The following is a 56284-nucleotide window of genomic DNA, read 5'->3' as shown; positions in this document are numbered from 1 at the left end:
CATCCGTCGACGACGGGGCGGCGAGGAAGACCCGGTCGAGCCCGGTGCGCTCAGAGGCCGCGAGCCAGTCGCCGGCCTCGTCGGGCACGAGGTCGGGGGTGATCAGTCCCGCTCCCCCCGCCGCCTTCAGCTCGTCGGCGAACCGGTCGACGCCGAACTGGACGACCGGGTTCCAGTAGGTCATGACAAGGACGGGGACCGTGGTCCTCGAGGCGATCTCCGCGACCGCCTCGAAACCGTCGTGGATGCGGAAACCCCCGGCGAGGGCGCGAACGGTCGCCGCCTGGATCACCGGGCCGTCCATCACCGGATCGGAGTACGGCAGGCCGAACTCGATGACGTCGACCCCGTTCTCCGCGAGGGTCACGGCCGCCTCGATGCTCGTGCGGAGGTCGGGGAAGCCCGCGGGGAGGTAGCCGATGAGGGCGCCGCCGCTCGAGGCGGTGCGGGAGGCGATGGCGGCCTCGACCGGGGAACCGGTGGCGCTCACGCGTTGTCCCCCCGTGCGCCGCCCTCGTCGGGGAGGGTGCCGGCGGCCTCGGCGGTCAACGCCTCGGTGTCGAGGATGTCGAAGTACTTGCCGGCCGTCTCCATGTCCTTGTCGCCGCGACCGCTCAGGTTGACCAGGATGGTCGCATCCGGCCCCAGCTCCCTGCCGAGCTTGATCGTGCCGGCCAGCGCGTGCGCGGACTCGATGGCCGGGATGATGCCCTCGGTCCTCGCGAGCAGCCGCAACGCGCTCATCGCCTCGTCGTCGGTGATCGGCAGGTAGTGGGCCCTCCCGATGTCGGAGAGCCAGGCGTGCTCCGGTCCGACGCCCGGGTAGTCGAGACCGGCCGAGATGGAGTGCGACTCCATCGTCTGGCCGTCCTCGTCCTGCAGCAGGTAGCTGCGTGCGCCGTGCAGCACCCCAGGACGCCCCTTGGTGATGGTGGCGGCGTGTCTCGGCGTGTCCGCGCCCTCACCCGCCGCCTCGTAGCCGTACAGCGCGACATCGGGATCGTCGAGGAACGCATGGAAGATGCCCATCGCGTTCGACCCGCCGCCGACGCAGGCGGTGACCGCATCCGGGAGCCGGCCGGTGAGCTCGAGCACCTGCCTGCGCGCCTCCTCGCCGATGATCTTGTGGAAGTCGCGCACCATGACGGGGAACGGATGCGGGCCGGCGACGGTCCCGAGCAGGTAGTGGGTGTTGTCGACGTTCGCGACCCAGTCCCGCAGGGCCTCGTTGATCGCGTCCTTGAGCGTGCGGGAGCCCGCGGTCACCGGGATCACCACGGCGCCGAGCAGCCGCATCCTCGCCACGTTGAGCGCCTGACGCTCGGTGTCGACCTCGCCCATGTAGATGACGCAGTCCATTCCGAAGAGCGCCGCGGCCGTCGCCGTCGCGACCCCGTGCTGACCCGCGCCCGTCTCCGCGATGAGCCGGGTCTTGCCGAGCCTGCGGGCGAGCAGGGCCTGGCCGAGCACGTTGTTGATCTTGTGCGAGCCGGTGTGGTTGAGGTCCTCGCGCTTGAGGATGACCCTGGCGCCGCCCGCCCGCTCCGCGAAGCGGGGAACCTCCGTGATGATCGACGGCCGTCCCGTGTAGGTGGCGTGCAGCGCGGCGAGCTCCGCCTGGAAGAGCGGGTCGACCTTCGCTGCCCGGTAGGCCGCATCCAGCTCGTCGAGGGCGGCGATGAGCGACTCGGGGACGAATCGTCCGCCGTAGGCGCCGAAGTACGGTCCGGTCTGATCGCGAAGGGCCATCAGGCGCCGAGGAATTCTGCGAGGGTCTGCACTGGGTCTCCCGTTACGAGCGCCTCACCGACCAGCACGACGTCCGCGCCCGCCTCCCGGTAGTGCGCGACATCGGCCGCTCCCTTGACCGCGGACTCCGCGACGCGGATGACCCCGGAGGGGATCTGCCCGGCCAGCCTGCCGAAGAGGTCCTGGTCGAGTTCGAAGGTGGTCAGGTCCCTGGCGTTGACGCCGATGAGCCCGGCGCCGATGTCGAGCGCGCGGGACACCTCGTCCGCGCCGTGGGTCTCGACGAGCGCGGTCATGCCGAGGGCCGTCGCGAGGGCGAACAGGCCGGCGAGCTCGCGCTGTTCGAGGGCGGCGACGATGAGCAGGACGATGTCGGCGCCGGATGCCCGTGCCTCGAGGATCTGATACGGCTCGGCCATGAAGTCCTTGCGCAGCACGGGGACCCTGACCGCCTCGCGGACCGCCTCGAGGTCGGCGAGCGATCCGCCGAACCTCCTGCCCTCGGTGAGGACGCTGATCGCGCTGGCTCCTCCCGTCTCGTAGGAGACGGCGAGGGCCGCGGGGTCCGGGATGTCCGCGAGGGCGCCCCTGGACGGGCTGGACCGTTTGACCTCCGCGATGATCCTGACCCGGTCGGAGGGGGCGAGCGCCTCGAGCGCGTCGATGGCGGGAGGGCGGGAGAGGGCCGCGGCCTCGACCTCGGCGAACCCGCGCACCGCGCGGCGCTCCGAGGCGTCCTCGAGGGCGCCGGCAAGAAGATCGGAGAGCACCCTGCTAGTGCTCTTTCGGGGTGAGCTTCGACCCGGACACGCCGTAGCCGAGGCTCGACATGACCTTGCCGACGATGAGCCCGACGACGAGCAGGCCGACGGACGCCCAGACGATGACCGGCTGGTCGAAAAAGAAGGCGATCGTCCCGATGGTGAACGCCAGCAACATGATGATGACGGCCGTCCAGGCGGCGGGCGAGTTTCCCTCGCCCGGCTCTGAAATGTCTTCGCTCACAACTCTCCTCCGTGGGTTCAGGCACGAGTCTAGCGCGAGGTCGGATCGCTCCCGCCGCTCAACGTGTCCCAATCGGACACCGCATTCGCCTCGCCGTCCGCTGGCTCCAGCCGCACCGGCTGGTAGCGTCTGGACGAGCCGGGCCAGCGCCGACCGGTCACCAGCACCACCACGCCCAGGGCGATCGTGAGCGCCCCCACCACGAGGGTGAACCACGGCCACGCCGTCTGCGAGACGCCGACGACGAGGCGGGCGATGGACAGCCGCCCGCTGACGCCGGTCGTGCTCGTGATCAGCGCGGCCGAGGCGTGCACGGGGTCGTGGATGGCCAGGATGCTCGACAGCCCGATCGTGAAGCCGATGAGCGCCTGCAACAGGCCGAGCACGACCCGGAAGAACGGGCCGGCGATGGCCAGCGCCGCCACGAGCGCGAGTCCGGCGAGGGCGAGGGCGATCAGGCCGGGAGCCGCGACGTCGCCGCCGACGGAGATGGCGGAGGTCCCCGCCTCCGAGCCGCCGAGCCGCAGCGTGTACCACTGCCCGGTCCAGCCGAGCAGGGTGAGGCCGCTCAGCAGGATGGAGGCGATGAGACTGAGGTTCTTCAGCCCGCGCGGCCCCCTCATCCCACCCTCCTCATCGTGTTGGCCACGGCCACCGCGCGCAGGGGCGCCGCGGCCTTGTTCTGCGACTCCTGCTGCTCGGCCGCGGGATCGGAGTCGGCGACGAGGCCTGCGCCCGCCTGGACATGGGCGACGCCCCTCGAGATGCTCATGGTGCGGATCGCGATCGCCAGGTCGAGGTCGCCGGCGAAGCCGAAGTAGCCGACCACTCCCCCGTACAGCCCGCGCTGGGCGACCTCCAGCTCGTCGATGATCTCCAGCGCCCTGGGTTTCGGCGCCCCGGACAGCGTGCCGGCGGGGAAGGTCGCCCTGAACACCTCGAGCGGGGTCGCCCCGGAGCGCAGGTCGCCCTCGACCGACGAGACGAGGTGCATGATGTGGCTGAACCGCTCCACCTGCATGAACTCGCTGACTTCGACGGAGCCGGGTGCGCACACCTTGAGCAGGTCGTTGCGGGCGAGGTCCACGAGCATCAGGTGCTCCGCCCGCTCCTTGGGGTCGCCGAGCAGCTCGTCGGCGAGGGCCAGGTCCTCCTCCGGGCCGAGGCCCCGCGGTCGGGAACCGGCGATCGGGTGCATGTAGACCCGGCGATTCTCGACCTTGACCAGCGCCTCGGGGGACGAGCCGACGATCCAGTACGGCTCGCCGTCCGGCGCGACGAGGGAGAGCAGGTACATGTACGGGCTCGGGTTGAGGGTCCTCAGCACCCGATAGACGTCGATCGGCTCCGCGGTGACCTCGTGATCGAAGCGCTGGGAGATCACCACCTGGAACACGTCGCCGTCGTGGATGAACCGCTTCGACCGCTCGACGAGCAGCTGGAAGTCCTCGGCGGGGATCCGCGGCGCCGGATGCGCCGTCGCGGTCAGCTCCACCTCGGCCAGCCAGGCCTCCGCAGGTTCCGCGAGCCGCCGCTGCATGTCGTCGAGTCGCGCCTGCGCATCCGCCCACAGCTCCGCGTTCGACTCGAGGCCGTCGTTGAGCACCGTCGCGATGAGCAGGACGGTGCCCGCGCGATGGTCGACGACGACGAGCTCCGAGACGAAGCTCAGCGCCTGGCCGGGGATGTCGAAGTCCGCGGGCGGCGCGTCGGGCAGCCGCTCGATCTGGCGGATCGCCTCCCAGCCGATGAAACCGACCAACCCGCCGGTCAGCGGAGGATGGCCGGGCACGGGAGGGGTCGCCCAGCGTTCGTAGAGGTGACCGAGCGCCTCGAGCGGCGCGGTCGGCGCATCCGGTCCGAGCGCTCGCTCCCTGGGGAGCCCGTAGTCCAGCCAGGTCGCGGTGTCCCCGCTCTGGGTCAGGACGCCGAAGCTCGAGACGCCGATGAACGAGTAGCGCGACCAGATGCCGCCCTGCTCTGCCGACTCCAGGAGGAAGGTGCCTGGGCGCCCCTCCGCGAGCTTGCGGTAGATGCCGACCGGGGTCTCCCCGTCGGCGAAGAGCTCGCGTACGACGGGCACAACACGATGGCCGGCGAGGTGCGACTCGAAGGACGCCCGACCGGTGGTCTCGCTCATGAGGCCGCCTCCGGCTCCGAGCCGAGGACGGGGTCGAGCGGATCGACGTCGAAGCAGGCGTGGGCGCCCGTGTGGCAGGCCGCCCCGATCTGCTCGACCTGCACGAGGAGCGTGTCCGCGTCGCAGTCGAAGGCGGCGCCCCTGACGTACTGGCGGTGCCCTGAGGTGTCGCCCTTGCGCCAGTATTCCCGGCGCGACCGGGACCAGAAGGTGACCCGTCCCTCGGTCAGGGTCCTGCGCAGGGCCTCCTCGTCCATGTAGCCGAGCATCAGCACCTCTCGGCTGTCCCACTGCTGGATGATCGCCGGGAGCAGCCCGTCGCTGTTGAAGGTCGCTCGCGCCAGCACGGCGTCGATCGTGGTGTCCATGGCCATCACCTCACTGCGATGCCCGCGTGCGCGAGCTCCTGTTTGACGTCGCCGACTGTCAGCTCGCCGTTGTGGAAGACGGATGCGGCGAGCACGGCGTCCGCGCCCGCCCGAATCGCCGGCACGAAGTGCTCGACCGAGCCGGCGCCGCCGCTGGCGATCACCGGGACGGAGGAGAGGGCCCGCATCGCTCTCACGAGATCGAGATCGAAGCCCTGCTTCGTCCCGTCGGCGTCGATTGAGTTGACGAGCAGCTCTCCCGCGCCACGGTCGACGACCTCCCTGGCCCAGTCGAGCGCGTCCAGCCCGCTCTCCCGCCGGCCGCCGTGGGTGGTCACCACGAATCCGGATGCGGTGGTCGCCGACCTCTTCACGTCGAGGGAGAGCACCAGAACCTGCGCGCCGAAGCGGTCGGCGATCTCGCCGACCAGCCCGGGGCGCGCGATGGCCGCGCTGTTGAGCCCGACCTTGTCCGCCCCGACGGCGAGCAGCCGGGCGACGTCGTCCGCACCGCGCACGCCCCCGCCGACCGTCAGCGGGATGAAGACCTGCTCCGCCGCGGCCCTGACCACGTCGTAGGTCGTCTCCCGACCCGCGACCGTCGCCGTGACGTCGAGGAAGGTGATCTCGTCGGCACCCTGCTCGTAGTACCGGCGGGCGAGCTCGACCGGGTCGCCCGCATCTCTCAGGTTCTCGAAGTTCACACCCTTGACGACCCGGCCGTCCGCGACGTCGAGACAGGGGATGACCCGCACCGCGACCGGCACGGTCAGATCCGAGCCGCGTGGATCGGGCCGACCAGGATCGCCCTGGCACCGAGCTCGTACAGCCGGTCCATGACGTGATTCGTGTCCTCGCGGGGAACCATCACCCGCACCGCCACCCAGTCGCTGTCGCGCAGCGGGGAGACGGTCGGCGACTCGAGGCCGGGCGTGATGGCGGAGGCCGCCTCGATGAGCCTGACCGGCAGGTCGTAGTCCATGAGCACGTACTGGCGGGCGACCAGCACACCCTGCAATCGCCGTTGCAGCGTGGTGATGCCGGGCAGGTGCCGCTTGGCGCTGATCAGCACCGCTGTCGACTCCAGGATGACCGGGCCGAAGATCTCCAGTCCCTGGGCGCGGAGGGTCGACCCGGTCGAGACCACGTCGGCGACGGCATCGGCCACCCCGAGGCGCACGGCGGACTCGACCGCGCCGTCGAGCCGGACGAGCTGCGTCTCGATCCCGGCCCTGGAGAGGAAGTCGCCGACCAGGCCAGGATAGCTCGTGGCGACCCTGACGCCCCTGAGATCCTCGAGGGTCTCGAAACGACCGGCGATCCCGGCGAAGCGGAAGGTGGATCCGCCGAAGTCGAGGCTGGCGATCTCGACGGCGGTCGAGCCGGAGTCGAGCAGCAGGTCGCGCCCGGTGATCCCGACGTCGAGCGCGCCCGAGCCGACATAGGTCGCGATGTCTCGGGGCCGCAGATAGAAGAACTCGACGTCGTTGCGCGGGTCGAGGACGTTCAACGCCCTCGGATCCCGCCTGCCGGCATATCCGGCCTCCGCGAGCATCTCCGCCGCGGTCTCGCTCAGCGATCCCTTGTTGGGCACCGCGATTCTCAGCATGGGAACAGTTTCTGCATCATGGGTCTTTCGGCTCGGGTCGGTCGGATGGACGACTCAGAGATGTCGCCAGATGTCCGCAGGAGCGAGACCCTTCGCCAGCATCATGACCTGCAGGTGATACAGGAGCTGGGAGATCTCCGCCGCCGTCTCGTCGAGGGACTGGTACTCGGCGGCCATCCACACCTCCGCGGCCTCCTCGACGATCTTCTTGCCGATCGCGTGCACGCCGGCATCGAGCTCCGTCACCGTGCCGGAGCCGGCAGGACGGGACGCGGCCTTGTCGCTCAGCTCCACAAAGAGGTCGTCGAAGGTCTTCACAGCCTCAAGGCTACCGGTCTTCTGCGCCAGGAGCGGCGCGCGCGGGCGACCTCGAGCGGCTCAGCTGACGCCGAGGAGGTCGATCACGAAGATGAGGGTGCGCCCGGAGAGGCTGTGGCCCGCCCCTGCGGGGCCGTAGGCGAGAACCGGGGGAACGATCAGCTGACGGCGACCGCCGACCTTCATCCCCGGGATGCCCTGCTGCCAGCCGGCGATGAGCGCGGCGAGCGGGAAGTCCACCGACTGCCCGCGGCTCCAGGAGGAGTCGAACTCCTCGCCGGACTCGAGGTCCACCCCGAGGTAGTGGACGTCGACGGTGTCGCCCGGCTTCGCCTCCGCGCCGGTGCCGATCTCGATGTCGGTGATCACCAGCTCCTCGGGGGCCTCACCCTCGTAGAAGTCGATCTCCGGCTTGGTCTTGTTGAACTCAGTCATGGTGAACATCCAAGCAGATATTCGCGCCCCGCGGCTGCCTCAGTGCACGTGACCGGACGCGGCGGCGCGCAGCAGCGCGATCTGCTCGGCAGGCTCGCCGGCGTTGAAGACGCTCGATCCGGCGACGAAGGTGTCCGCGCCCGCCTCCGCCGCGGTGACGATGGTGCGCTCGTTGATGCCGCCGTCCACCTGCAGCCAGACGTCGAGTCCCGAGCCGCTCACCGCCTCCCTGAGGAGAGCCAGCTTGGGCATCGTCGACTCGATGAACGACTGGCCGCCGAAACCCGGCTCCACCGTCATGACCAGCACCTGGTCGAATTCCGGAAGAAGCTCGAGGTACGGCTCGATCGCCGTCCCCGGCTTCACGGCGATGCCCGCCCTCGCGCCGAGTGAGCGCAGGCGCCTGGCCAGGGTCACAGGATCCGCAGCTGCCTCCGCATGGAAGGTGACGGAGAAGGCCCCCACCTCCGCGTAACCGGGTGCCCAGCGATCCGGATCGTCGATCATCAGGTGCACGTCGAGGGGAAGCGGGCTGACCCGCTGCAGCGATTCGACCATCCGCGGGCCGAAGGTCAGGTTCGGCACGAAGTGGTTGTCCATGACGTCCACGTGGACCAGATCGGCGGTCGCGATACGACCGAGCTCCCGTTCCAGGTTCGCAAAATCCGCGGTCAGGATGCTCGGGTTGATGCGCGCTGCCATGCCCCAAGACTATCCGCCGGCCACGGTCCCGATGGTTCCCCGAGGACCTACCGGTTCGCTATGGAGCAGGTCTGCTGGTCCGCGGTCTGGCCTCCGACACCGCTGAGCACGGGGGCCGCGCCGTCCGATGGGCTCGGCGTCGCCGTTGCGGACGTGCTCGGGGACGGACTCGTCGTCGCCGTCGGGTCGAGCTCGGAGCCGATCTTCTTCACCGACGCGTCCACGGAGAACGGCTTGTCCGCCTTGATCTGGTCCATGAGCGCCGTCGCCTCCGCGGTGAGCGGGCCGACCCTGCCCGGCGCGATGCCCGGCAGGCCGGTCGCGGAGGGGTACTGGACGAAGGTGATGTTCTTCGGCGGGATGGACTTCAGCGCCTCGGCCATCGAGACGATGGTCGTGACGTTCTCCAGGCTGCTCGACAGCTGCATGTTGGTGGCGGCCGCCTTGGCGAGCGAATAGACCTTCAGCGGATTGCCGAGCACGTCGGCGGAGCGGATGGTGCGGATCATCGACGACAGGAACACCTGCTGGGAGTTGATCCTGCCGAGGTCGCTGCCGTCGCCGACCCCGTGCCGGGAGCGGAGGAACGCGAGCGCCTGAGCGCCGGAGATGGTGCTCGTTCCCGCGGGCAGCGAGAGCCCCGTGTACGGATCGTGGATCGGGGCGGTGACGCAGACGGGGACTCCCCCGATGGCGTTGGACATCTCCACGACGCCGGCGAAGTGGATCTCGCCCGCGTAGGGGATGGTGAGGCCCGTGAGCGCCTCGACCGTGAGCACGGTGCAGGCCAGTCCGCCGCGCTCGAGGGTCTCGTTGATCTGCGCGGAGGAGCTCGCAGGACTCGTCCCCGATCCGTCGGCCTTCGGACAGGCCGGGATCGGCACCATGAGGTCGCGGGGGAAGCTCACCGCGACGGCGTTGCTGTGATCGGCCGAGACGTGCAGGAGGATCGTGACGTCGTTGAGGTTCTCGCCCCGCTTGCCGTACTGGGCCTCGCCGCTTCCGTCGTCGCTGCCGGCGATGAGCACGTTGAAGCCGCCGGAGTAGTCGCCGATCGCGGGGGCCGGGCCGTCCGTCTCGTTGAGCAGGTGCACGCCGCTGCCGACGTCGCCGACGAGCTGGTATGCGCTCACGGCGGTGACGGACAGCACACTGACCAGGACGACGGCCAGCGCGCCGCCGAGATAGCCGAAGACGGTCCTGACCGGCCGGCTGCGCTTCAGCCGGCCGTGTCTGGCGACGGGGAGGGGCCCCCGACGTCGGCGTGGACGCAGCTCGCTCACGGATAACCACCTTCGATCGGAAGGTACGAGGTTAGCCTGCCCGGCCCTGTCCCACCCGAAAGAGTGCTGAACGCGGCGGCTCAGGCCTTGGCCAGCAGGCAGATGAACATGGCGTCCGTGCCGTGCCGGTGCGGCCACAGCTGCACATGCCCGTCGGAGCTCTCCCCGCGTTCGAGCGGACGCTTGGTCACCCCGTCCAGGACCGCCGCGGTGTCCAGGCGGCTGACGCCGGCCGTCCTCTTCAGCACCGCATCGACCACGAGCCGGGTCTCGGCGAGGTGGGGTGAGCAGGTCACATAGGCGAGGATTCCCCCCGGTGCCAGGGCGGCGAGGCCGGATTCGAGAAGCGCGCCCTGCAGGGCACTGAGCTCCGCGACATCGCGCGGCTGCTTGCGCCACCTGGCCTCCGGGCGACGGCGGAGCGCACCGAGGCCGGTGCACGGCGCATCCAGGAGGATCCGATCGAACTGGGCGGGCAGCCGATCGCCGATCAGGGTGCCATCCTGGACCAGCACCTGCGGCGGGTCGGGGAACACCGAGAGCGCCGTGCGCACGAGCTCGGCCCGCGCGGGGGTGATCTCGTTCGCCACGAGGGTCGCCCCTCCCAGACGGGCCTCGGCGGCCAGCAGCGCCGCCTTGCCCCCGGGGCCCGCGCAGAGGTCGAGCCATCGCTCGCCTGCCCGGATCGGCCTTGCCCTGCTGAGCGCGAGCGCGGCCAGCTGCGAGCCCTCATCCTGCACCCTGGCCCTGCCCTCGTGAACGGCTGGCCAGAGGGCCGGATCGCCCCCGTCGCTCACCGCGGCCACCGGGGAGTACTTTGCCTTCTGGGTGCCGCGGATGTCCGAGATGGTCGCGAGCCCGGGGAGCGCGACGAGGCTCACCCTCGGCGCGAAGTTATCGGCGATGAGCAGGTCCTCGAGTTCTTCTTCCCGTCCCTCGGCGGCGAGGACCTGTCGGAAGGCCCGCACGATCCAGACCGGATGGGAGTGCTCGAGCGACAGGCGCTCGTCGTCGTTCCGCGGCTTCGCCAACACCCGCTCGTGCCAGTCGTCCGGTGCGCTCCTGGCGATGGTCCTCAGCACGCCGTTGACAAAACCGGTCGCCGATCGCGACCCCACCTCCCTGGCGAGCGAGACCGCCTCGTCGACGGCCGCGTGCTGGGCGACCCGCATCGACAGCAGCTGGTGGGCGCCGAGATGGAGGACGTCGAGGATCGGCGGATCGATCTCTCCCACCGGCCGGTTCGCCGCGAGCTCAATGACCGCGTCGTAGTAGCCCTGCTGCCGGAGCGTCCCATAGGTCAGCTCCGTCGCCAGGGCGGCGTCCTGCGGTGTCAGCCTCGCCCGTTCGAGCTTGACCGGCAGCAGGAGGTTCGCGTACGCATCCGATTCCCTGACCGCCAGGATGACCTCGAGCGCGACCCGTCTGGCCGGCTGCACCCGTCCGGAGGGCTGCGCGGTGCGGCTCCGGTCGCTCACTCCGCCACCGCCGCGCCCGCCGGCCGTCCCCGCCACCAGTCGACCGCCCGCATGGGCCTCTTCCCCGCCGGATGCACGGTGATCAGCTCGATCGGCGAGCTCGCGGTGCCGACGAGCAGCCGGCCGTCGGCGAGGGAGAACCGCCCCGGCGCGAGCGGCGCGGCGTCGTGGGCGATCCGCGCCTCCACGACCTTGAGCCTCAGGCCGCCGACGGTCGTGAACGCGCCGGGCTCCGGCGTCACCCCGCGGAACCGATTGAGGACCTCCCCGGCGGTCTCCGTCCAGCGCAGGCGGCCGTCCTCGAGCTCCAGCTTGGGGGCGAGGGTCACGTCGCCGCTCTGGGCCTCCGCGCGCGCGGTGCCGTCGGCGATCGCGTCGACGACCCCGAGCAACAGCTGCGCGCCGGACACCGCGAGCGAGTCGAGCAGCTCCCCCGCCGTCTCGTCCGGCCGGATCGCCTGCGTCAGCGTGCCGTAGACGTCTCCCGCGTCGAGGTCGGGGACGAGCTGGAAGACGGATGCGCCCGTGATGTCGTCTCCGGCGATGATGGCCCGCTGGACGGGCGCCGCGCCACGCCACCGCGGGAGCAGCGAGAAGTGCAGGTTGATCCAGCCGAGGCGCGGCGCGGACAACAGCGGCTCGCGGACCAGGCCGCCGTAGGCAACGATGACCCCGAGGTCGGGCCGGAGGGCGGTGATCGCCTCCGTCGCCGGTCCGGCCAGCCGATTCGCCTTGATGACGGGAAGGGCCAGTTCCTCCGCCGCCACGGCGACGGGGGTGGCGGTCAGCTCGCGCCGCCTGCCGGTGGGCGAGTCCTCCCTGGTGACGACGGCCGCGACCTCGTGCCGGCTCGCGGAGAGGGTGGACAGGCCGGGGACCGCGGCGGCAGGGCTGCCCGCGAAGACGATGACGAGGTCAGGCATGGGTGATCGTCTCGGTCATGTCGCTCTTTCGTGGCTCGCACCGGCTCAGGCGCCGTCGAACGACAGGGGGTCGTCGAAGTGCACTTTCAGTGTAGGCAGTGCCGGACGGCCCGCCGTTCCCCCCGCCCGCTTGCGCCGGTCGACCGCGGCCCGGATCACCTCGGCCCGCAGGGCGGAGGACACGGCGGCACCCTCGCCGTAGTCGAACCGCACGATCGCCCTGACGGTGCCGTCGGCGAGGTCGACCGGGCCGAGGATCTCCACCCGCTCGATGCCGGCGACGGCCGCGAGGGCGGTCTCCACCGTCTCGACCGAGCCGCTCACCGTGGCCACCCTGACCGCGGGGGGAAAGCGCAGTCGGCGCCGGTCGGCCAGCTCTGCCCGCGCGTAGTCCGCCCCCCGCCAGGTGGCCAGGGCGGAGGCGAGGGCTCCCCCGACGCCGACGAGCACGGTCGGCGCACCCGGGGCGGCGAGGGCGATGGCATTGGACCACCAGCGCAGGCAGTCCTCGCCGACGCGGAGGCTCTCCCTGGCGATCATCCGCTCCCCGTCGAGCAGCAGCACCGCCCGGTATCCCCCCGCCGCGATCGGCTCCGCTCCCCTGGTCGCGATGACGAGGGCCGGCTCCGCGCCGACGGCGAGGATCGGCCGGTCGCCGTCGGCCACGATCACCCTGACCCCCGGAAAGGCCCGACCGAGGTCCTCCGCGGTGCGGCCGGCCCCCTGGCCGACCAGCCGCAGCCGGGTGCCGTCGCAGGCGGAGCAGTGCCAGTCGGTGGCGAGGGCGCCGCACCAGCCGCAGGCGGGCGTCGATCGCGCGCTCCTCAGGCCGAGCGGTCCCTCGCATCTCAGGCATCTCGCCGACTGCCCGCAGCTGTCGCACGCCAGCCGCGGCGCGTAACCCGGGCGCGCGACCTGCACGAGCACCGGCCCGTGCTCGAGCGCCGATCGGGCTTCCCGCCAGGCCGTCGAGGGGATCCGCGCCTGCGCGGCGAGCCGGTCCTGCGAGGTCTGCTGCGCGGTGGGGATGACCTTGGGCAGGTAGGCGCGCTCCGGCGAGATCTCGCCCAGCCAGCCGAGCTCCACGAGACGCTGGACCTCCGTGCTCCTGGCGTGGGAGAGCAGCAGCAGCGCACAGCCCTGCTCCTGCTGGCGGACGAGGGCGGCGTCGCGGGTGTGCACGTAGGGGCTCAACGGCTCGGAGTGCAGCGGGTCGCCGTCGTCCCAGATCGCGATCATCGCCAGACGGCTGGCCGGGGCGTAGACCGCCGACCGATTGCCGACGATCACCAGCGGCGTGTCCTCCAGGCACGCCAGGAAGGAACGATAGCGGTCGGGGTTCGACTGCTTCGCGTCGAGCCGCACGATCCGATCCGGGGGAAGGACCGCCTCGAGGGCCGCGACGAGCTGCTCCTGATCGCGATAGTCGGGCACGGCGAGGATGGCCGATCCCTGGCGGGCGATGGCGTGCGTCGCCGCAGCCGCCATGGTCACCGCCCAGTGGCCGACCCAGCGGCCGCCACCGAGGTCGACCACCCTGGGCGGCGCATCCACGGCGAACCGGCCGCCCGAGGCGATCGCCGACTCGACGGCCGCAGCGTCGAACGAGGTCAGCTCGGCGGGGAGGACCTCGGAGGCCGGGGCGCCGGCCTCCTTCGCGAGCCAGGCCTTCTCGACCCGCACCTGTCGCTTCGGGACGGCGAGACGGACGACGTCGCTCGCGGTGCCCGCCGCGCGGTCGGCCACCTGTCTCGCCAACCGCCAGACCTCCGGGGTGAGCACGGGAACGGAAGAGACGACGGACTCCAGATCGCTGAGGACCCCGGCGAAACCGGCCGTCTCGACGACCTCGATGAGGAATCCGTCAGCGACGCGTCCCGCGGACCGGAGCGGCACCCGGACGCGCACGCCGGGCACGGCGGAGGCGGCCAGGGATGGCGGGATCCGGTAGTCGAACAGCCGGTCGAGCTGGGGCAGCGGCGAGTCGATCAGCACACGCCCGACGGTGCCGACCTGCGGGCTCGCCGCGGCCGCCACGGCTAGACCCCGGCTACGCTGCGCAGCGCGTCGACCCGGTCGAGACGCTCCCAGGTGAAATCGGGCAGCTCGCGGCCGAAGTGGCCGTAGGTCGAGGTCTGGGCGTAGATCGGACGGAGCAGATCGAGGTCGCGGATGATGGCGGCCGGGCGCAGGTCGAAGACCTCTCTGATGGCCTCGATGATGGACTCCTCGGCGACGTGCGCGGTGCCGAAGGACTCGACGTAGAGCCCGACCGGCGCGGCCTTGCCGATCGCGTAGGCCACCTGCACCTCAAGCCGGTCGGCGAGGCCGGCGGCGACGACGTTCTTGGCGACCCAGCGCATGGCGTAGGCCGCGGAACGGTCGACCTTCGACGGGTCCTTCCCGCTGAACGCCCCGCCTCCGTGGCGGCTCGCTCCGCCGTAGGTGTCGACGATGATCTTCCTGCCGGTGAGGCCGGCATCGCCCTGGGGGCCGCCGATCTCGAATCGGCCGGTGGGGTTGATGAGGATGCGCGGATCGACGCTGTCGAGCTCGATGCGTCCGAGAACGGGACGGATGACGAGCTCCTCGATCTCCGCCCGCAGGGTCTCCGTGCTCACGCGCGGAGAGTGCTGCGTCGACAGCACGACGGTCTCGACGGTGCGCGGCACGATCCCGTCGTAGCCGACCGTGACCTGGGTCTTGCCGTCCGGACGCAGATAGTCGAGCTCTCCGCGCTTGCGCACCTCGGCGAGCCGCTCCGCGAGCCGATGGGCGAGCCAGATCGGCACCGGCATGTACTGCGGGGTCTCCGTCGTCGCATACCCGAACATGATGCCCTGATCCCCCGCCCCCTGCCGGTCGAGGTCGTCGGCGCTGGACTCCTCACGGCTCTCGAAGGCGTCGTCGACCCCCTGAGCGATGTCCGGCGACTGGCCGCCGATCGAGATGGACACCCCGCACGAACGACCGTCGAACCACACGTCGGACGAGTTGTAGCCGATGTCCCAGATGCGGTTACGCACGATCGAGGGGATGTCGACGTAGCCGGAGGTCGTGACCTCGCCGGCGACGTGGACGAGCCCCGTGGTGACGAGCGTCTCCACCGCGACGCGGCTGTGCGGGTCGACGGCGAGCAACGCATCCAGGATGCTGTCGGAGATCTGGTCGCAGATCTTGTCAGGGTGACCCTCCGTCACGGATTCGGAGGTGAAGAGACGTAATGGTCCCTGGGATGCCGCGCTCATGATGTGCCCCGCTCGAAAAAGGATGTCCGCCTGCGGCGGGTTGGTCAGGCCAGCAGGTCGAGTAGCCGATCGGCCACCGACTCCTTGCTGCCCGAGGCCTCCATCACTATATCTCCGGCCGCGTCGAGCACCAGGACGGTATTACTCTCGGTGGCGAAACCCTCGTTCCAGCCCACCCTGTTGACAACCAGGAAGTCGCTGCCCTTGCGGGCGATCTTCTCCCGGCCAAGGGCCAGCAGCCGTTCGTCGTCCGGTTCCGTCTCCGCGGCGAAGCCGACGACGACCTGTCCTGGGCGGCGGGAGGCGGCGAGCCCGGCGAGGATGTCCGGGTTCCTCACGAGCTCGACGGTCAGCCTGTCGCCCTGGGTCTCCTTCTTGATCTTGGACTCCGCGATCGTCTCCGGGCGGTAGTCGGCGACGGCGGCCGCCATGATCACGAGGTCGGACCCGGGCGCGGCGTCGGTCACGGCCGCCTCCAGCTCGAGGGTGGAGACGACGTGTCTCACCGTCATCGATGCCGGTGCCGTCACCTCGAGATTGGCGCCGATCAGGGTGACGGCGGCCCCGCGGGCGGCGGCCGCGGCCGCGATGGCGAGCCCCTGCCTGCCGCTCGAGCGGTTGCCGACGAAACGCACCGGATCGAGCGCCTCCCGCGTCCCGCCTGCGGTCACGAGGACCCGCCTGCCCTCCAGGTCCCTCGGCCGCAGCACCGCGAGGGCGGCGGCGACGATCTCCTCCGGCTCGGCGAGGCGTCCAGCGCCGGAGTCCGAGCCGGTGAGCCGGCCGACGGCCGGGCCGACGATCGTCATGCCGCGCGAGCGCAGGGTGGCGACGTTGGCGACGGTCGCCGGATTGGACCACATCTCGGTGTGCATCGCGGGGGCGATGACGACGGGTGCCGCGCTCGCGAGCACCGTGGTGCCCAGCAGGTCGCCGGCGAGTCCCGCCGCGAGTCCGGCGATGGTGTTCGCCGTCGCGGGGACGATGACGATGAGATCGGCCGCCTGCCCGATCGCCACGTGCCTCACCTGGGCGACACCCTCGTAGAGGTCGGTCTCGACGACGTTGCGACTGATCGCCTCGAAGGTGGGTTTGCCCACGAATCTCAGCGCGGCATCCGTCGCCACGACGTGGACGTCGTGGCCGGCGAGCACAAAGGCACGGACGACCGCCACCGCCTTATAGGCGGCGATGCCACCGGTGACGCCGACGACGATGGTGAGCCGATGGCCCACGTCGTGACCGGCCATGCGACGGGCTCCGCTACTCGACGGGTTCGGCCAGCGCCTTGACGACGAGCTTGTCCTCGTTGATCTCGTGCAGCGCCACGGACAGCGGCTTGTCGTCGATGGTCGAGTCGACGAGCGGTCCGACGTTGTCGAACAGGCTGCCCTCGTGGAGGTCGGCGTAGTAATCGTTGATCTGACGGGCACGCTTGGAGGCGAAGATCACGAGGGCGTACTTCGAGTCGACCTTCGACAGCAGCTCGTCGATGGGCGGATCGATGATGCCCTTGGCGCGTTCAACCATGCGTAAAACTCCTGTTAGGTCTGGGGGATTGCCATTAAGTCTACGACCTCGCGGGCCGCCTGTCCGACTTCGGTGTTGACGACCTTGTAATCGAACTCGTCCTGGGCCGCCAATTCGATCTTCGCCGTCTCCAGCCGTCTGGCCTGTTCGACCGAGTCCTCCGTACCGCGACCGATGAGCCGGCGCACCAGTTCCTCCCAGCTCGGCGGGAGCAGAAAGACCAGGACGGCCTCCGGCATGGCGCGTCTGACCGACCGTGCGCCCTGCAGGTCGATCTCCAGCAGCACGCTCTTGCCCTCGGCGAGGGCGTGCTCGATCGGCGCCCTGGGAGTGCCGTACCGATGGGCGTTGTGCACCGTCGCCGTCTCGAGCATCTGACCGGTCTCGATCAGCCGATCGAACTCGTCGTCGCTGACGAAGAAGTAGTTGACCCCCTCGATCTCCCCCGGCCGCGGAGGGCGCGTCGTCGCCGACACCGACAGGTGGACGCCGGGATAGTTCTCCCTGATGTAGGTGGAGACCGCTCCCTTGCCGACCGCCGTCGGCCCGGCCAGCACGACGAGCCTCGCCCGCACCGGTTCGGCAGCACGGTTCTCCCGCGCCCTGAGCCATTCGAGCAGCCGGCGACGCTGCCGGACGCCGAGGCCGCCGACCCGCTTGGAGTCGGCGATGTCCAGCCGCTCCATGATCCTCGCCACCCGGGTGGGGCCGAGGCTCGGGATGCTCGTCAGCAGCTCCCGCACCCTCAGGCTCGCCTCAGGCAGCGCGGCCGTGGGGTCGGCCCAGGCGGTCTCCACGACGTCGATCGGGCTGCGTTCCCTGTCGTGTACCGACTTCTTCACCGCGGCGCGGGCGCGGCGTGCCGCAACGGCCGCGTGGGCCGCCGCGGCGCGGTCGACGTCCGGGGGCGCTACCCGCGGCACGCGAGCACCTCCAGCGCCTGCTCCCGCACGGCCGCGGAGACACCGTCGGGACCCGCCCCGAGGATGCTGCGCGAGGCCGACACGATGGTCGCGGGGGCTGCTGGCCCGTACAGCGCATTCAGATCGGAATACCGGGCCCCCTGGTGTCCGAAACCCGGGGCAAGGACGGGGGTGGAGACGGCGCCGCCGAGCGGCGACAGGTCGATCCCGAAGTCCGCGAAGTCCACCGTCGCCCCGAGCACCAGCCCGATCGAACCGTGCTCGCCGGCAGCATGCTCTGTGTTCCACCCCGTCACGCCTTCGACGATACTCGCAGCGAGACCGGAACCACGGCCCGGCCCGGTGGAGACGGTCGCGGTCTGCACCTCGGCGCCCTCCGGATTCGAGGTGGCGGCGAGCACGAACAGTCCCTTGCCGTTCTCCTGGGCGAGCCGCATCGGGGCGGCGAGCGAGCCGAGACCCTGATAGGCGACGGCGGTCATCGCATCCGCCTCGAGGGGGCCACCCGGCGTGAGCCAGGCCTGGGCGTATGCCTCGACGCTCGTCCCGACGTCACCGCGTTTGACATCCGCGATGACCAGCAGGCCGGCCTGACGGGCGGCGGAGAGCACCGCCTCGAGCGCGGCGTACCCGGCGGAGCCGTGACGCTCGAAGAAGGCCACCTGCGGCTTGACGATGCCCGCGGACCCCGCCACGGCATCCACCACCCTCAGGCCGAACTCCCTGAGGCCGGCGGCGCTGTCCGGCAGCCGCCAGTCCCCGAGCAGGTAGGGGTGCGGATCGATGCCGACGCAGAGCTGACCCTGGCCGGCGAAGACGGCGGCGAGGCGGTCTCCGAAGGCGGGGACGGCCTCAGGCACTCAGTGCCGCCAGCCGGTCGGCGCGCTCGATCGCGTAGTCCTGCAGCGACTTCACATCGAACCCATCGCCGATCACCTCGATCGAGGCGACCGCCGCCCCGAGCTGGGCGATGGTGGTGAACAGCGGCAGGTCGGCGGCGACCGCGGCGGCCCGGATCTCGTAGCCGTCGACCCTGGCGCTTCGTCCGCTCGGCGTGTTGATCACGATGTCCACCTCCGAGCGGTTGATCAGATCGACGATCGACAGGGATCCCCGCACGGCCGCCTCGCCCTGATCGTACTTGCGCACCACCCTCGTGGTGATCCCGTTCCGGCTGAGAACCTCCGCCGTCCCGACCGTCGCCAGGATCTCGAAGCCGAGCTGCTGCAGGCGCAGCACCGGCAGGACGATCGCCCGCTTGTCCCGGTCGGCGACCGAGACGAAGACGGTGCCCCCGGTGGGCAGGCCGCCGTATGCGGCCTCCTGGCTCTTGAGGAAGGCCCTCGGGAAGTTCGAGTCGATCCCCATGACCTCCCCGGTGGAGCGCATCTCCGGGCCGAGCACCGAGTCCACGATCTGTCCCGCCTTGGTGCGGAAGCGCTTGAACGGCAGGACCGCCTCCTTGACCGCGACCGGGGAATCCATCGGCACGACCGAGCCGTCGGCGGCCGGCAGCATGCCGTCGTCGATGAGGGACCGGATGCTGCGGCCGACCATGATGAGCGAGGCGGCCTTGGCGATCGGCAGGCCGAGCGCCTTCGCGACGAACGGCACGGTCCTGGAGGCACGGGGGTTGGCCTCGAGCACGTAGAGCACACCCGCCCCGATCGCGAACTGCACGTTGATGAGTCCGCGGACGCCGATCCCCCTGGCGATCGCGAGGGTCGCATCACGCACCGTGGCGATCTGATCGCGCCCGAGGGTGACCGGCGGGAGGGTGCAGCTGGAGTCCCCCGAGTGGATGCCCGCCTCCTCGATGTGCTCCATGACGCCGCCGACGTAGAGCTCCGTGCCGTCGTAGAGCGCGTCGATGTCGATCTCGATCGCGTCGTCGAGAAAGCGGTCGACGAGCAGGGGATGGTCGGGACCGACGATCCCCTGGCCGGCGACGCGGTCGAAGTAGTCCGCGAGCGACGGGCTGTCGTAGACGATCTCCATCCCCCGTCCGCCGAGCACGTACGACGGGCGCACGAGCACCGGGTAGCCGATCTCCTCGGCCACCGCGACGGCGCCGTCGTAGTCGTATGCGGTGCCGTTGCGCGGTGCGACCAGCCCCGCGGCATCCAGGATCCCCTGGAACAGCCCGCGCTCCTCGGCGAGGTCGATGGCCGCCGGCGTGGTCCCCAGGATGGTGACGCCGTTCGCCTCGAGGCCCTTCGCGAGACCCAGGGCGGTCTGCCCGCCGAGCTGCACGATGACGCCGACCAGTTCTCCGCTCCGGCTCTCGGCGTGGATGACCTCGAGAACGTCCTCGAGGGTCAGCGGCTCGAAGTACAGCCGGTCGCTCGTGTCGTAGTCGGTGGAGACGGTCTCCGGATTGCAGTTGATCATGATCGTCTCGTAGCCCGCGTCGGACAGGGCGAAGGAGGCGTGCACGCAGGAGTAGTCGAACTCGACGCCCTGGCCGATGCGATTCGGCCCAGAGCCCAGGATGACGACCTTCCGCCGGTCGCTCGGGCGCACCTCGGTCTCGAGGTCGTAGCTCGAGTAGTGGTACGGGGTCAGCGCGGGGAACTCGCCGGCGCAGGTATCGACGGTCTTGTAGACGGGACGCAGGCCGAAGGCATGCCGGATGGCGCGCACCTCGTCCTCGTCGAGCCCGCGGAGCGCGGCGATCTGCGCGTCGCTGAAACCGTGGTCCTTGGCCAGGCGCAGGAGCGAGGCATCCAGCGGCCGGAAGGAGGCGACCTCGTCGGCGACCTCGTTGATGAGGACGATCTGGTCGATGAACCAGGGGTCGATCTTGGTGGCCTCGAAGACCTCGGCGACGCTCGCGCCGGCCCGCAGCGCCTGCTGGACGGTGACGATCCTGCCGTCCGTCGGGACGGCGGCGATCCGGAGCAGCTCCGCCCTGTCCCCCGGTGTGCCGTCCCAGTGGAAGCTGCTGCCCCGCTTCTCGAGCGAGCGGAGGGCCTTCTGCAGAGCGGTCGAGTAGTTGCGTCCGATCGCCATGGCCTCCCCGACCGATTTCATGGTCGTCGTGAGGGTCGCGTCGGCGGCGGGGAACTTCTCGAAGGCGAACCGCGGCACCTTGACCACCACGTAGTCGAGGGTGGGCTCGAAGCTCGCCGGCGTCACCCCGGTGATGTCGTTGGGGATCTCGTCGAGGCGGTAGCCGATGGCGAGCTTCGCGGCGATCTTGGCGATCGGGAAGCCCGTCGCCTTGCTCGCCAGGGCGGAGGACCGGGAGACACGAGGGTTCATCTCGATGACGATGACGCGGCCGTCCGCCGGGTCCACCGCGAACTGGATGTTGCATCCGCCGGTGTCGACGCCGACGGCCCGGATGATGTCGATGCCGATGTCACGCAGATTCTGATACTCGCGATCGGTGAGGGTGAGCGCGGGGGCGACGGTGATCGAGTCGCCGGTGTGGACCCCGACGGGATCGACGTTCTCGATCGAGCAGACGACGACGGTGTTGTCGGCCGTGTCCCGCATGAGCTCAAGCTCGTATTCCTTCCAGCCGAGGATCGACTCCTCCAGCAGCACCTCGCTGCTCGGGCTCTGGTGCAGCCCGTCGCCGACCATGCGGACCAGCTCCTCCCGCGTGTGCGCGAAGCCGGAGCCCAGACCGCCCATGGTGAAGGAGGGACGGATGACGAGCGGGTAGCCGAGGTCCTCCGCGAAGTCGACGGCCTCCTCGATCGTGTGCGCGATGTGGCTGCGGGCGACGTCGGCGCCGGCGTCCAGCACCAGCTGCTTGAAGATCTGCCTGTCCTCCCCGCGGTTGATCGCCTCGAAGTTCGCGCCGATCAGCTCGACGCCGTATTTCTCGAGGATGCCGTGGTCGTGCAGCTGGATCGCCGCGTTGAGGGCGGTCTGGCCGCCGAGCGTCGGCAGGATGGCGTCTGGACGCTCCTTGGCGATGATCGTCTCGATCACCTGCCAGGTGATCGGCTCCACGTAGGTCGCATCGGCGAAGTCGGGATCGGTCATGATCGTGGCAGGGTTGGAGTTGATCAGGATGACCCTGACCCCCTCCTCGCGCAGGACCCGGCAGGCCTGGGTGCCCGAGTAGTCGAACTCGCAGGCCTGGCCGATGACGATGGGGCCGGAGCCGATGACCAGGACAGAGGTGATGTCGTCGCGCTTCGGCATTACTTGTTTGCTCCCTTGGCGACGATGAGGTCGCGAAAACGGTCGAAGAGGTAGTTGGCGTCGTGGGGGCCGGCGGCGGCCTCGGGGTGGTACTGCACCGAGAACGCCGGGATGTCGAGGGCGTTGAGGCCCTCCACCACGTCGTCGTTGAGGTTGACGTGGCTCACCTCCACCCGCCCGAAGCCCGCGGGAGAGTCGAAGACCCCGTCCCTGGGGGCATCCACCGCGAAGCCGTGGTTGTGGGCGGTGATCTCCACCCGCCCCGTCGCCCGGTCGAGGACCGGCTGGTTGAGGCCGCGATGGCCGAAGGGCAGCTTGTAGGTCTCCAGTCCGAGGGCGCGCCCGAGCAGCTGGTTGCCGAAGCAGATACCGAAGAAGGGCAGCCCCTCTCGCAGCACGGTCTGCAGGAGGGCGACGTGGTCGTCGGACGCGGCGGGGTCGCCCGGGCCGTTCGAGTAGAACACGGCGCTCGGTCGAAGGGCCAGGAGCCGCTCCGCCGTCACGTTCTGCGGGAGAACGTGCACGTCGAGGCCGCGGCCGGCGAGGTGGCGCAGGGTCGACTCCTTGACCCCGAGGTCGAGCACGGCGACGGATCCGATCCGCTCGCCGACGGCGGGGACGGTGACCGGCTCGGTGACGGACACCCGGGCGGACAGGTTCAGGCCGGTCATCTCCGCGCCCGCGCGGACGATCCGCAGCTGCTCCTCGTCGGTCAGCTCGGTCTCGGCGCCGGAGAAGAGGCCGGCCTTCATCGCCCCGGAGTCGCGCAGGCGCAGCGTCACCGCGCGGGTGTCGATGCCGCTGATCCCGACAACACCCTGCTCGAGCAGCCGGTTCTCGAGGCTGGCCGTGGCCCGGAAGCTCGAGACCACCCTGGAGGGGTCGCGGACGACGAAACCGGCGACCCAGATGCGCCTGGACTCCATGTCCTCCTCGTTCATGCCGGTGTTCCCGATGTGGGGCGCCGTCATCATCACGATCTGGCCCGCGTACGAGGGATCGGTGAGGGTCTCCTGGTAGCCGGTCATGCCGGTCGCGAAGACCGCCTCGCCGAGGCTCCTGCCGCGGGCGCCGTAGGCGAGACCCTCGTAACGGGTGCCGTCCTCGAGCACGAGGGCGGCCGGTTCGAATCGGCTCATTTGGTTCCGCTTCCCTGAATCGGTGTCTGCTGATTCTGACTCGCCTGCGCTTCCCCGGGCGAGGCCCCTTCTCTCGTTCCCGTCCCGGTTGACGCGCCGAGCTGCAGCGCCCGGACGGCCTCGATCAGCCGGGCGGTGTCCTCCGGGTCGACCAGACGCAGATAGCTGTCGACGGCCACGCCGCCGAGGGTCCAGGCGACGAGCGCGAGCCCGTCGGACTCCACCACCCGGTCGATGGTCCAGGTGGCGCGGTCGGCGTCCCTGAGGTCGGCGACCGGCACGAACGCATCCGGCTCTCCGGCGATCGACAGCACCAGGCCGCCCTCGACGAGGCGCACGGTCGCCCTGCCGCGGAATCCCAGCCCGGAGACCGCGACCCGGTTGAGCGGCTCTCCGGCGATCGTGGTGGCGACGTAGAAGGCCTCCACCTCAAGCAGCTCCGCCCCGGGGTTCGCGGGCACCGCGGCGGGCCGGGGAAGGGCCGCCTGGCGCCTGCCCCGCGCCCGCCAGCCGAGGTACATGCCGACGAAGGCGAGCAGGATCACCGCGATGACGATCGTCGTGGACGCTGTTCTATCCATGCTGCGCTCCCGAGTGTTCTGCGACGGTGGTGACATCCACCAGTTCCCCGTCGAGCACGGTCGGATAACCGCCGTGGATCGTCGTGATCACACGACCGGGGAGCCTCGTGGAGAGGTAGGGCGAATTGATCCCCTTGCCGCGGAGGCTGTCGAGGCCGAAGAGCCGGCTCGCGGCGGGGTCGTAGAGGGTGAGCTCCGCCGGGGCGCCGACGGCGATTCCCCTGTCGTAGCCGGCGAGGCCGCCGATCCGCGCGGGAACCCGGGAGAACACCCTCGCCACATCGGCCCAGTCGAGCATCCCGGTGTCGACGACGGAGGCCTGGACGACCGACAGGGCGGATTCGAGGCCGACCATGCCGAAGGCCGCCGCCTCCCACTCGCAGTCCTTCGCCTCGACCGGATGCGGGGCATGATCGGTCGCGACGATGTCGATCGTCCCGTCGGCCAGCCCGGCACGGACCGCCGCGACGTCCTCATCGCGGCGCAGCGGCGGGTTCACCTTGTACCTCGAGTCGTAGCCGCTCGCCAGCTGTTCGGTCAACAGGAGGTGGTGCGGGGTCACCTCCGCGGTCACGTCGATGCCCCGCGCCTTCGCCCAGCGCACGACCTCGACGGCGCCCGCGGTCGACAGATGGCAGACGTGCAGCCGGGCGCCGACATGCTCGGCGAGCAGGACGTCGCGGGCGATGATCGCCTCCTCGGCGACGGCCGGCCAGCCCGCCAGCCCCAGCTGACCGGACAGCGTCCCCTCGTTCATCTGCGCGTTCTCGGTGAGGCGCGGCTCCTGCGAGTGCTGGGCGATCACCCCGCCGAAGGTCGCGACGTACTCGAGCGCACGGCGCATGAGCAGGGCATCCGAGACGCATCTGCCGTCGTCGGAGAAGACACGCACCCGCGCCCGGCTGCCCGCCATGGCGCCGATCTCGGAGAGCGCCCTGCCCTCGAGGCCCAGCGTCACCGCTCCGACCGGCCGCACGGTGACGTAGCCCGCGGTCTCGCCGAGGGACTGCACCTGCTCGACCACACCGGCGTTGTCGGCGACCGGGGAGGTGTTGGCCATCGCGTGCACGGCCGTGAACCCGCCGATCGCGGCCGCCCGGGACCCGGTGAGCACCGTCTCGCTCTGTTCGAACCCCGGCTCGCGCAGATGGGTGTGCAGGTCGACGAGACCGGGGAGGGCGAGCAGGCCGTCCGCGGAGATCGTGGTTGCGCCGGCCGAGCTGATCGACGGGGCGAGCTCTGCCACGACACCGTCCCGGATCAGGATGTCGCTCCTCGTGCCGTCGTCGAGGGTCGCCGACCGGATCACGATCGTCTCGCTCATGACCCAGTCCTTTCCTTGGCGATCGGCCGCTCGCCGGCCAGGGCGAGGTACAGCACGGCCATCCGCACCGAAACCCCGTTCGCCACCTGCTCGAGCACCGTCGATCTCGACGAGTCCGCGGCTCCTGCGGAGATCTCCAGCCCACGATTCATCGGGCCGGGGTGCATAACCATGCTATCCGGGCGCAGGCGTGCCACCCGCTCGTCGTCGAGGCCCCACTGCCTGGAGTACTCCCGGGCGTTGGGGAAGAAGGCCGCGTGCATCCGCTCCGACTGGATGCGCAGCATCATCACGACGTCGGGACCCGCGGCCAGCGCGGCGTCGAGGTCGTAGCCGACGGTGACGGGCCACTCCTCCACGCCGATCGGCAGCAGCGTCGCCGGCGCCACGAGCGTCACCGAGGCGCCGAGGGCGGTCAGCAGCCAGACGTTCGACCTGACGACCCTGGAGTGCAGGATGTCGCCCACGATCGTGACGGTGAGGCCGTCGAGATCCCTGCCGCGCGCGCCCCGGCCGTGCAGGCGCCGCCGCATCGTGAAGGCGTCGAGAAGCGCCTGGGTCGGATGCTCGTGCGTGCCGTCCCCCGCGTTGACGATGGCCGCATCGATCCAGCCGGAGCGGGCGAGCACGAGCGGGGCCCCGGAGGACGGATGGCGGATGACCACGGCGTCCGCACCGATGGCCGCGAGGGTCTGCGCGGTGTCCTTGAGGCTCTCTCCCTTGGAGACACTCGAGCCCTTGGCGCTGAAGTTGATGACGTCGGCGCTCAGGCGCTTCGCCGCGGCCTCAAAGGAGATGCGGGTCCTGGTGGAGTCCTCGAAGAAGAGGTTGACCACGGTCTTGCCGCGCAGGGTCGGCAGCTTCTTGACCTCGCGGTCGGAGACGTCGGCCATGTCCTCGGCGACGTCGAGGATGGTGACGGCCTCGGCGCGGTCGAGGTCCCTCGTGCTGAGCAGATGCCTCATTCCCCCGCCCCCCGTGCCGGCGCTTCCTCGATGGCGACGTATTCGTCTCCGTCGTTCTCGACCAGATGCACGTTGATGCGCTCGTTCTGGGCGGAGGGCAGGTTCTTGCCGACGAAGTCCGGCCGGATGGGCAGCTCCCGATGCCCACGATCGACCAGCGCGGCGAGACGCACGACGGCGGGACGCCCGATCGCCCCGAGGGCGTCGAGGGCTGCCCTGATGGTGCGACCCGAGTAGAGCACGTCGTCGACAAGCACGACCGTCCTGCCGTCGATGCCGCCGGGCGGCACCCTCGTCGGTGAGGGCGCCCTGGTCGGGTTGCGACGCAGGTCGTCGCGGAACATCGTCACGTCGAGGGAGCCGACGGCGATGGGGGCGCCGGAGAAGTCGGCGAGCAGGGAGCCAAGGCGGCCGGCGAGGGTCACTCCCCTGGTCGGGATTCCGAGGATGACCAGGTCGTCCGGACCGCGATTGGACTCGAGGATCTCGTGGGCGATCCGGGTCATGGCCCTGCTGATGTCAGCTTGCTGAAGCACGGTGCGTGCGGGCAATCCGACCTCCTTCCCCGCCTCTCTGGACGGAAATTAAAGGATGTCTGTTGGGACAACTATACCGACGCATCGATCGACGACCGCGGTGAACCGGGCGAACCGGGACTCGCCTGTCACCAACTGCGCTCCGCCGGCCTCCGGAGAGCAGTTCGTGACAGGCGAACGGCGGGCGGGGTGGGGCCGGCGGCGCGCCGGTCAGACCCTGGTCTGCGCGATGCGGCCGAGCAGCCCGTTGACGAAGCCGGCGGAGTCCTCCGTGCTGAACTCCTTCGCGGCATCCACGGCCTCGGAGATGGCGACGCCGTCCGGCACGTCGTCGTTGAACATGAGCTCCCAGATGCCGATGCGCAGGATCGCCCGGTCGAGCACGGGCATCCGGCCTATCGTCCAGCCCTGGGCGTACGTCTCGATGAGCTCGTCGATCTCGTCGCCGTGCTCCGCGATGCCCTCGATGATGGTCCGCGCGTAGGTCCAGGAGGCCCAGCGGTCCGGCTCCTTCCGCGCGCGCTCCTCCTCCATGGCGATCGCGGCGTTGAGGGAGATCTCCCGCAGGTCCGCCCCGTAGAGGAGGTCGATCGCGCGTTTGCGGGCCTTGGTCCTGGCACCCACTAATTCACGCGGCCGAGGTAGCTGCCGTCGCGGGTGTCGACCTTGACCTTGGTGCCCTGCTCGAGGAACAGCGGCACCTGGATCTGATAGCCGGTCTCGACGGTCGCCGGCTTGGTGCCACCGGTCGAGCGGTCGCCCTGCAGGCCCGGCTCCGTGTAGGTGATCTCGAGGGTCACCGAGGCGGGGAGCTCGACGTAGAGGGGGACGTCGTTGTGCAGCGCGATGGTCACGCTCTGGTTCTCGAGCATGAAGTTGGCCGCGTCGCCGACCTGGGCGGCGGTGAGCGTCACCTGGTTGTAGTCCTCGACGTCCATGAACACGAATCCGTCGCCGTCCTTGTACAGGTACTGGAAGTCGCGGCGGTCCACGGTCTCGGTCTCGATCTTGGCGCCGGCGTTGAAGGTGCGGTCGACGACCTTGCCGCTCATGACGTTCTTCACCTTAGTGCGCACGAAGGCTCCGCCCTTGCCCGGTTTGACGTGCTGGAACTCGATGACCGTCCAGAGCTGTCCGTCCATGTTGAGAACGACGCCGTTCCTGATGTCAGCGGTTGAGGCCATGACTGTAGTTCCGTTTCCGAGAAGATGAGCTGCGAAGGGTCGCGCCGCGCGTGGCGCTACTCGACCAGCGACAAAGTCTACCGGCTAACCGAGCAGCCGGTTGATGGCGTCCAGCGCGAGCAGGTAGGAATCGAATCCGAAGCCGGCGATGACCCCCGTCGCGACCGCGGAGATCACGCTGGTGTGGCGGAACTCCTCGCGGGCGTGCGGGTTGGAGATGTGCACCTCGACCAGGATCAGACCGGCCTTGGTGACGAGGGCCGCCGCGTCACGGAGCGCATAGGAATAGTGGGTGAAGGCTGCCGGGTTGAGGATGACCGGGCTGGCCGTGTCGACGGCCTCGTAGAGCCATCCGATGAGCTCCGCCTCGTCGTTGGTCTGCCGCAGGTCGATGCGATGGCCGGGGGGTGCCTCGCGCTCGAGCTCGGCGCGGAGGTCCTCCAGGGTGCCGCTGCCGTAGACATCCGGCTCCCGGCTGCCCAGCCTGCCGAGGTTCGGACCGTTGAGAACGAGGATGCTGCTGCCCATGGTGATGAGCCTATCGTCGCCTCCCCCGGCAGGGCAGCGTCGTCACGGCGCGCTGAACCCGCCGTCGGACTTCAGCAGCTGGCCGTTGATCCACTGCCCGTCCTCGGAGAGCAGGAAGGCGACGAGTGATGCCGTGTCGGCCGGCCTACCGCCGCGGCCCGCCGGAGTGCGTTCGAGCACCCAGTCGCGCACCTCGTCGGTCATCCATCCCGTGTCGACCGGACCGGGATTGACGAGGTTCGCGGTGATGCCGAGCCCCGCGAACTCCCTGGCGGCGGCAAGCACCACCCGGTCGAGTGCGCCCTTGCTCGCCCCGTAGGCCACCTCGTCGTGGATCGCGTCGCTCGTGAGCGCGACGAGGCGCCCGGCTCCGGTGGAGCCGGCGAATCTGCGGCCGAATTCGCGGATCAGCAGCCAGCTGGCCCTCGCGTTCACCGCGAGGTGCCGGTCGAAGCTCTCGATCGTCGTGTCGAGGAGTCCGCCGTTCACGCTCTCCGCGTGGCCGAGCACGAGGGCGGTCACCGGTCCGAGGGTCTCCGCGAGGTCGAAGATCGAGGTCGCGACGTCCACCTGGGCGAGGTCGACGTCGAGGGCGACCGATCTGGCCCCCAGCTTCCGCAGGCCGTGCTCGATCTCGCGGATGTCGTCCGCGCCGCCGTTGACCCTGGTGTCGTAGTCCGAGCAGTAGACGAAGGCCAGGTCCCACCCGTCCGTCGCCAGTCGTTCCGCGATGGCCGCCACTATTCCGGCGCGCCGGCCGAGCCCGGTGAGAAGAACCACGGGTCGAGAATCCGTCATTCTTCGAACCTAGCACCCGGCCGCACGCCGCGGCGGTCCGGTACGCGCGGTGGCCCGTCGCCGCGAAGAACCGTTGCGCGCGGTGTTTTGTCGTCGCCGCGGGCATAAATGTCCGGCGCGCTGACGACAAAACACCGCGACGTCGCCAGGCGGCGGGCTACAGGCGGCGGGCTACAGGCGGCGGGCTGCAGGGAGCCGGCCGCCGGGGTCAGAGGCCGATCTCCTGGTAGGCGGCGAAGAGCAGGCTCTCGTCCGGACCGGTGAGGGTGGTCGGCCTCGCCACGTCGTCGAGCACGATGAACCGCAGCAGGCTGCCCCTGGCCTTCTTGTCCCGCTTCATGACCGAGAGCAGGGTCTGCCAGCGTCCGGCGGGATAGCCGACCGGAAGCTGCAGGGAGGTGAGGATGCTGCGGTGCCGGTCGACGACCTCGTCCGACAGCCGGCCGGTCAGCCTGGCCAGCTCGGCGGCGAAGACCATCCCGACGGACACGGCCGCGCCGTGCCGCCACTGGAACCGCTCCGCGTATTCGACGGCGTGACCGAGCGTGTGACCGTAGTTGAGCACCTCCCGCGGGCCGGCCTCCCGGAAGTCCGTGCCGACGACCCTCGCCTTGATCCCGATCGAGAGCTCGACCATGCGCCGGAACTCCTCGCTGTGCGGATCGGTCGCGACCTCCACGTCCCGTTCGAGGTGATCGAGGATCTCCGGCTCCGCGATGAACCCGTACTTGACCACCTCGCCGAAGCTGGCGAGGATCTCCATCCGGCTGAGGCCGTCGAGAAGGTCCAGGTCGACGATCACCCCGGCCGGGGAGTAGAACGCACCGACGAGGTTCTTGCCCTCGGCGGTGTTGATGCCCGTCTTGCCGCCGATCGCGGCGTCGACCATGCCGAGCAGGGTGGTGGGCACCTGCACGAGACGCACCCCGCGCAGCCAGGTCGCGGCGACGAATCCGGCCAGGTCGGTGACCGCCCCTCCCCCGAAGCCGATCACCGCATCCGTCCTGGTGAAGTCGGCCTGCCCCATGACCTGCCAGCAGAATGCGGCGACCTCCACCCGCTTGCCGCTCTCGGCGTCGGGGATCTCCGCCAGGAGCACCTCGTAGTCGCCGAGGAGGCTCTCCCGGAGGGCCGTCGCCCTGGCGGCGAGGGTCGGCGGATGCACGATCAGCACCTTCCTCGCCTCGGTCCCGATGATCGTGGGCAGCGTATTCAGGATTCCCCGTCCGATCGAGACGTCGTATGGGCTCTCGCCGGACACCGTGATGGTGGTGATGGTCATCGTTCTTCTTCCCTGACCCAATCGGCCATTTCCGCGGCGATCTCGTCGATCGCCCTCCCGGAGTTGTCCCAGCGGCGGCGCGCCAGCCGCTCGTAGATCTCCCTGCGGGACTCGACCAGGCGCTTCCAGTCCTCGATGCCGCCGGCGACGAGGGGCCGCACGGAGTCGGCGATGCGCTCGGCGACCGCCTCCGGGCTGACGGTCACCAGCGCGACCCGCTGCCGGGCCAACCGCTCCTGGGTCTCCGGGTCGAGGATCGCACCGCCGCCGAGTGAGACGACGGCCTCCTCGCCGAGGGCGCGGGCCACCTCCGCCCGTTCCAGGCTCCGGAAATGCGACTCGCCGTGAACGGCGAAGATCTCGGCGATCGGCCCGTGCGCCGCCACGATCCTCCTGTCCGTGTCCACGAAGGCGGTGTCCAGGAGTCGGGCGACCCGCTTGCCGAGCCGGCTCTTGCCAGCACCAGGCGGGCCGATCAGCACGAGGCGCGGCGCCGGATCGCTCACGAGCCGAGGTCGGGATCCGAGGCCGCTCCGGTCCGCAGGTTGGCGGGGATCGCCGCGAGATATCCGTCGAGGTTGCGTCTCGTCTCTGCCAGGGAGTCGCCGCCGAACTTCTCGAGCACGGCGTTCGCGAGGACGAGCGCGACCATGGCCTCGGCGACCACGCCGGCCGCAGGCACCGCGCAGACGTCGGAACGCTGGTGGTGCGCCTCCGCCGCGGCGCTCGTGGCGATGTCGACGGTGCGCAAGGCGTGCGGAACCGTCGAGATCGGCTTCATCGCCGCCCGCACCCTGAGCACCGTCCCCGTGCTCATCCCGCCCTCCGTGCCGCCGGCCCGATCGCTCGAGCGGACGATGCCGTCCTCGGTCTGGAAGAGCTCGTCGTGCGCCGCGGAGCCCCGACGGGTCGCGGTGAGGAAGCCGTCGCCGACCTCCACCCCCTTGATCGCCTGGATGCCCATGAGGGCACCCGCAAGCTGGGAGTCGAGCCGCCGGTCCCAGTGGGTGTAGGAGCCGAGCCCCGGCGGCAGGCCGTAGGCGAGGACCTCGACGACGCCGCCGAGGGTGTCACCGTCCTCGTGGGCCGCGTCCACCTCCGCCACCATGCCGGCCGAGGTGACCGCGTCGAAGCACCGCAGCGGGTCGGCGTCGAGGGCCGCGACGTCCGCCGGACGGGGAAGGGCGGTGCCCTCCGGGACCCGCACCGAGCCGATGGAGAGGGTGTGGGAGACCAGCTCGATCCCGAGCCCGGTCAGGAAGGAGCGTGCGACGGCGCCGAGGGCGACCCGCGCCGCCGTCTCCCTGGCGCTCGCGCGCTCGAGCACGTTCCTCGACTCCTCGAAACCGTACTTCTGCATGCCGACGAGGTCGGCGTGACCGGGACGCGGTCTGGTGAGCGCGGCGCCGCGGCCCTTGGGAAGCATCTCCGGATCGACCGGTTCCGCGCTCATCACCTCGACCCAGCGTGGCCATTCGGTGTTCCCGATGCGCAGCGCGATCGGGCTGCCCATGCTGAGGCCGAATCGCACCCCGCCGCTGATCGTCAGGGCGTCCTGCTCGAACTTCTGCCTGGCGCCGCGACCGTAACCGAGGGTGCGGCGATGCAGGTCCGCGCGGATGGCCTCCATCGAGACGGGGACGTCCGCGGGCAGTCCCTCGAGGATGGCCACCAGTTCAGGACCGTGCGATTCCCCAGCGGTCAACCAACGAAGCATGGTGTTAATCCTCGCACAGCCGCGTCTCAGGCGTTCGCCGGCAGCTGACCGACCGCGGCACGCATGGCGTCGAGCACGGATGCCTCGCCCCGCAGCCTGCGCGACGGCGAGCCGCCCACGAAGATGCGCACCTGCATGATTGCCTGGTAGACCAGCATGTCCAGCCCGGAGAGCACTCGTCCGCCCGCCTCGAGCCAGGACGCGGCGAGCGGGGTCGGCCACGGGTCGTAGGCGACGTCGAAGAAGATGGCCGAGCTCCTCGTGCGCCTGTCGAAGTCGAGCTCGAGCTCCGCGCCGCCGGGAATCGTGCTGATCACGGCGTCGGGGACGATCCCGTCGTCGACGGCGCCGAGCGGATCCGCCTGCAGGTCGACGTGGAGCTGTTCGGCGAGGTCGAGCAGGCCGAGCAGCTTCTCCGGCGATCGCGCCGAGACGGCCACCCGCTTGGCACCGAGCGCCGCGACCGCGGCGACGGCCGATGCGGCGGTCGCTCCCCCGCCGATGATGCGGACAGAGCGCAGCCTGGTGATTCCCGCGGAACGGAACGCCTCGGTCATCCCGTAGACGTCGGTGTTGAATCCGCGCAGCCCGGTGGAGTCGAAGAGCACCGTGTTCGCGGCGCCGGTCAGCTCGGCGAACCTGTTCCGCGAGTCCAGGAGCGGGAGGACGTCGCGCTTGAGCGGCATCGTCAGGGACAGCCCGCGCCAGTCCGGCGTGCACGATCCGATGAACGCGGGAAGGCCCGCCGTCGTCATCTCGATGGCCTCGTACTGCCAGGGCAGACCGAGTACCCGGTAGGCGGCGGCGTGGAGGGCCGGCGACTGCGAGTGGGCTATGGGCGATCCGAGGACGGCCAGCCTGCGGGGTTCGACGGTCATCCGTCGAAGCCGGGATGCGCTTTCAGCCACGCCTGCCACTCCTTTACCGCGGCGTTGTGCTCCGCAAGCGTGGTCGAGAACTTCGTCTCACCAGTCTGGCCGTTCACGAGCACGAAGTACAGCCACGGGCCGTCGGCCGGATGCAGGGTCGCTGTGATCGCGGCGTCCCCCGGGTTCGAGATCGGGCCGACCGGCAGCCCCGGATTGGCGTACGTGTTGTACGGGTTGCTCTTGTCGGCCCGCTCGGCGTCCGTGGTCGAGATCGTCGTGCCGCCCGCGCCGTAGCTGACCGTCGCATCCGACTGGAGGTTGATGCCCTGCGCGAGACGGTTGTCCCAGACCCTGGCGACCTTGTAGAAGTCCGCGGTGCTTCCGCCCTCCTTCTGCGTGATCGAGGCGAGGGTGAGGATGCGATGGCGGTCGGTAGGCGCGACGCCGTCGGCGTCGAGATGGGCGAACATCGTCTGGACGAAGGTGTTGATGATGTCGTGGGCGCTCATCCCCGGGTCGAGGGTGTACGTGGCCGGGAACAGGTAGCCCTCGAGGCTCGGTGCCTCGGCGGGAAGGCCGTACGAGGTGTAGTCGTCGACCGCCGCCTGGATCTGCTCCCGGCTCACGCCCGTGCTCTGGCTGAGGTCGGCAAGCGCCGTGACGACCCCCTTGAGGGTGATGCCCTCCGGGAGCAGCACACGGGTGAGGACCTTGTTCTTCGGGTCCTGCAGGGCGGAGAGGGCGGCCTGCGCGCTCATCTGCTTCTTGAGCGAGTAGCTGCCCGGCTCGAAGGCGACACTCGGATGCTTGAGTAGCAGCTGGTAGAAGGCCTCGGAGGTCTTCGTGACCCCGGCGGAGGCGAGCGTCTTGGCCACGTCGCCGCCGATCTGGCCGTTCTTGATGGTGATGACGACCTTGCCGGTGCCCTGACCGGTGTAGTCGATGGGCTCCTCCCAGCCGAGGACGTGTCTGATCTGGGGTTCGAAGGTCAGCCAGACCGCCGTCGCCCCCCCGGCCAGGAGCACGAGGATGGTCAGCAGCACCCAGAGCCAGGTCAGCCGTCGTCGCGGTCGGCGGGGCGGCAGGCCATGATCGTCGACCCGCCGCGGCCTGGTGCCCTGACGCTCGCGCAGCTCGCGACGGCTGGTCGGCGCCGCCTGCCCGCGGGGAACATCGCCCTGGGGCGGCTGGGAATCGAAGATCTCGTCCCAGGATGGGTCATCTGCCACGGCTTAACGTCCTTCGTCCGGGTCGACGATCACGCCGGGGGGTCTTCCGCCGGCTCTCTCGACATCGAGGGCATGTTGCAAAATTATCACGGCCGCCGCCTGATCGATGACCGACCTGGAGTGCCTCGTGTCCCGGCCGGACGCCCTCATCGCCCGCTGGGCCGACACCGTGGACAGGCGCTCGTCGATCATCCGCACCGGCAGGTCGGTCGCCGCCGCGATCCGTGCGGCGAAGTCGCGGGCGTCGCGGGTGGACGCCGTCTCGTTGCCGGAGAGCGCGAGCGGCAGGCCGACGACGAGCTCGATGGCCGCACGCTCCGCGGCCTCGGCCAGGATCGCGGGCACGTCCCCGTCGCCGCGGGGCACCGTCACGACGGGCGTCGCCAGCATCCCGTGGGGATCGCTCATCGCCAGCCCGATGCGGACCGTGCCGACGTCGATCCCGAGGCGGACGCCCGGTCGCATCCTCAGCCCCGGGCGGCGGAGACGATCGCCTCGAGCGCCGCGGGGATCGCCCCGGCGTCCGAGCCGCCGCCCTGCGCGAGATCGTCCTTGCCCCCGCCCCCTCCGCCGAGGATGCCCGCCGCCGTCTTCGCGAGCGCGCCCGCCCTGAGCCCGCGCTGACGGGCGGTCTCGTTCGTCGCGACGATGACGGCCGGCTTCCCGGCGACGGTCGCGGCAAGCGCGACGACAGCCGGATCGGAGCCGAGACGCCCGCGGACGGTCGTGACGAGGCTGCGCAGGTCGTCGGCGGAGTTCAGTGCGCCGAGGTCGCTGACGAGGAGGCGCAGGTCACCCTGTCTTGAGACGGCCTCAAGCAGCGCCGGTATCCGTTCCATCAGGGCGGCGGCCTCGAACTCCGCGATGCGCTTCTCCGCCGCCTTGAGGCTCGCGACGAGGTCGGCGATCCGGTCGGGCAGCTGTTCCCTCGGCGTCTTGAGGTTCGCCGTGAGCTCGTTCACGATGGCCCGCTCGGCCGTCAGGTCGCGGAAGGCCTCGAGGCCGACGAGCGACTCGATCCTGCGGTTGCTCGACCCCACCGAGGACTCGCTGATCACGTTGATGAGCCCGATCTCCGAGCTGCGGCCGACGTGGGTCCCCGCGCACAGCTCGAGGGACCAGGGGCCGCCGATCTCGACGACCCGCACGGTCTCGCCGTACTTCTCGCCGAACAGAGCCATGGCACCGAGGGCGCGGGCGTCGTCGAGGGGCATGATGCGGGTGGAGACCTCGAGGTTCTGCCGCACGGCGTTGTTCGCGATCTCCTCGATCTCGCTACGGGTGGCCGGGGACAGCGGCTTGTTCCAGTTGAAGTCGAGGCGCATGTAGCCGGCACGGTTGTCCGACCCGGCCTGATGGGCGTCGGGACCGAGGACCTCCCGCAGGGCGGCATGGATGAGATGCGTCGCGGAATGCGCCTGCGTCGCCCCCTTGCGGTAATCGGGGTCGACGACGCTGGTCGCCGCCTCCCCGACGCCGACCTCGCCGGAACGGACCTGGACCCTGTGGCTCACGAGCCCCTTCACCGGGCGCTGCACATCGAGCACCTCGAGGTCGAAGCCGATGCCGACGATGCTGCCAGCGTCCGCCTCCTGCCCGCCGGACTCAGGATAGAGCGAGGTCTCGGCGAGGATCACCTCGGCGATGTCGCCGGCCACGGCACGGTCGACGGCCACACCGTCCTTGATGATGCCGAGGACGGTCGTGTCGGTGTTGAGATAGTCATAGCCGGTGAACACCGTCTCGCCCTGCGCCCGGAAGGCGCTGTACACGGAGAGGTCGGCGAGCAGGGTCTTCTTCGCCTTCGCGTCGGCCTTCGCCATGGTGCGCTGTTCGAGCATGAGGGCGTCGAAGGCATCGCGGTCGACGCTCAGGCCGGCCTCCTCCGCCATCTCGAGGGTGAGGTCGATCGGGAAGCCGAAGGTGTCGTGCAGCAGGAAGGCGGTGTCCCCCGGCAGTTCCTTCGCCCCGGCCTTCTGCGTCTTGGACACCGCGAGATCGAGGATGCTCGTCCCGCTCGCCAGCGTGCGTAGGAAGGTCTCCTCCTCCGCGTAGGCGAGCCTGGCGATCCGGTCGTAGTCGGTCTCCACCTCCGGGTACGCGGCCTTCATGGCGTCCCTGGAGGCCGGAAAGAGCTCCGCGAAGGTGGCGGTGTCCACGCCGAGCAGCCGCATCGAGCGCACGGTGCGGCGCAGCAGGCGACGGAGGATGTAGCCGCGGCCCTCGTTGGAGGGGGTGACGCCGTCGGTCATGAGCATAAGGCTGGACCTGACGTGGTCGGCGACCACACGCATCCGGACGTCGTCGTCGTGCACCGCACCGTAGCGACGACCGGAGAGCTCCGCCGCCCGGTCGAGCACGGGGCGCACCTGATCGATCTCGTAGAAGTTCTCGACCCCCTGCTTGAGGAAGGCGACCCGCTCGAGCCCCATGCCGGTGTCGATGTTCTTCTTCGGCAGGTCGCCGAGGATCTCGAAGCTCTTGCCAGAGCCCGGCCCCCGCAGGTACTGCATGAAGACGAGGTTCCAGATCTCGACGTAGCGGTCGTCGTCGGTCGCCGGGCCGCCGTCCGCACCGTAGGCGGGACCGCGGTCGAAGAAGATCTCCGAGCAGGGACCGGCGGGTCCCGGCTGGCCGGTCGACCAGTAGTTGGTGTCCATGCCGAGACGCTGGATGCGCGCTTCCGGCAGCCCGACCTTCTTCCACAGGTCGAAGGCCTCGTCGTCGTCCTGGTAGACGGTCACCCAGAGGTCCTTCTCGGCGAAGCCGTAGCCGCCGTCGGCCTCCGAGCTCGTCAGCAGCTCCCAGGCGTAATCGATCGCCTGCTCCTTGAAGTAGTCCCCGAAGGAGAAGTTGCCGTTCATCTGGAAGAACGTGCCGTGACGCGGGGTCTTGCCGACCTCCTCGATGTCGAGGGTGCGGATGCACTTCTGCACGCTCGTCGCGCGAGGGTACGGCGCGGGCACCAGCCCGGTGAGGTATGGCACGAAGGGCACCATGCCAGCGACCGTGAACAGCAGCGTGGGGTCGTCGCTCACGAGCGAGGCGGATGGGACTACGGTGTGGCCACGCTCGGCGAAGAAGTCGAGCCAGCGCCCACGAATGTCAGCGGTCTGCATGGTGTCCTGGATTAGGGGCCGAACGGAATGCGCGGCCGCGAGATGAGGGTGGTCAGCTCTTGCTGCGGAGGTCGGCGATGACGTCCTCCGCGTCGGCGACGGCCGCCCGCAGCTCCGCCTCACGCGCCTTGTAGCCGTCGACGACGGCGGCGGAGAACTCGCGCGCCCTGCTGTCGACGTCCTCGAAGAACCGCTTGCCCTCCGGTGTCTTGTTGAGCTGATGTGCCGCGACGAAGCCGACGCCCACGCCGACGATGAGCCACAGTAGATTCTTCATCTGGTTACTCCCTGGTGAGTGTGAGGCGGACGCTTCGCGAAAGACGCGTCCTCCAGCTTACTTCGAACGGCCCTTGGGCTTCATTCCCGAGAAGCCCGCGCGCACGGCGGCGGAGAAGCCCGCCAGCTTGATGAGCGGACCGCCGACCGTCGCGGCGAACAGCGCGATGAGCGACGTCACGTTACCGGTCGCCTCGGCGATGCCGCCGGTGATCGTGTCGAACCTGGCGAGCTGCTTGTTCGTCTCGGTGATCGTCGTCGTGGCCTCCTCGAGCAGCGGCGTGACGTTGCCGCTCAGCTCGTGGATGGCCGTTTTGGTCTCGTCGAAGACCCGCCCGAGCTTGATCAGGGGCACGGCCAGGAGTCCCACCAGCACCGCGAAGATGCCTGCCGCGATCAGTCCGGCGATATCGCCACCGCTCATGAGATCCACCACTCCATCCCCGGCCGCGGCGTGCGGCCACGTTCCACTGTAACGACCCGGCGCATCCGCGGACGACAACCCCGTCCGTGCCGCCGGATCTCGGAACCCCGGCGCGTCGCCTGCATGCCCCGCTCCGCACGTCAAAGGATCGAGGAATGGACTCGCTCTCGACCGACCGCCTCACCCTGCGTCCGTGGGAACCGGAGGACAGGGACTTCGTCTTCGATCTCTACTCGCGGTGGGAGGTGCAGCGGTTCATCGGCGTCGTCCCCCGGGTCATGGAAGACCCCGCGGATGCGGACCTCCGCATCGCGCGCTGGCGCGAGCTCGACGATCCGCCGCTCGGAGTCTACGCGGTCGGCCTCGGTGTCGACGGCCCGCTCATCGGGACGATCCTGCTCAAGTCGATCCCCGCATCCGGACCGCAACCGCTGCCCTCCGGCGACATCGAGATCGGGTGGCACTTCCATCCGGATGCCTGGGGTCGCGGATATGCGACGGAGGCGGCGGCAGCGGTCCTGGCCAGGGCCATCGCAGCCGGCCTGCCGAGGGTGGTGGCGGTGACCCATCCGCTCAATTCCGCCTCCCAGGCGGTCTGTCGCCGGATCGGGATGGTTCACGCCGGCCTCACGACGGCCTACTACAACACCACCTGCGAGCTCTTCGTCGCGACCGGTCGTGCACATCCCCCGAAGTGACGAGGCCCTGCCCGGGCGCAGACGGCATTGCCGTTAACGGCGGAAGGGGCCGCGGCGAATGCCGCGACCCCTTCCGAAAGCAGAACGTGACTCAGCGAGCCGCGTAGTACTCGACGACCAGCTGGACCTCGCAGGTGATCGGGACCTCTGCACGCTTCGGGCGACGCACGAGGCGCGCCTGCAGCTTGTCGATCTCGACCTCGAGGTATCCGGGGGTCTTCGGCAGGACATCGACGTGACCGCCGGCCGCGGCGACCTGGAACGGCTCCATGGCCTCGCTCTTCGGGTGGACGTGGATGAGCTGACCCGGCTTCACGCGGAAGGAGGGCCGGTCGACCCGCTGTCCGTCGACGAGGATGTGACGGTGCACGATCATCTGGCGGGCCTGGGCGGTCGTGCGGGCGATGGCCGCACGGACGACGAGCGCGTCCAGACGCATCTCCAGCTGCTCGACCAGGTTCTCACCGGTCAGGCCGGCGGCGCGACGCGCCTCTTCGAACTGGATCTTGAGCTGGGCCTCGCGGATGCCGTACTGGGCACGAAGACGCTGCTTCTCACGAAGGCGGACGGCATAGTCGCTGTCGGTCTTGCGCTTGGTGCGGCCGTGCTCTCCCGGGGGATACGGGCGCTTGTCGAGGTATTTTGCCGCCTTGGGCGTGAGCGGGATGCCCAGTGCCCGCGACAGGCGGGTCTTGCTATGAGTACGTGACTTGGTAGACACGGTTTCCTTTCGGTACGAATCATCGGTCTTCGAGCAGGTGTCCCGGCACACAGGAATGCGGACCGGGAAATCAGAAGAGGGATGTGCCACCGAGGAGCACCCGGCTAAAGAGCGGCTCCCCATCAGGTAATGCTTCCGCAGCAGCCATGCGTGGAAACCCCTGTGGGCTGGTCAATACTAGCAGAATTCCCGCCGTCCGAGCGGAGGGCTATTCCCCGCGGATGATGCGCCGCAGCTTCTCCAGCCTCGCCTTGACGTCCCGCTCGTTTCCGTGCTCCGTCGGCGAGTAGTACCTCGTCGAGCGGAGCTCGTCCGGCAGATACTGCTGGGTGACGACGCCGAGCTCCGAGTCGTGCGAGTACTGGTATCCCTTGCCGTGTCCGAGCCTCTTGGCTCCGGCGTAGTGGGCGTCCCTGAGATGGGGAGGGACCCGGCCGATCTTGCCCGCACGGACATCCGCGATCGCCGCATCGAGGGCCATGTAGGCCGCGTTCGACTTCGGGGCGGTGGCGAGATAGACCACGGCCTCCGCGAGCGGGATGCGCCCCTCCGGCATGCCGACGTACTGGACGGCGTCCGCGGCGGCGACGGCGACGGCGAGGGCCTGCGGATCGGCCATGCCGATGTCCTCCGCCGCGCTGATCATGATCCGGCGCGCGATGAACCGCGGGTCCTCCCCCGCTTCGATCATCCGCGCCAGGTAATGCAGTGCCGCATCCACGTCCGATCCGCGGACCGACTTGATGAAGGCGCTGATGACGTCGTAGTGCTCGTCGCCGTTACGGTCATAGCGGAGCAACGCCCGATCGACCGCCGTCGCGACGATCTCCTCCGTCACGACCGGCCGCTCCTGTCCCGAGGTGGCCGCCGCCGACAGCGCGGCCGCCTCCAGCGCGGTCAGCGCCCGCCGTGCGTCTCCGGAGGCCAGCCGGATGATGGCCGCGCGGGCGGCGGGGTCAAGGTCCACCGTGTCGTTCAGCCCGCGCGGGTCGGTGACCGCGCGGTCGACGAGCACCCCGAGGTCGTCGTCGCTGAGCGCGTTCAGGGTGAGCAGCAGGGAGCGGGACAGCAGCGGCGAGATCACCGAGAACGACGGATTCTCGGTGGTCGCGGCCACGAGGATGACCCAGCCGTTCTCCACCCCCGGCAGCAGCGCATCCTGCTGGGCCTTGGAGAACCGGTGGATCTCGTCGAGGAAGAGAACGGTCGAGACGCCGTAGAGATCGCGGGCGCTCATCGCCGCCTCCATGACCTCTCTGACGTCCTTCACCCCGGCGTTCACCGCGGAGAGCTCGACGAACTTGCGCCCGGAGCTGCGGGCGATGGCCTGGGCGAGAGTGGTCTTGCCGGTGCCGGGCGGTCCCCAGAGGATGACCGAGACGGAGCCCTGCTCACCGGTCTTGTCCGAGGCGAGACCGACCAGCGGGGAACCGGGCCCGAGCAGATGCCGCTGGCCGGCGACCTCGTCGAGGCTCCGCGGCCGCATGCGAACGGCGAGCGGCGTCGCTCCGCCGCGCAGGCCTAGCTGGGCATCCACCATGAAGGCCATCGTAGTTGCGGCCCCCGATATCGCGCTGTTCGATACAGTGCTGTTCGGTACAGTGCCTTGGGGGCATCCCAGCAGTCGATGGAGGACACAGGTGGCACCGAGCAAAAACGCCGAGCGCGAAGCCCGCGAGGCCCGCGATCGTCTGCGCAGGTACAACGCCCGCCAGGCGGTGCACGGGAATCAGCTGAAGCGCAGACGCCGGGACAACCTGTGGGCGATCATCGGGGTCATCGTGGTGGTCGGGCTGGCCACCCTCACCCAGGTCGTCTACTTCACCGCGGGCCCCGGCACACCGGCCCCGTCCGCGAGCCCCTCCGCGAGCCCGTCGGCCGCAGCCGGGGCGAACACCGGCGACGTGCCGTCGAAGACGATCGCAGCCGGTCGCACCTGGACGGGCAAGCTCGGCCTCAACGGCATCACCCTGGGCATCTCGCTCGACGGCAAGAAGGCGCCCCAGGCCGTCTCCGCGGTCATCTCCCTCGCCCAGCAGGGGTTCTACACGTCGACCGGCAGCAGCTGTCACCGTCTGACCACCAGCGACACGGCCAAGCTCATCCAGTGCGGGTCCGTCAACGGCGACGGCACGGGAGACCCCGGTTTCACCTTCGGCCCCCTGGAGAACGTGCCGTCGGACGGCGTCTATCCGGCCGGCACCATCGCGATGGCCCGTGGAACGGGCGAGTACAGCCAGAGCAGCCAGTTCTTCATCACCTACGGGGATTCCACCCTGGCCGACGCGACCGGCGGCTACACGGTCGTCGGGACGGTGACGAGCGGCCTCGATGCCTTCGTCAGCCAGATCGCCGACAAGGGGGTCGCCGACGGGAGCACCGACGGCACTCCGGCCGTTCCGACGAAGATCACGGAACTGACTGTGCAATAGGCTGGTGCCGGTCATTTGCACCGGAGTGACCGTAAGCAGCAAGGGTGAGGCTTTTGGCGACAAACGATCAGGCTCCATGGGGCCGCGTTGACGAGACGGGAACCGTCTTCGTTCGCGAAGGCGATTCGGAGCGGGCGGTCGGGCAGTACCCGGACGGCACCCCGGAGGAGGCGCTGGCCTACTTCGAACGCAAATACACGGAACTGGCGGGCCAGGTGACGCTGCTCGAACAGCGCATCAAGCGCGGCACGGCCGTCGCCGACGTCGCGAAGACCATCTCAGCGCTCAAGGCCACGATCGGCTCGGCCAACGCGGTCGGCGATCTGGCCGCGCTCGGCCGGCGTCTGGATGCCCTCGACGGCGCCGTCGGAGAGCTCACCGAGAAGCAGACCGCGGAGGCGAAGGCCGCCTCGGAGGCGGCCCTCGCGGAGAGGGAGGCCCTCGTCGTCGAGGCGGAGAACCTCGCGGCACAGGACCCGGCCAAGGCGCAGTGGAAGCAGGTCAGCGCCACCCTCGACGACCTCTTCGCCCGCTGGCAGAAGCACCAGCAGGACGGTCCTCGACTTCCCAAGAGCGAGAGCAACGAGCTGTGGAAGCGCTTCAGGGCGGCTCGGACGACCATCGAGACCCACCGCAAGGCCTTCTTCGCCGAGCTGGACTCCGTCCACAAGGATGCCCGCAACACGAAGCAGGACCTGGCCGCCAAGGCGGAGGCGCTCGTCCCCACGGGGCTCGACGGCATCCCCGCCTACCGCTCGCTGCTCGAGGAGTGGAAGGCCGCGGGGCGCGCCGGTAAGAAGTTCGACGACGCGCTGTGGGCGCGGTTCAAGGCGGCCGGAGACGCACTCTACGCCGCGAAGTCCGAGGTCGAGAAGATCGACAACGAGGAGTTCACCGCGAACCTCGAGCAGAAGCTCGCCCTCCTGACCGAGGCGGAGCCGCTCCTCACCGAGACCGACCGGGTGGTGGCGAAGGACAGGCTCCTGTCGATCCAGCGTCGCTGGGACGCCATCGGGAAGGTGCCGCGCGACAAGGTCAAGCCCATCGAGGACCGCCTGCGCCGCGTCGAGACCGCCGTCCGCAAGCTCGACGAGGAGCACTGGCAGAAGAGCAATCCAGAGCGCATCGCCAGGGCGGAGGGCCTGGCCGGCCAGCTTCAGGATGCCATCGCGAAGCTCGAACGCGAGCTCGAGACCGCGAAGACCACCGGAGACGCCAAGAAGGTCAAGGACGCCGAGGAGGCGCTGGCGGCCAGGAGGGCCTGGCTCAAGGCGATCGGCGGCTAACCTGGATTATTCAGGCCTCGCGCCTCACTCCGACAGAGACATCAAGGCAACGGTGGCCGCGGGACCGGGATCGGTGACCAGGCGAGCGTGCGCCTCGACGTCATAGCGGGCGCTGCCATAGCGGAGTTTCTCCCGCTGGATACCCTCAGTTCGGAACCCCGCGGCGATCGCCACCCGGCAGGAGGCAGGGTTGTTCACCCGGTGCCCCAGCTCGAGTCGATACAGTCCGTTATCGAAGGCCCAGTTGCACACCGAGACGAGCGCACCCGTCGCATACCCTTTTCCGCGCGCAACCGGCGAGAGCCAGTAATACATCCACGCCGTCTCGTGCCGAAACTCGATCGCGGAAGCGCCGACATTGCCGACGGCGATGCCGTCCTCGACGACGGCCCAGTTCTTCACCTGCTCGTCGGATCCCAGCGACTGCTCGATGAACGCTTCTGCGGCACGCAGGTTCGATAGATCGGCACCACCGAGCTGAATCGCCAGGTCGGGTGCGCTCCGAGTCGCCGCCATCAGCGCTGAAGCATCCCGACCGGCCCAGGGGCGAAGCACGACACTCACCCAATCAATTCTGCCTCAGCAGCCGGGCGCACCCGGCTGCCTACCTTGAGTACCACGCTTAACCCTCCCCCGGCGGTCCCGGGCCGGCGGTCTCCACAGATCGTCGCCGCGGCCGACGGCAGTCGATGGCACCGGGCAGGATGGCGGCATGCCGCACCGATTGCCGCCCGTCCTCTCCCGCCACGACCTCCCGGCGGCCGAGTTGCAGGCCGCTCGCCTCGACGGGGAGGTGTACGCGGTCGACGCCTGCTTCAGCCCGATCGACGAGCTGGAACGGCCGGCGACCAGGGCGATGGCCCTGTTCGCCTCACTGCCCGGCCGGTTGATCGCCGAACAGCGGAGCGCGGCCTGGGTTCTCGGAGCACTCGACCGGCCGCCGCCCGTCCACCAGCTCTGCACCGACATCGGCGCCAGGGTGAGCCAGGTCGGTCCGCGCCGCGCCGTCATCAGGGAGGTCGTCATCGACGAGGGAGACCTGATCGCCTACTCCGGCCTGCGGTCGACGAACCCGTTGCGCACCGCGGTCGATCTCGCCCGGTTCAGCCCGGCCTTCGGGGCGGAGGAGCGACGGCTGGTGGCCGGGCTCGGGGAACTCGGCCGGTTCGACCTGGCCTCCTGCCTGAGCATGCTGGAACGCCGGAGGAACCTGCCGGGCAAACGGCTGGCGGCCAGCCGCCTGCGATCCGCCATCGGGGGCGACGGGGTCGGAGGGGAGGCCTAGCCGCCGCTCACCCGGTAGACGTCGTAGACGGTGTCGATGCGCCGCACGGCATTGAGGACCGCATCCAGGTGGGTGGTGTCCCCCATCTCGAAGACGAACCGGCTGAGCGCGAGCCGGTCGCTCGACGTGGAGACGGTGGCCGACAGGATGTTCACGTGGCTCTCCGAGAGCACCCGCGTGACGTCCGACAGCAGCCCGGCCCGGTCGAGGGCCTCGACCTGGATCTGCACGAGGAAGACGCTCGAGGAGGTCGGCGCCCACTCGACGTCGATCATCCGCTCCGGCTCCTTGAGCAGCGAGGCGACGTTGTGGCAGTCGGCCTGGTGGACCGAGACGCCGGCGCCGCGGGTGACGAAGCCGACGATCTTGTCGCCGGGAACCGGCGTGCAGCACTTCGCGAGCTTGACCAGGATGTCCGGAGCCCCGCGCACGAGCACGCCAGAGTCACTGTTGCGCAGCTGCTTGCCGCGCACCCGCGACGGGAACGGCATGTCCGCGTCGTCGTTCTCCGCCTCGCTGCGCAACGAGGAGAGCACCTTCTCGATCACGGACTGGGTGGAGACGTGGCCCTCACCGACGGCGGCGTAGAGGGCCGAGATGTCCTCGAACCGCATCTGCGAGGCGACCTCGCTGAACGAGTCCTGATTGATGAGCTTCTGCAGCGGAAGGTTCTGCTTGCGCATCGCGCGGGCGATCGCATCCTTGCCCTGCTCGATGGCCTCGTCCCGGCGCTCCTTGGTGAACCACTGGCGGATCTTGTTGCGCGCCCTCGGGCTCTTGACGAAGTTCAACCAGCCCTGGCTCGGGCCGGCATCCGGGTTCTTCGAGGTGAAGATCTCGACCACGTCGCCGCTGTTCAAGGTGCTCTCCAGGGGCACCAGGCGCCCATTCACCTTCGACCCCATGGTGCGGTGGCCGACCTCGGTGTGCACCGCGTAGGCGAAATCGACCGGTGTCGCGCCCGCCGGCAGGCCGATCACCTTGCCCTGGGGCGTGAAGACGTAGACCTCCTTGGCCCCGATCTCGAACCGCAGGCTGTCGAGGAACTCGTTCGGGTCCGCCGTCTCCGCCTGCCAGTCGGTGATGTGGGCGAGCCAGGCCATGTCGCCGTCGTCGGCGATGTCTCCCGTGCCCTTGCCGCCGTTGACCCGCTCCTTGTACTTCCAGTGCGCCGCGACGCCGAACTCCGCGCGCTGATGCATCTCGTCCGTGCGGATCTGGATCTCCACGGCCCGGCCCTTCGGACCGATCACCGTCGTGTGTAGCGACTGGTACAGATTGAACTTCGGGGTGGCGATGTAGTCCTTGAACCGCCCGGGGATCGGATTCCACCTGGCGTGGATGAACCCGAGAACGGCGTAGCAGTCGCGCACGGAGCCCACGAGCACCCGGATGCCCACGAGATCGTAGATCTCGTCGAACTCGCGACCGCGCACGATCATCTTCTGATAGATCGAGTAGTACTGCTTGGGCCGGCCGACGACCTTGCCCTTGATCTTCGACGCCTTCAGATCGTTGTTGACCGCGTCGATGACCTGCTGGACGAATTCCTCGCGCTGCGGGGTGCGCTGCTTGACGAGGTTCTCGATCTCGACGTACAGCTTCGGGTAGAGCACCGCGAAGGACAGATCCTCCAGTTCCCACTTGATGGTCTGGATGCCGAGACGATGGGCGAGCGGGGCGTAGATCTCGAGCGTCTCCTGGGCCTTGCGCCGCGAGGACTCCTCCGGCACGAAACCCCAGGTGCGGGCGTTGTGCAGACGGTCGGCGAGCTTGATGACCAGCACGCGAATGTCCTTCGACATGGCGACGACCATCTTGCGCACCGTCTCGGCCTGGGCGCTGTCCCCGTACTTGAGCTTGTCGAGCTTGGTCACGCCGTCGACGAGCATGGCGATCTCGTCCCCGAAGTCGTCGCGGAGGTGATCGAGGGTGTAGTCCGTGTCTTCGACGGTGTCGTGCAGCAGCGCGGCCGCGAGGGTCTTCGGCCCGATTCCCAGGTCGGCGAGGATCTGCGCGACGGCGACGGGATGCGTGATGTACGGCTCACCGCTCTGCCGGAACTGGCCGCGGTGCGCGGCCTCCGCGGTCGCATAGGCGCGCTCGATGATCGAGACGTCCGCCTTCGGATGATGCAGTTTCGCCGTCTTGATCAGCCGATCCACGGCTCCCGCCGGCTGAGCCTTCGAGAACAGACGGGGCAGAAGCGCACGCAGGGAGGCGCCGGTCGGCGCTCCCGCACTGGACGGTATGGTCTCGGTCATCGCTCCTCCTCCCTAGGCAAAACTATCACCGCGCCGGAGAGGAGGATCCGGGGTTCGCTGAGGGCGCGAGCCCGCCCAGCCGGACGATCAGTCGACACGGGGCTCCGCCGGGCCGTCGGCGGCCAGCTCGCCCCCCGCGTCCGCCCAGGCGACCATTCCCCCGCTGACGTTGACCGCGTCGTAGCCGGCGTCCCGCAGCCACTCGGCGACCCGGAGCGAACGCGCCCCCGAGTGGCAGATCACGAGCAGCCGTCGGCCGGTGGGCACCTCGCCCAGACGCTCGGTGATGGTCGACATCGGGAGCAGATGCGCCTGAGGCGCGTGACCGATCTCCCACTCGACCGGCTCGCGGACGTCCATCAGCCAGGCGCCGTCGTGCGTCAGCTCGAGGGCTTCCGCCCCGGTCACCGCCGAGGATGCATCCATGTCGAAATTCCCGCCCGCTGGTCGTCGATATTCTAGGCCGTCGACGCCCTAGCTGGTGAGGCTCGCCTCGCGGGCCGCCAGGGCACGTTTGTCCCGCTTCTTCACCGCGTCCTCGCCGGCGCGCAGGTGCGCGTACACCGGGGCCGCGATGAAGATCGTGGAGTAGGTGCCGACGATGATGCCGATGAAGAGCGCGAGGGAGATGTCGCGCAGGGTGCCTGCACCCAGGATGAAGGCGCCGATGAAGAGGATCGCCCCGACGGGGAGGATCGCCACCACGGAGGTGTTGATGGACCTGACCAGCGTCTGGTTCACGGCGAGGTTCACCGACTCCCCGAAGGTGCGGCGGGATTTTTCGCCGTCCTCGCCCGTCGTCTCACGGATCTTGTCGAACACGACGACCGTGTCGTACAGGGAGTAGCCGAGGATCGTCAGGAAGCCGATCACGGCGGCAGGGGTCACCTCGATGCGGAACACGCCGTAGACGCCCGCGGTGATCACGAGGTCGTGGATCAGCGAGACGAGCGCGGCCGCGGACATCTTCCAGGTGCGGAAGTAGAGCGCCATGCCGATGGTGGCGAGGATGACGAAGATCACCAGGCCCGTGATGGCCTGCCTGGTGATGTCCTGGCCCCAGGTCGCGCCGATGAACGAGGTCGTCACCTCCTTGGTGTCCACGTGATACGCCTTCGCGATGGCGTTCGTGACGGCCACGCTCTGGGCATCCGTGAGCTGGTCCGTCTGGATGCGCACGGAGTCGTTGCCGACAACGGTCACCCGCGGGTCGGCACCGGGGACGACGGCGGTCACGGTGTCCCCCGCGAAGGTCTGGTCGAGGTTCTTGGTGTCGGAGATCTGAAACTGCGATCCCCCGCGGAACTCGATGCCGAAGACGAACCCGCCCCGGAAGATCGGAACCAGGATCACGATGAGGACGAGCACCGCGGAGACCGTGTACCAGATCCTGCGGCGCCCAATGATGTTGTACGAGCGCTTGCCCGTGTAGAGATCGTTGCCGAACTGGGAAAAGCTGGCCATCAGGAGTCCTTCCCCTTGCTGCGGCTGGTGGATTCTCCGGCGGCCTCGGCGGCCTTGCGCTCGGCGATGGTCTGGCGCTTCTGCGCCTCGCGGCTCACGGCGGCCCTCTTGTTCGCCGAGACGCCGACGGGCTCTCGGAAGGTCGCGCGGCCCCGATAGATCGCGCCGAGCGCCTTCGGGTCGAGTCCGCTGAACCGGTGTCCCTCGCTGAAGAAGGGATTGCGCGCGATGAGCTGCAGCATCGGATGCGTGAACAGCGAGACGACAACGAGGTCGACGATCGTCGTGAGCCCGAGCGTGAGCGCGAAGCCCTTGACGTTGCCGACGGCCACCACGAAGAGGGTCGCCGCGGCGAGGAAGTTGACCGAGTCGGACGCGATGATCGTCCGGATGGCCCGCTTCCAGCCCGCACCGACGGCGGACTCAAGACCTCGTCCGTCGCGCAGCTCGTCGCGTATCCGCTCGAAGTAGACGATGAAGGAGTCCGCGGTGATGCCGATGGCCACGATGAGGCCCGCAACACCCGCCAGAGACAGCCGGAACCCTTCGTGCCAGGAGAGGACGAGGACGATGAGATAGGTGAGCGCCGCCGCGACGACCAGCGAGGCGATGGTGACCGAGGCCAGGGAGCGGTACTGGAGCACGGAGTAGAGCACCACGAGGATCAGGCCGATGAGCCCGGCGAGCAGTCCGCTCTGCAGCTGGGTGCTGCCGAGCGAGGCGGTGATGGTGTCGTTGCTCTGGACCTTGAACCCGATCGGCAGTGCACCGAACTTCAGCTGATCCGCGAGCGTCTTCGAGCTGGCCTGGGTGAAGGATCCGGTGATCTGCGGCTTGCCATCGGTGATCACCGCGTTCGTCGTCGGCGCGGAGATGATCCGGCCGTCGAGCACGATGGCGAACTGGTTCTGCACGCCGGTGAGGGCGTTCAGCCTCCTCGTCACGTCGGCGAACTCCTTGGTGCCCTTCGAATTGAAGACGATGTTGACCGCCCACTGACCGGTGCTGATGCCCTGGCTGTTGGAGACGAGCCCGTTCGTGGCGTCGCTGATCGTCTCGCCAGCGACCTCCACCGGTCCGAGGATGTACTTGTACGTCGACGAGTCGTCGCAGGTGATGAGCGGCTTCTTCGGGTCGGCGACGTTGGCACCGACGCTGTCCACCTGGTCGCAGTTGAAGGCCGCGAACTCTGCGGCGAGCCGCGGGGTCACGTAGGCCTCGTCGCTCGCGTTGGTCGGCTTGGTGCTCGGCGTCGCCGGCAGCGTGCTGAAGTCGGACGGGCTCGGGGTCGGGGTGGCCGACTTCCCGCCGACGGAGCTGACCGGCGCGGCATCCGACTGCAGGACCGGACGGAACTCGAGCTTCGCGGAAGACTCGATCCTGTCGATGGTGGCCTGGTCGGGGATGCCGGGGATGGAGACGACGACGTTCTGGCTGCCCTGGGTGTTGATCTCCGCCTCGGACACGCCGCTGGCGTCGATGCGCTGGCGGATGATCGCGACGGCCTGATCGAGCTGCTGGGCGGTGGGAGCCGCGTGTCCCGCCGCGACCTGGGGGCTCAGGATGATCTCGGTGCCGCCCTCGAGGTCGAGCGCGAGCTTCGGCGCCCAAGACCCCTTGTCGAAGATGGCCGCGTAGCCGTTGAGCGCGGCCAACGCTGCGACGATGACCAGGAGCCAGGTCAGCGACCTCAGTGCCCTCTTGACCGGGGTCGTTCTTGCCAAAGCGAACTCAGCTTTCTCTGCGCGCGCCGCGGATCAGACCACGGACATGCTGAAGGCCTCACGTGCGGGTCGCACGTGGGCACACTTCAGGGTAGTGGTTACTCGCCGGACTTTTTGCTGGACCTGCTGGCCGGCTTGGTCTCGGACGGGTCGATCCGCTCGCCGAACTCCGGCTCTCCGGCGACGATGGCGTTGTCCTGGTTGAGCTGCGCCGTCTGCGTCGGCTCCTCCTCGACCACGGGGGTCTCCTCCTCGACGACCTTGAGGATCGTCTGGCGGTGGATCTTCAGGACGGTGCCAGGGGTGCTCTCGATGAGGGCGACGTTGGTGTCCTCATCGATGGAGATGACCGTGCCGTAGAGGCCGTAGTTGGTCATGATCTCAACACCGGGCCCGATCGCGGCCTGGCGGGCGGCGGTCTCCTTGGCACGCTTGCGCGAGGTGCGGAACTGGAAGAACACAAACAGAACCAGCGCTACCGCGATGAGGATGAGGGTGATGTCTGGCATGGGTGAAAGGACCTTCCGGGGAACGCTGGGTGGGGAACGCTGGGAGTCTAGCCCCGCGTGCTGTGAGACCAGCTTGAATTATAGGTCATCGCCGAACAGGCTCCCGTCGGCCTTGGCGAGCCCAAAATGCTTCCAGGCCGTGCGGGTGGCCACCCGGCCTCGCGGCGTACGGGTCAGCAGCCCGATCCGGACGAGGAAGGGTTCGACGACCGATTCGATGGTCTCCGCCTCCTCCCCGACGGAGACGGCGAGCGTGCCGAGACCGACCGGGCCCCCGTCGAAACGGGTGAGGATGATCTCCATGACAGCGCGATCGAGCCGGTCGAGGCCCAGGGCATCCACGTCGTAGAGCTCGAGGGCGGCATGCACGGCCTCGATGCCGTCGGAGTCGTGGACGAGGGAGTAGTCGCGGACCCGGCGCAGCAGGCGGTTGGCGATCCTCGGGGTGCCCCTGCACCGGCCGGCGATCTCGGCAAGGGCTTCCCGGTCGACCGCGAGATCGAGCAGAGCGGCCGCGCGGGTGAGCACCTGTTCGAGCTCCGCCTCCGCGTAGAACTCCAGGTGGGCGGTGAACCCGAATCGGTCGCGCAACGGGTTCGGCAGCAGCCCGGAGCGTGTCGTCGCCCCGACGAGGGTGAACGGCGCCAGATCGAGAGGGATGGAGGTCGCACCGGCGCCCTTGCCGACCATGATGTCGATGCGGAAGTCCTCCATCGCGAGGTACAGCATCTCCTCCGCCGAGCGCGCCATGCGGTGGATCTCGTCGATGAAGAGGATCTCCCCCGGGACGAGAGAGGAGAGCACGGCGGCGAGATCACCGGCGTGCTGGATGGCCGGCCCGCTCGACATCCGCAGCGGCCGGCCGCTCTCCTGGGCCACGATCATCGCCAGCGTCGTCTTGCCGAGACCGGGAGGACCGGCGAGCAGGATGTGATCCGGCGTGCGGTTCTGGATCCTCGCGGCATCGAGAAGCAGTTGCAGTTGGGCCCGCACCTTGGCCTGGCCGATGAACTCGGCCAGGGTCTTCGGCCGGAGCGCACCCTCGAAGGCGAGCTCGGCATCCGATTCCGGGGTCGGCCGCACGATCAGGGCGGACGGGTCGTCGATGCCGCTCATCGGGCACCGGAGCCGATCGGGCTGGCCTGCTGAGGGCCGAGCCGGGACAGCGCGAGGCGGAGCAGGGCAGGAACGGCCGTGGACTCCTCGGCGGAGGCGGAGGCGAGAGCCTCCTCGACCGCCTGCGAGGCGACGCGGTCGGACCAGCCGAGGCCGATCAGGGCGACGAGCACACTCTCGCTCACGGAGGTCTCCGCCGGCCTGCCGCCCACCGCGGTCGGCGCCACGTGCACCTTACCCGTGAGGGACAGGACGATGAGCTTCGCGGTCTTCGGGCCGATGCCGGAGACCTTGCGGAACGCGGCGTCGTCCTCTGTGGCGATCGCCGCGGCGATCTGGCCGGGACTCATGGCCGCGAGCACGCCCATCGCCGACTTCGGGCCGACCCCGGTGACGCCGCGCAGGAGGTCGAACACGGCCAGCTCGTCGGCGTCGACGAAGCCGAACAGGGAGAGATCGTCCTCCCGGACGATGAGGGCGGTCCGCACCGTCGCCTCTGAGCCGACCCGCAGCGACATCGCATGCGCCGGGGTGACCGTCACCGACAACCCGACTCCCCCGACCTCGATCACCGCGGTCGTGCCCGCGACACCGAGCACAATACCGCGCACCGAAGAGATCATGGGGTTAGCCTACGGTCGGCCGCCGACGTGCCGGCGGAACGCTCCGCGGCGAGCCACGCCGCCTGGGCGGGCGTCAGGGTTCCCGTCGCGGCGGCGACGGGTGCCCCGCGCCTCCAGGCATGACAGATCGCGATGGCGAGGGCGTCCGCGGCATCGGCCGGCTTCGGCACCTCGGCGAGTCCCAGCACCCTGGCCACCATGGTCCCCACCTGCTTCTTGTCGGCGGCACCGTAACCCGTGATCGCCGCCTTGACCTCAGAGGGGGTGTGCAGCCCGACGGGCAGGCCGCGCTTCGCCGCCAGGTGCAGGGCGACGCCGCTGATCTGGGCCACCCCCATGACCGTCCGGACGTTGTGCTGGGCGAATACCCGCTCGATCGCGACCGCGTCCGGCCGGTGGAGGTCGAGCAGCCGTTCGATCTCGTCCCCCACCAGCAGCAGACGCTGCTCGAGCGCCATGCCGCTGGGGGTGCGGACGACGGTCACCTCCACGAGGGTCGCCGCGCGGCTCGCCGTGACGTCGACGATGCCGACACCGCAGCGCGTGAGTCCGGGATCGATGCCGAGCACCCGGAACGAGGCCACGGCGACGGGCTATTCCTCGTCGTCGAGCGCGGCCTGCACGTCGGCCGGCACCTCGAAATTGCCGTAGACGTTCTGCACGTCGTCGTTGTCGTCGAGGGCGTCGATGAGGCGGAAGACCTTGCGGGCCGTCTCGAGGTCGACCTCGATGGTCAGCCCCGGAACGAACTCGATGTCCGCGGAGTCGTAGTCGATCCCGGCGTCCTGAAGGGCCGTGCGGGCCTTGACCAGGTCCTGCGGCTCCGTGACGATCTCGAACCCGGCGCCGCGGTCGTTGACCTCCTCGGCCCCCGCATCCAGGACGGCGGCGAGGATGTCGTCCTCGGTGACCCCGTCGGTCTTCGTCACGGAGACCACGCCCTTGCGGCTGAAGTTGTATGCGACGCTTCCCGGGTCGCCCATGGTGCCGCCGTTGCGGGTCATCACGGTGCGCACGTCGGCGGCGGCGCGGTTCTTGTTGTCGGTGAGGCACTCGATCAACAGGGCGACGCCGCCCGCCGCGTAGCCCTCGTAGATGATGGTCTGGTAGTCGACCGCCTCACCGAGCTGCCCAGACCCGCGCTTGACCGCGGAATCGATGTTCGAGTTCGGCACCGAGGTCTTCTTCGCCTTCTGGATGGCGTCGACGAGGGTCGGGTTGCCCGACAGATCGGCGCCGCCCAGCTTCGCCGCGACTTCGATGTTCTTGATGAGCTTGGCGAACGACTTGGCACGCCGCGAGTCTTTGACTGCTTTTTGGTGCTTGGTGGTTGCCCATTTGGAGTGGCCTGACATGCTGAACATTCTAACCAGGGCCCGGGCGCCTTCCCGTCGCCGCTCGCCGTGCCCCGACGAATCGCCGGTCAGGCCCGGCCGCGCACCTTGTCGAGGAAGTATTCGTGAAAGCGCGTGTCACCCGTCATCTCCGGGTGGAACGAGGTGCCGATCATCGCGCCCTGCTCGACGGCGACCACTCGGCCGTCGTCCAGGCTGGCCAGGGCGGTCACGTCGGCACCCAGCCGCTCGACGATGGGCGCGCGGATGAACACGGCGTGCATGGGAGGGTCGCCCAACGCGGGGACGTCGAGGTCGGTCTCGAAGGAGTCCAGCTGGGAGCCGAAGGCGTTGCGCCGTACCGCGATGTCCAGGCCGCCGAGGCTTTGCTGGCCCTCGATCGCGTCCAGCACGCAATCGGCGATCATGATGAGACCCGCGCAGGTGCCGTAGACGGGCATCCCGGAGCCGATCGCCGCGATCAGCGGCTCCGCGAGCCCGAACGCTCGTGACAGCTTGTCCATGACCGTGGACTCTCCGCCGGGGATCACGAGCCCCTCGACCTCCGCGAGCTCCTCGGCGCGTCGGATCGGCCTGGCGTCCGCGCCCAGCCCCGCAAGCACCGCGAGGTGCTCGCGGAAGTCGCCCTGGAGGGCGAGAACGCCGACCGGCGGCAGGCTACCAGCCACGCTCGGCGAGGCGGTGCGGCGCGGGCAGATCGGAGACGTTGATGCCGACCATCGCCTCGCCCAGTCCCCTCGAGGCCTCCGCCACGATCGCCGGGTCGTCGAAGAAGGTGGTGGCCTTGACGATCGCCGCGGCGCGCTTGGCCGGATCCCCCGACTTGAAGATGCCGGAGCCGACGAACACGCCGTCAGCGCCGAGCTGCATCATGAGCGCGGCGTCCGCCGGGGTCGCGACGCCGCCCGCGGTGAACAGCACCACGGGCAGCGTGCCCGTCCTGGCCACCTCGAGAACGAGCTCGTACGGCGCCTGCAGCTCCTTCGCCGCGACGTAGAGCTCGTCGTGCGTCTTCGCGGAGAGGGCCGCGATCTCCGACTTGATGGTGCGGATGTGCTTGGTCGCCTCCGAGACGTCTCCCGTCCCCGCCTCGCCCTTGGAGCGGATCATGGCGGCACCCTCGTTGATGCGCCGGAGCGCCTCACCGAGGTTGGTCGCCCCGCAGACGAACGGCACGGTGAACGGCCACTTGTCGATGTGGTTGACGTAGTCGGCGGGGCTGAGCACCTCGGACTCGTCGATGTAGTCCACCTTGAGCGCCTGCAGCACCTGGGCCTCGACGAAGTGCCCGATGCGGGCCTTGGCCATGACGGGGATGGAGACGGCCTCGATGATGCCGTCGATGAGGTCGGGGTCGCTCATCCGGGCGACGCCGCCCTGGGAGCGGATGTCCGCTGGCACTCGCTCGAGTGCCATGACGGCGACGGCGCCGGCGTCCTCGGCGATCTTGGCCTGCTCGGCGGTCACGACGTCCATGATGACGCCGCCCTTGAGCATCTCTGCCAGGCCACGCTTGACGCGGCTGGACCCCAGCACGTTCGTCTCGTCGCCAACGGTGGTTCCGGTCTCTGTCACAATCGCCTCTCTGCCGTCCCTGCGCGCGTTCGCGGGACGGGTCTCATTCTATTCCGGACGGACGGGCGGCCGGTCGCGGCGACGCGGCGGCCAGGCGGCGGCCACCTCCGCGCGCACCTCCCCGAGCAGTCGCGGGACGGCCTTCGTCCCGGCGATGATCGGGAAGAAGTTCGAGTCGGTGGCCCACCGCGGGACGATGTGCTGGTGCAGGTGCGCCGCGATGCCGGCGCCGGCGATCCTTCCCTGGTTCATCCCGATGTTGAACCCGTCGCAGCGCGAGGTCGCGCTCAGCACCCGCATCGCCTCCTGGGTGAGGCTCGCCATCTCGCCGACCTCCTCAGGGGTCGCCTCGTCATACGTCGCAACGTGGCGATACGGGCACACGAGCAGGTGCCCGGAGTTGTAGGGGAACAGATTGAGCAGCACGTAGCAGTGCTCGCCGCGCGCCACGATGAGCGCCTTCTCGTCGCTCATCGACGGAGCGGCACAGAACGGGCACTCGGCGACATGCGGCTCCGGACCCGCCTCGATGTAGACCAGCCGATGAGGGGTCCACAGCCGCTGAAAGGCATCCGGGACCGCCGCGAACTCGGCGGAGGACTCGACGGGAAGACCCGAGAACTCGCCGGCACCGGGAAAATCAACCACCGTCAGACCTGCGCCTTGGTGGCGATCGCCGTGGTGATCCTCTCGATGGCCTCCGCGACCGGGATGCCGTTCTCCTGGGTGCCGTCCCTGAACCGGAAGCTCACCGCACCGGCGGCACGATCCTCCTCGCCGGCGATGAGCTGATACGGCACCTTGGCCTTGGTGTGGGTGCGGATCTTCTTCGGCATGCGATCGCTGGAGTGGTCCACCTCCGCTCGGACGCCCCTGGACCTCAGCTGGTCGATGACGCCGTCGAGATAGTCGCCGTACTCGTCCGCGACCGGGATGCCCACGACCTGCACCGGGGACAGCCAGACCGGGAACGCACCGGCGTAGTGCTCGAGCAGGATGGCGAAGAAGCGCTCGATCGAGCCGAGGAGGGCCCGGTGGATCATCACGGGCCGCTGCCTGGTGCCGTCCGCAGCCGTGTACTCGAGCTCGAAGCGCTCCGGCTGGTTGAAGTCGAGCTGCACGGTGGACAGCTGCCAGGTGCGGCCGATCGCATCCCGCGCCTGCACGGAGATCTTCGGCCCGTAGAAGGCGGCGCCGCCCGGATCGTCGACGAGCTCGAGGCCGGACTCGATGCCCACCTGACGGAGCGTCTCCGTCGCATCCGCCCACGCCTCGTCCGAGCCGACCGACTTGGCGGGATCGCGGGTGGAGAGCTCCAGATAGAAGTCCGCAAGCCCGTAGCCGCGCAGGGTCTCGAAGACGAACTCCAGCTGACTGGCGATCTCGGCC

The 56284-nt window shown here is 69.5% G+C and carries 60 protein-coding genes (1 of these 60 cut by a window edge); 4 read left to right on the top strand and 56 right to left on the bottom strand.

The features are described from left to right. The 40 genes from trpA to VGC18_RS08140 all read right to left on the bottom strand — a co-directional run. Nucleotides 1–490 carry the 5' portion of a tryptophan synthase subunit alpha gene (gene trpA / locus VGC18_RS08335; RefSeq protein ID WP_331096192.1) on the bottom strand. The gene continues 308 nt to the left of window position 1, outside the view, so the window shows 490 of its 798 coding nt (coding positions 1–490); it begins with the start codon at nt 488–490; the stop codon falls past the left edge of the window. Beyond that, nucleotides 487–1749 (bottom strand): tryptophan synthase subunit beta, encoded by a 1263-nt coding sequence (gene trpB / locus VGC18_RS08330; protein ID WP_331096190.1) that lies wholly within the window; start codon nt 1747–1749, stop codon nt 487–489. The genes trpA and trpB overlap by 4 nt, the downstream gene beginning before the upstream one ends. Beyond that, nucleotides 1749–2519 carry an indole-3-glycerol phosphate synthase TrpC gene (gene trpC, locus VGC18_RS08325; RefSeq protein WP_331096188.1) on the bottom strand — a complete coding sequence of 257 codons (771 nt, stop codon included), beginning with the start codon at nt 2517–2519 and terminating at the stop codon, nt 1749–1751. The genes trpB and trpC overlap by 1 nt, the downstream gene beginning before the upstream one ends. A gap of 4 nt (nt 2520–2523) precedes the next feature. Next, nucleotides 2524–2754 (bottom strand): DUF6704 family protein, encoded by a 231-nt coding sequence (locus VGC18_RS08320; RefSeq protein WP_331096186.1) that lies wholly within the window; start codon nt 2752–2754, stop codon nt 2524–2526. A 29-nt stretch (nt 2755–2783) separates the two neighbouring features. Continuing rightward, entirely contained in the window at nt 2784–3377 is a 594-nt protein-coding gene (locus VGC18_RS08315) for a Trp biosynthesis-associated membrane protein (RefSeq protein ID WP_331096184.1), read from the bottom strand. Beyond that, the gene (locus VGC18_RS08310) at nt 3374–4894 is read right to left on the bottom strand and encodes an anthranilate synthase component I (RefSeq protein ID WP_331096182.1); all 1521 of its coding nucleotides are present in this window, start codon (nt 4892–4894) and stop codon (nt 3374–3376) included. The genes VGC18_RS08315 and VGC18_RS08310 overlap by 4 nt, the downstream gene beginning before the upstream one ends. Continuing rightward, a complete protein-coding gene (hisI, locus tag VGC18_RS08305; protein WP_331096180.1) occupies nt 4891–5262 on the bottom strand; it encodes a phosphoribosyl-AMP cyclohydrolase in 372 nt (123 codons plus the stop codon). Before hisI ends, VGC18_RS08310 begins: the two co-directional genes overlap by 4 nt. Before the next feature lie 5 nt (nt 5263–5267). After that, on the bottom strand, nt 5268–6029 hold the full coding sequence (gene hisF / locus VGC18_RS08300) for an imidazole glycerol phosphate synthase subunit HisF (protein WP_331096178.1): 762 nt from the start codon (nt 6027–6029) through the stop codon (nt 5268–5270). 2 nt (nt 6030–6031) lie between these two features. After that, nucleotides 6032–6871, bottom strand: a complete 840-nt coding sequence (hisG, locus tag VGC18_RS08295) for an ATP phosphoribosyltransferase (protein WP_331096176.1) — start codon at nt 6869–6871, stop codon at nt 6032–6034. Nucleotides 6872–6925: 54 nt separating this feature from the next. Next, entirely contained in the window at nt 6926–7189 is a 264-nt protein-coding gene (locus VGC18_RS08290; RefSeq protein ID WP_331096174.1) for a phosphoribosyl-ATP diphosphatase, read from the bottom strand. 60 nt (nt 7190–7249) lie between these two features. Next, entirely contained in the window at nt 7250–7624 is a 375-nt protein-coding gene (locus tag VGC18_RS08285) for an FKBP-type peptidyl-prolyl cis-trans isomerase (protein WP_331096172.1), read from the bottom strand. Between the two features lie 39 nt (nt 7625–7663). Continuing rightward, the gene (gene rpe, locus VGC18_RS08280) at nt 7664–8326 is read right to left on the bottom strand and encodes a ribulose-phosphate 3-epimerase (protein WP_331096170.1); all 663 of its coding nucleotides are present in this window, start codon (nt 8324–8326) and stop codon (nt 7664–7666) included. A 47-nt stretch (nt 8327–8373) separates the two neighbouring features. Continuing rightward, nucleotides 8374–9609, bottom strand: a complete 1236-nt coding sequence (locus tag VGC18_RS08275; protein WP_331096168.1) for an LCP family protein — start codon at nt 9607–9609, stop codon at nt 8374–8376. 80 nt (nt 9610–9689) lie between these two features. Next, nucleotides 9690–11087, bottom strand: coding sequence for an RsmB/NOP family class I SAM-dependent RNA methyltransferase (locus tag VGC18_RS08270; protein WP_331096166.1), 1398 nt, complete (start codon nt 11085–11087; stop codon nt 9690–9692). Beyond that, the gene (gene fmt, locus VGC18_RS08265) at nt 11084–12010 is read right to left on the bottom strand and encodes a methionyl-tRNA formyltransferase (RefSeq protein WP_331096164.1); all 927 of its coding nucleotides are present in this window, start codon (nt 12008–12010) and stop codon (nt 11084–11086) included. The genes VGC18_RS08270 and fmt overlap by 4 nt, the downstream gene beginning before the upstream one ends. Nucleotides 12011–12055: 45 nt before the next feature. Continuing rightward, nucleotides 12056–14047 (bottom strand): primosomal protein N', encoded by a 1992-nt coding sequence (locus VGC18_RS08260; protein WP_331096162.1) that lies wholly within the window; start codon nt 14045–14047, stop codon nt 12056–12058. 2 nt (nt 14048–14049) lie between these two features. Then, complete coding sequence (metK, locus tag VGC18_RS08255; protein WP_331096160.1) at nt 14050–15258, bottom strand: methionine adenosyltransferase; 1209 nt, start codon at nt 15256–15258, stop codon at nt 14050–14052. Nucleotides 15259–15302: 44 nt separating this feature from the next. Continuing rightward, nucleotides 15303–16508 carry a bifunctional phosphopantothenoylcysteine decarboxylase/phosphopantothenate--cysteine ligase CoaBC gene (gene coaBC / locus VGC18_RS08250; protein ID WP_331096158.1) on the bottom strand — a complete coding sequence of 402 codons (1206 nt, stop codon included), beginning with the start codon at nt 16506–16508 and terminating at the stop codon, nt 15303–15305. Between the two features lie 13 nt (nt 16509–16521). Then, the gene (gene rpoZ / locus VGC18_RS08245; RefSeq protein ID WP_331096156.1) at nt 16522–16788 is read right to left on the bottom strand and encodes a DNA-directed RNA polymerase subunit omega; all 267 of its coding nucleotides are present in this window, start codon (nt 16786–16788) and stop codon (nt 16522–16524) included. A gap of 14 nt (nt 16789–16802) precedes the next feature. Next, entirely contained in the window at nt 16803–17711 is a 909-nt protein-coding gene (gene gmk / locus VGC18_RS08240) for a guanylate kinase (RefSeq protein WP_331096154.1), read from the bottom strand. Continuing rightward, nucleotides 17699–18571 carry an orotidine-5'-phosphate decarboxylase gene (gene pyrF, locus VGC18_RS08235; protein WP_331096152.1) on the bottom strand — a complete coding sequence of 291 codons (873 nt, stop codon included), beginning with the start codon at nt 18569–18571 and terminating at the stop codon, nt 17699–17701. The genes gmk and pyrF overlap by 13 nt, the downstream gene beginning before the upstream one ends. After that, the gene (gene carB / locus VGC18_RS08230) at nt 18564–21872 is read right to left on the bottom strand and encodes a carbamoyl-phosphate synthase large subunit (RefSeq protein ID WP_331096150.1); all 3309 of its coding nucleotides are present in this window, start codon (nt 21870–21872) and stop codon (nt 18564–18566) included. The genes pyrF and carB overlap by 8 nt, the downstream gene beginning before the upstream one ends. After that, the gene (gene carA, locus VGC18_RS08225) at nt 21872–23011 is read right to left on the bottom strand and encodes a glutamine-hydrolyzing carbamoyl-phosphate synthase small subunit (RefSeq protein WP_331096148.1); all 1140 of its coding nucleotides are present in this window, start codon (nt 23009–23011) and stop codon (nt 21872–21874) included. The genes carB and carA overlap by 1 nt, the downstream gene beginning before the upstream one ends. Continuing rightward, complete coding sequence (locus VGC18_RS08220) at nt 23008–23592, bottom strand: hypothetical protein (protein WP_331096146.1); 585 nt, start codon at nt 23590–23592, stop codon at nt 23008–23010. Before VGC18_RS08220 ends, carA begins: the two co-directional genes overlap by 4 nt. Then, nucleotides 23585–24916 (bottom strand): dihydroorotase, encoded by a 1332-nt coding sequence (locus tag VGC18_RS08215; protein ID WP_331096144.1) that lies wholly within the window; start codon nt 24914–24916, stop codon nt 23585–23587. Before VGC18_RS08215 ends, VGC18_RS08220 begins: the two co-directional genes overlap by 8 nt. Continuing rightward, the gene (locus tag VGC18_RS08210; RefSeq protein WP_331096142.1) at nt 24913–25881 is read right to left on the bottom strand and encodes an aspartate carbamoyltransferase catalytic subunit; all 969 of its coding nucleotides are present in this window, start codon (nt 25879–25881) and stop codon (nt 24913–24915) included. The genes VGC18_RS08215 and VGC18_RS08210 overlap by 4 nt, the downstream gene beginning before the upstream one ends. Then, nucleotides 25878–26432: a bifunctional pyr operon transcriptional regulator/uracil phosphoribosyltransferase PyrR gene (pyrR, locus tag VGC18_RS08205; RefSeq protein WP_331096140.1), complete on the bottom strand. Its 555-nt coding sequence runs from the start codon at nt 26430–26432 to the stop codon at nt 25878–25880. The genes VGC18_RS08210 and pyrR overlap by 4 nt, the downstream gene beginning before the upstream one ends. 195 nt (nt 26433–26627) lie before the next feature. Then, the gene (nusB, locus tag VGC18_RS08200) at nt 26628–27041 is read right to left on the bottom strand and encodes a transcription antitermination factor NusB (RefSeq protein ID WP_331096138.1); all 414 of its coding nucleotides are present in this window, start codon (nt 27039–27041) and stop codon (nt 26628–26630) included. Continuing rightward, nucleotides 27041–27601 (bottom strand): elongation factor P, encoded by a 561-nt coding sequence (gene efp / locus VGC18_RS08195; RefSeq protein ID WP_331096135.1) that lies wholly within the window; start codon nt 27599–27601, stop codon nt 27041–27043. Before efp ends, nusB begins: the two co-directional genes overlap by 1 nt. Before the next feature lie 84 nt (nt 27602–27685). Further along, the gene (locus tag VGC18_RS08190; RefSeq protein WP_331096133.1) at nt 27686–28129 is read right to left on the bottom strand and encodes a type II 3-dehydroquinate dehydratase; all 444 of its coding nucleotides are present in this window, start codon (nt 28127–28129) and stop codon (nt 27686–27688) included. Nucleotides 28130–28171: 42 nt separating this feature from the next. Continuing rightward, nucleotides 28172–28909: an SDR family oxidoreductase gene (locus VGC18_RS08185; RefSeq protein ID WP_331096131.1), complete on the bottom strand. Its 738-nt coding sequence runs from the start codon at nt 28907–28909 to the stop codon at nt 28172–28174. Nucleotides 28910–29135: 226 nt separating this feature from the next. Beyond that, the gene (gene aroB / locus VGC18_RS08180; RefSeq protein ID WP_331096129.1) at nt 29136–30209 is read right to left on the bottom strand and encodes a 3-dehydroquinate synthase; all 1074 of its coding nucleotides are present in this window, start codon (nt 30207–30209) and stop codon (nt 29136–29138) included. Next, complete coding sequence (locus tag VGC18_RS08175) at nt 30206–30715, bottom strand: shikimate kinase (RefSeq protein WP_331096128.1); 510 nt, start codon at nt 30713–30715, stop codon at nt 30206–30208. Before VGC18_RS08175 ends, aroB begins: the two co-directional genes overlap by 4 nt. Beyond that, complete coding sequence (gene aroC, locus VGC18_RS08170; RefSeq protein WP_331096126.1) at nt 30712–31926, bottom strand: chorismate synthase; 1215 nt, start codon at nt 31924–31926, stop codon at nt 30712–30714. The genes VGC18_RS08175 and aroC overlap by 4 nt, the downstream gene beginning before the upstream one ends. A gap of 26 nt (nt 31927–31952) precedes the next feature. Beyond that, nucleotides 31953–32834 (bottom strand): shikimate dehydrogenase, encoded by an 882-nt coding sequence (locus VGC18_RS08165; protein WP_331096123.1) that lies wholly within the window; start codon nt 32832–32834, stop codon nt 31953–31955. After that, nucleotides 32801–34024, bottom strand: coding sequence for an endolytic transglycosylase MltG (gene mltG / locus VGC18_RS08160; RefSeq protein ID WP_331096120.1), 1224 nt, complete (start codon nt 34022–34024; stop codon nt 32801–32803). The genes VGC18_RS08165 and mltG overlap by 34 nt, the downstream gene beginning before the upstream one ends. A gap of 3 nt (nt 34025–34027) precedes the next feature. After that, a complete protein-coding gene (gene ruvX, locus VGC18_RS08155) occupies nt 34028–34489 on the bottom strand; it encodes a Holliday junction resolvase RuvX (RefSeq protein ID WP_331096118.1) in 462 nt (153 codons plus the stop codon). 2 nt (nt 34490–34491) lie between these two features. Then, nucleotides 34492–37143, bottom strand: coding sequence for an alanine--tRNA ligase (alaS, locus tag VGC18_RS08150; protein ID WP_331096116.1), 2652 nt, complete (start codon nt 37141–37143; stop codon nt 34492–34494). Between the two features lie 52 nt (nt 37144–37195). Further along, nucleotides 37196–37420, bottom strand: coding sequence for a hypothetical protein (locus VGC18_RS08145; protein ID WP_331096114.1), 225 nt, complete (start codon nt 37418–37420; stop codon nt 37196–37198). A 57-nt stretch (nt 37421–37477) separates the two neighbouring features. After that, a complete protein-coding gene (locus VGC18_RS08140) occupies nt 37478–37843 on the bottom strand; it encodes a DUF948 domain-containing protein (protein WP_331096112.1) in 366 nt (121 codons plus the stop codon). 155 nt (nt 37844–37998) lie between these two features. Between VGC18_RS08140 and VGC18_RS08135 the strand changes: the two genes are divergently transcribed. Continuing rightward, nucleotides 37999–38541: a GNAT family N-acetyltransferase gene (locus VGC18_RS08135; protein WP_331096110.1), complete on the top strand. Its 543-nt coding sequence runs from the start codon at nt 37999–38001 to the stop codon at nt 38539–38541. A gap of 91 nt (nt 38542–38632) precedes the next feature. Here VGC18_RS08135 and rpsD read toward each other — a convergent pair whose 3' ends face one another. Continuing rightward, entirely contained in the window at nt 38633–39262 is a 630-nt protein-coding gene (gene rpsD, locus VGC18_RS08130; RefSeq protein WP_331096108.1) for a 30S ribosomal protein S4, read from the bottom strand. 208 nt (nt 39263–39470) lie between these two features. Further along, nucleotides 39471–40802: a replication-associated recombination protein A gene (locus VGC18_RS08125; protein ID WP_331096106.1), complete on the bottom strand. Its 1332-nt coding sequence runs from the start codon at nt 40800–40802 to the stop codon at nt 39471–39473. 100 nt (nt 40803–40902) lie between these two features. Between VGC18_RS08125 and VGC18_RS08120 the strand changes: the two genes are divergently transcribed. Both VGC18_RS08120 and VGC18_RS08115 read left to right on the top strand, forming a co-directional pair. Then, nucleotides 40903–41694, top strand: a complete 792-nt coding sequence (locus VGC18_RS08120; protein WP_331096104.1) for a peptidylprolyl isomerase — start codon at nt 40903–40905, stop codon at nt 41692–41694. A 53-nt stretch (nt 41695–41747) separates the two neighbouring features. Further along, nucleotides 41748–42980: a DUF349 domain-containing protein gene (locus VGC18_RS08115; RefSeq protein ID WP_331096102.1), complete on the top strand. Its 1233-nt coding sequence runs from the start codon at nt 41748–41750 to the stop codon at nt 42978–42980. Between the two features lie 24 nt (nt 42981–43004). Here VGC18_RS08115 and VGC18_RS08110 read toward each other — a convergent pair whose 3' ends face one another. Then, nucleotides 43005–43544, bottom strand: coding sequence for a GNAT family protein (locus VGC18_RS08110; protein ID WP_331096100.1), 540 nt, complete (start codon nt 43542–43544; stop codon nt 43005–43007). A 148-nt stretch (nt 43545–43692) separates the two neighbouring features. Between VGC18_RS08110 and VGC18_RS08105 the strand changes: the two genes are divergently transcribed. Next, nucleotides 43693–44265 carry a type IV toxin-antitoxin system AbiEi family antitoxin gene (locus tag VGC18_RS08105; RefSeq protein ID WP_331096098.1) on the top strand — a complete coding sequence of 191 codons (573 nt, stop codon included), beginning with the start codon at nt 43693–43695 and terminating at the stop codon, nt 44263–44265. On the opposite strand, the gene VGC18_RS08100 is transcribed toward VGC18_RS08105, so the two are convergent. From VGC18_RS08100 to VGC18_RS08040, 13 genes are all read right to left on the bottom strand, one after another. Next, nucleotides 44262–46529, bottom strand: a complete 2268-nt coding sequence (locus VGC18_RS08100; protein ID WP_331096096.1) for a bifunctional (p)ppGpp synthetase/guanosine-3',5'-bis(diphosphate) 3'-pyrophosphohydrolase — start codon at nt 46527–46529, stop codon at nt 44262–44264. The two genes, VGC18_RS08105 and VGC18_RS08100, sit on opposite strands and share 4 nt — an antisense overlap. Before the next feature lie 87 nt (nt 46530–46616). Then, a complete protein-coding gene (locus VGC18_RS08095; RefSeq protein WP_331096094.1) occupies nt 46617–46955 on the bottom strand; it encodes a rhodanese-like domain-containing protein in 339 nt (112 codons plus the stop codon). Nucleotides 46956–47003: 48 nt separating this feature from the next. Beyond that, nucleotides 47004–47993, bottom strand: coding sequence for a protein translocase subunit SecF (secF, locus tag VGC18_RS08090; RefSeq protein ID WP_331096092.1), 990 nt, complete (start codon nt 47991–47993; stop codon nt 47004–47006). Then, complete coding sequence (secD, locus tag VGC18_RS08085) at nt 47993–49717, bottom strand: protein translocase subunit SecD (RefSeq protein ID WP_331096090.1); 1725 nt, start codon at nt 49715–49717, stop codon at nt 47993–47995. The genes secF and secD overlap by 1 nt, the downstream gene beginning before the upstream one ends. Nucleotides 49718–49815: 98 nt before the next feature. Next, the gene (yajC, locus tag VGC18_RS08080; RefSeq protein ID WP_331096088.1) at nt 49816–50226 is read right to left on the bottom strand and encodes a preprotein translocase subunit YajC; all 411 of its coding nucleotides are present in this window, start codon (nt 50224–50226) and stop codon (nt 49816–49818) included. A gap of 78 nt (nt 50227–50304) precedes the next feature. Further along, nucleotides 50305–51342, bottom strand: a complete 1038-nt coding sequence (gene ruvB / locus VGC18_RS08075) for a Holliday junction branch migration DNA helicase RuvB (RefSeq protein WP_331096086.1) — start codon at nt 51340–51342, stop codon at nt 50305–50307. Beyond that, nucleotides 51339–51965 carry a Holliday junction branch migration protein RuvA gene (gene ruvA, locus VGC18_RS08070; RefSeq protein ID WP_331096084.1) on the bottom strand — a complete coding sequence of 209 codons (627 nt, stop codon included), beginning with the start codon at nt 51963–51965 and terminating at the stop codon, nt 51339–51341. The genes ruvB and ruvA overlap by 4 nt, the downstream gene beginning before the upstream one ends. Then, the gene (gene ruvC / locus VGC18_RS08065; protein ID WP_331096082.1) at nt 51962–52549 is read right to left on the bottom strand and encodes a crossover junction endodeoxyribonuclease RuvC; all 588 of its coding nucleotides are present in this window, start codon (nt 52547–52549) and stop codon (nt 51962–51964) included. The genes ruvA and ruvC overlap by 4 nt, the downstream gene beginning before the upstream one ends. Before the next feature lie 9 nt (nt 52550–52558). Then, nucleotides 52559–53320 carry a YebC/PmpR family DNA-binding transcriptional regulator gene (locus tag VGC18_RS08060; RefSeq protein ID WP_331096080.1) on the bottom strand — a complete coding sequence of 254 codons (762 nt, stop codon included), beginning with the start codon at nt 53318–53320 and terminating at the stop codon, nt 52559–52561. A 68-nt stretch (nt 53321–53388) separates the two neighbouring features. Continuing rightward, a complete protein-coding gene (pdxT, locus tag VGC18_RS08055; RefSeq protein ID WP_331096078.1) occupies nt 53389–53988 on the bottom strand; it encodes a pyridoxal 5'-phosphate synthase glutaminase subunit PdxT in 600 nt (199 codons plus the stop codon). Then, a complete protein-coding gene (pdxS, locus tag VGC18_RS08050; protein ID WP_331096076.1) occupies nt 53978–54895 on the bottom strand; it encodes a pyridoxal 5'-phosphate synthase lyase subunit PdxS in 918 nt (305 codons plus the stop codon). Before pdxS ends, pdxT begins: the two co-directional genes overlap by 11 nt. A gap of 48 nt (nt 54896–54943) precedes the next feature. Continuing rightward, the gene (locus tag VGC18_RS08045) at nt 54944–55543 is read right to left on the bottom strand and encodes an HIT family protein (RefSeq protein WP_414672868.1); all 600 of its coding nucleotides are present in this window, start codon (nt 55541–55543) and stop codon (nt 54944–54946) included. Between the two features lie 2 nt (nt 55544–55545). Then, the coding region (locus VGC18_RS08040; protein WP_331096074.1) for a threonine--tRNA ligase at nt 55546–56284 on the bottom strand (739 nt) is incomplete at its 5' end.

The organism is Lacisediminihabitans sp. (assembly GCF_036404185.1).
Lineage (GTDB): Bacteria > Actinomycetota > Actinomycetes > Actinomycetales > Microbacteriaceae > Lacisediminihabitans.
This window is presented reverse-complemented; position numbering and strand designations above follow the sequence as displayed.

Coding starts and splice junctions, on each gene's coding strand:
- trpB (WP_331096190.1), bottom strand. CDS start 1,749: ATGGCCCTTCGCGATCAGACCGGACCGTACTTCGGCGCCTACGGCGGA.
- VGC18_RS08315 (WP_331096184.1), bottom strand. CDS start 3,377: ATGAGGGGGCCGCGCGGGCTGAAGAACCTCAGTCTCATCGCCTCCATC.
- VGC18_RS08310 (WP_331096182.1), bottom strand. CDS start 4,894: ATGAGCGAGACCACCGGTCGGGCGTCCTTCGAGTCGCACCTCGCCGGC.
- hisI (WP_331096180.1), bottom strand. CDS start 5,262: ATGGACACCACGATCGACGCCGTGCTGGCGCGAGCGACCTTCAACAGC.
- hisG (WP_331096176.1), bottom strand. CDS start 6,871: ATGCTGAGAATCGCGGTGCCCAACAAGGGATCGCTGAGCGAGACCGCG.
- VGC18_RS08285 (WP_331096172.1), bottom strand. CDS start 7,624: ATGACTGAGTTCAACAAGACCAAGCCGGAGATCGACTTCTACGAGGGT.
- rpe (WP_331096170.1), bottom strand. CDS start 8,326: ATGGCAGCGCGCATCAACCCGAGCATCCTGACCGCGGATTTTGCGAAC.
- fmt (WP_331096164.1), bottom strand. CDS start 12,010: ATGCCTGACCTCGTCATCGTCTTCGCGGGCAGCCCTGCCGCCGCGGTC.
- metK (WP_331096160.1), bottom strand. CDS start 15,258: ATGAGCGCGGCATCCCAGGGACCATTACGTCTCTTCACCTCCGAATCC.
- coaBC (WP_331096158.1), bottom strand. CDS start 16,508: ATGGCCGGTCACGACGTGGGCCATCGGCTCACCATCGTCGTCGGCGTC.
- rpoZ (WP_331096156.1), bottom strand. CDS start 16,788: ATGGTTGAACGCGCCAAGGGCATCATCGATCCGCCCATCGACGAGCTG.
- carB (WP_331096150.1), bottom strand. CDS start 21,872: ATGCCGAAGCGCGACGACATCACCTCTGTCCTGGTCATCGGCTCCGGC.
- carA (WP_331096148.1), bottom strand. CDS start 23,011: ATGAGCCGATTCGAACCGGCCGCCCTCGTGCTCGAGGACGGCACCCGT.
- VGC18_RS08220 (WP_331096146.1), bottom strand. CDS start 23,592: ATGGATAGAACAGCGTCCACGACGATCGTCATCGCGGTGATCCTGCTC.
- VGC18_RS08215 (WP_331096144.1), bottom strand. CDS start 24,916: ATGAGCGAGACGATCGTGATCCGGTCGGCGACCCTCGACGACGGCACG.
- VGC18_RS08210 (WP_331096142.1), bottom strand. CDS start 25,881: ATGAGGCATCTGCTCAGCACGAGGGACCTCGACCGCGCCGAGGCCGTC.
- efp (WP_331096135.1), bottom strand. CDS start 27,601: ATGGCCTCAACCGCTGACATCAGGAACGGCGTCGTTCTCAACATGGAC.
- VGC18_RS08190 (WP_331096133.1), bottom strand. CDS start 28,129: ATGGGCAGCAGCATCCTCGTTCTCAACGGTCCGAACCTCGGCAGGCTG.
- aroB (WP_331096129.1), bottom strand. CDS start 30,209: ATGACCATCACCACCATCACGGTGTCCGGCGAGAGCCCATACGACGTC.
- aroC (WP_331096126.1), bottom strand. CDS start 31,926: ATGCTTCGTTGGTTGACCGCTGGGGAATCGCACGGTCCTGAACTGGTG.
- ruvX (WP_331096118.1), bottom strand. CDS start 34,489: ATGCGACCGGGCGTCCGCCTCGGGATCGACGTCGGCACGGTCCGCATC.
- alaS (WP_331096116.1), bottom strand. CDS start 37,143: ATGCAGACCGCTGACATTCGTGGGCGCTGGCTCGACTTCTTCGCCGAG.
- VGC18_RS08145 (WP_331096114.1), bottom strand. CDS start 37,420: ATGAAGAATCTACTGTGGCTCATCGTCGGCGTGGGCGTCGGCTTCGTC.
- VGC18_RS08140 (WP_331096112.1), bottom strand. CDS start 37,843: ATGAGCGGTGGCGATATCGCCGGACTGATCGCGGCAGGCATCTTCGCG.
- VGC18_RS08135 (WP_331096110.1), top strand. CDS start 37,999: ATGGACTCGCTCTCGACCGACCGCCTCACCCTGCGTCCGTGGGAACCG.
- VGC18_RS08125 (WP_331096106.1), bottom strand. CDS start 40,802: ATGGTGGATGCCCAGCTAGGCCTGCGCGGCGGAGCGACGCCGCTCGCC.
- VGC18_RS08105 (WP_331096098.1), top strand. CDS start 43,693: ATGCCGCACCGATTGCCGCCCGTCCTCTCCCGCCACGACCTCCCGGCG.
- VGC18_RS08100 (WP_331096096.1), bottom strand. CDS start 46,529: ATGACCGAGACCATACCGTCCAGTGCGGGAGCGCCGACCGGCGCCTCC.
- VGC18_RS08095 (WP_331096094.1), bottom strand. CDS start 46,955: ATGGATGCATCCTCGGCGGTGACCGGGGCGGAAGCCCTCGAGCTGACG.
- secF (WP_331096092.1), bottom strand. CDS start 47,993: ATGGCCAGCTTTTCCCAGTTCGGCAACGATCTCTACACGGGCAAGCGC.
- yajC (WP_331096088.1), bottom strand. CDS start 50,226: ATGCCAGACATCACCCTCATCCTCATCGCGGTAGCGCTGGTTCTGTTT.
- ruvB (WP_331096086.1), bottom strand. CDS start 51,342: ATGAGCGGCATCGACGACCCGTCCGCCCTGATCGTGCGGCCGACCCCG.
- ruvA (WP_331096084.1), bottom strand. CDS start 51,965: ATGATCTCTTCGGTGCGCGGTATTGTGCTCGGTGTCGCGGGCACGACC.
- VGC18_RS08060 (WP_331096080.1), bottom strand. CDS start 53,320: ATGTCAGGCCACTCCAAATGGGCAACCACCAAGCACCAAAAAGCAGTC.